Raw genomic sequence first — 56,355 nt, 5'->3', positions numbered from 1 at the left:
GAACATCTTGGGCGGCCACCACGGCCGGGGAAACCACGGCGGTGGTAAGCACCACAGTGGTGGGCACGGGAGCGATCGGCATGACCGCTATGACCAGCAGCAGAGCTGCGACGGCAATGACCGGGTAATTGACAGTGGGCGGGCAATATCCCAAGCCCCAATCACTGATCTGCAGCCTTGCAGGCAGTGCCGGACCGCTAACGCCCCATCTGCGCGCTTTTGTCTAAACTGCGGAACACCACTATCGAGTGGCTGCAAGGCCTGCGGCTCCTCGCTGACGTCAGGAGCGAAATTCTGCAGCCAGTGCGGCCAAGCCACGCCTTAGCGCCTGGCCACCCTGGTAAGCCAACGCGACCACCCCCCTGCGCAAGGAGAAATACGTGGGATCGAATCATGATCATGGCAGTGCAGCAGTACGTGAGGGACATCAGAAGAAGCTAGTCATGGCATTGGCCCTGACTGGCAGCTTTATGATTGCTGAAGTAATCGGTGCATGGATAACCGGCAGCTTGGCGCTGCTGTCGGATGCATCTCACATGTTCACTGACACCGCCGCCTTGGCGATATCGCTGATTGCGCTCCAGATAGCCAAGCGGCCGGCGGATCAAAAACGAACCTTTGGCTATGCGCGGTTGGAGATCCTGGCCTCCACGCTCAACGCAGTCCTGCTCTTCCTGGTGGCAATGTACATCTTGTACGAAGCCTACCAACGCTTCTTCATGCCGACGGAGATCGCCACTGGCGCGATGATGTGGATCGCGATCGCTGGCCTGATCATCAACCTTATTTCGATGCGTCTTCTGGCATCTGCCAGCAACGAGAGCCTCAATGTCAAAGGGGCTTACCTCGAAGTTTGGAGCGACATGCTCGGATCGTTGGGCGTAATCATCGCGGCTCTCATTATCCGCTTCACTGGCTGGACCTGGGTCGACACGATTGTCGCTGTTGCAATCGGCCTCTGGGTACTGCCGCGGACATGGCAGCTGCTTCGCGAGAGCCTGGGCATCCTCATGGAGGGTGTCCCAAGGGGGCTTGACGTCGCGGCAATCGAGACCACCATCCGCAACGTTGATGGCGTCACTGATGTACACGATTTGCACGTTTGGGCCGTCAGTAGCGGCAGCAACGTGATGACTTCGCACGTAGTAGTGGGTGACACAGCAGATGGAGATGCCGTGCTGGCGGGCGTCGTGGAAGCGGTCAGCGATGCGTTCGAAATCCACCACTGCACCATTCAGATCGAGCGCGCAGCTTTCCACCAGAGCATGCCGTTACCGTCGCACTGATCGGTTGGTAACCACCTGGTCAACGCACCACTCTTCAAACAGAGAGAGTGGTGTCGTAAAGGAAAGATCGGGAATGATAGGCGTCAAAACGGCAGGAGCACTTCGTGAGCGCCTTGGGAAGATTCCGACAGACTCTCTCGAGTGCCCGTAGGAGGTTCAGCAATGGCTTGGATCATCACGAAGTACTTAGTCACTGCCGGAATAGTGATTCTAGTATCAGAGCTGGCAAAACGTAGCGACAAGCTGGGTGGCCTAGTTGCCGCTCTGCCTCTGGTCACGGTCATGACGCTGATCTGGCTGTACTTGGAAAACCAGAGTATGGAAAAGATAGCTAATCATGCCTGGTATACGTTCTGGTACGTCCTTCCAACCCTGCCAATGTTTATCACTTTTCCGGTGCTGCTGCCCAAACTGGACTTTTGGCCGACGCTTATCATCAGCATCATCATCACCATGGTAAGTTTTGGGGGCTTTGCTCTGCTGCTACGTCGTTTTGGCATCGAGTTGCTGTGAGCTAAGCGCCGGGGGCAGCAAGTGGGTGGCCGCTCACCGACTATTAACGCACTCGCCTTTCACCAGGTAGCGAACCATGTGCAATTCGCCCTTCGAGTCCTCGTAGGCCATCATGCTTTTCACGTTGCCGCAGTACCGCACGTTGGGCGACACGTACACCAACTTCCCAACGTCCAGATTCATGCCATAGGTGTAGTCTTCAAGCTCTGGCATGGGCTTCTTCACGCTCTGTGCATAGCGCCCTGTAGCCTGCCGAGCAGACTGCTCAAGATCCTCATTGATCTGCACGCTACTTAGAGCATCTGTCGACAGCACAGAGAAGAGCATGAATACGGCAATTGCAGATCTAGTGGTTTTCATGAGAAGTCCATTAATAAAAAAGCGCCCACGGCGGGCGCTAAAATTCACCTTACCAAAGGAGCGTATGGTTCCAAGGTGAATGCATTGGCGTGAGCAGGGTTTCGTTACTCCCGCCATGCTGCTCCGGATGAGACGACTCCAAAGCAGCGCTGCCTGTGTGCTGTACTAAAACTAGCAGAGGCGGCTAACGACAAGATGATTGTGAAATTACAATTTGGACATGTAATAGATTGTAAAGTAATTATCTGCACTTTCGACGGATCAAGAAATCATAGCCGCGCGCAGCGCAGCGCATCCTGCGATGCCACTGATCGGTGGTTGGCAACGAGCTCTTGGTAGCTCCCCAAGGAATTTTCCTGGCAAAACAGAACGGCTTGGCAGAAATGCCGCCTTTTACGACCGAATTCACATGCCAGCTACTGAGTGCTCAACCGGCTGAAGGCCGCTGAATCCGCTAAGCTCAAAGGGTATGCCGGTATGACTGTCAGCAATCTTACGGCTACATTACAAATTTGTAGGATTTCGCCACGGCCAGCTTCTTCGCGTTAAGATTCAAGCGTCCTCAGGTGACCACGGCGTATGGACAGAGGTAGCGACTACCGCATGCCATGCACTCAGCCGAACCTTTAAACAGCCTGCAAACCTCTTGGCGGATTGGCCAATTCCTTCTTCACACCTTGAGATAAGTCATGCGCGTTCTAGTTGTCGAAGACGAAATTAAAACTGCGGAATATCTTCAGCAGGGCCTATCCGAAAGCGGGTATGTCGTAGACATTGTGCACAACGGTGTTGATGCCCTTCACCTATTCAACGTCAATGTCTATTCGTTGGTTCTCCTCGATGTGAACCTCCCAGGTATCGACGGATGGGATCTGCTGGAAACCATCAGGAAATCCAGCCGGGTCCGCATCATCATGCTCACAGCCCGTGGTCGCATCAACGACAAGCTCAAGGGATTGGATGGCGGCGCGGATGACTACTTGGTGAAGCCCTTCGAGTTTCCCGAGCTGCTTGCTCGCATCCGTTCTCTCCAGAGACGTGGCGATGAACTCGTCGAGAAGAGCTCGCTGAAGATTGCCGATCTGGAACTCGACTCCGTGCGCCATCGAGTTTTCCGTGGTGGCACACGCATCGATCTCACCACAAAAGAATTTGCGCTCCTGCACCTGCTCATGAGCAGGACGGGTGAAGCGCTGACTCGTTCCCAGATCATCTCTCTGGTCTGGGACATGAATTTTGACTGCGACACCAACGTCATCGATGTTGCGATCCGGCGATTGCGCTCAAAGATCGATGACCCGTTTGAAACCAAGCTCATTCATACGCTTCGTGGCGTTGGGTACGTTTTCGAGGAACGCGCATGAGTCCGTTCAGCCTGGCTGCAAAGCTAGGGTTCAAAGTCGGGTTGATGAGCGCAGCATTACTGCTTCTGTTCGCGACCTTTGGCTACTTGATGGTGGGTCAAGCGCTGGAAAGAAATGCCAGAGCAGACCTAGAAGTGAAGATGGCAGGCATGGCTCACAACCTGTCCACTATCAACGATATCTCCGGCGTCAACGCGGATGCGCACCAGCTAGTTGATTTGGTCATGGGCCATAACAACCTGTACGTGAGCATATTCGATACATCAACAAAGCAGGTACCTTTGCTCTCGATAGGCTCAAAGCAGGTCAATCTGGAGGTGCACAAGTTCCAGCCGGCTGCGCAGCCTAAAGAGCATGAATGGCGTGATACCCAGGACCGCCCACTGTTGAGCGCTTCTCGTATCATGCGCTTAGCCGATGGAACCGAAGTCAGCGTCTACATGACCATGGACCAGTCATCCAGTGAGGCCCTGCTCGATGCATTGCTGACCTGGGCCCTGATGATGTCGCCCGTCATCCTCGCATTGATCTTGGCCATCGCTTGGTGGACCGTGCGCCGCGGACTGCTACCTCTGACCAAGTTCTTGAAAGTTGCCTCGAAAATCTCCACCGAGAGCCTGGACCATCGCCTGCCAACGGATGGAATGCCCTCAGAGCTTAAAGAGCTCGCTGACGGCATTAACATCATGCTGGCTCGCCTAGATGACGGTGTGCAGCAGCTTTCTCAATTCTCTGACGATCTTGCTCACGAGTTGCGTGCACCGCTTTCCAACCTGATGGGTAAGGCCCAGGTTGCCTTGACCAGAGAACGATCGCTTCAAGAGTACCGGGAAGTGCTGGAATCGTGCACAGAAGAGCTGGACCGCATGAGCCGGATGGTTTCCGACATGCTGTTCCTGGCTCAGGTCAGTCACCCAGCATCCATGGTGGAGTTTGAACCCGTGTCGCTGGTCGACGAGGTTGAGCGTGTATGCGATCTCTTCAGCATTTCGGCAGAAGAAGGCGAGATCCAGCTGCAAATCTCTGGCAATGAGGACGTAGTGCGCGGTAATCGTCTCATGATTCAACGGGCCGTCTCGAACCTGGTGTCAAATGCTATTCGCTACTGCCCACGCGGCCGCACGGTCTACGTGAAGGTGCAACACGGTACGAGCGGTACGACATTGAGTGTCGGCAACCCGGGCCGGGGGATCGCGAGGGAACACCATGCGCATTTGTTTGAACGTTTCTATCGAGTGGACAAGAGCCGAGCACGGAGTGAGGGCGGTACCGGTCTAGGCTTAGCCATCGTTCAGTCGATTATGAGCTTGCATCAGGGCTCGGCGAGCGTGGAAGTAACCGAAGAGAACTTCACGTGGTTCCACCTTCACTTTCCCGAAGCCCAGTTTAAAGAACCTGTAATGGCTGCTGCTTAACCAGCGCAGACATGCATAAGCCCGTCAATTGACGGGCTTTTTTGTGTGCAAGCATCAGTGCCTGAGGACCACAGGCTCCATGGGCGATCGCAAAATCACCGACTTTATGATCCTCTGCTCCTCTGGATTGGCATTCCTCCACAGTTGGGTGAAATACTGCGCGTTCACCCTTTCCTGAGCGCTTACGCTGGCAGCAGTGTCTATAAAACGCATCGTCGTGTAGACACTGATCAACCCCAGGATGAAGAACGCTGTTGCCACGACCATCACATAACGTTTGGCCAAAACCGGGGCACGCTTGAGCTCCAGAATGGAGATATTGGCAGCCTTAGTCGCTGTAGAAAGCTCCGCGATTAGCGGTTTAATGGCCGTGTCGACTCCCCGACACGCGGCGGAATATGCCTCTGCCGCAGCTCGCAAAGCGACCTCTTCGGCATTCGACCAAGCTTTCTCGGCCTTCCGCACCTCATCTTGTATCTGCCGGCCGACAGTATCGACCTGCTCCACAAGGTCGTTCGACTTCTCCAGCACGGCGCTGCAGGTACGTGTCTGAGCGGTCAGCTCATCAATTTGGACAGTGAGCTTTTCAGTGCTTCGACGAAAATCACCGATCGCAACCGCCCAGGGCTCTATGTCATTCATGGCTATCTCCGAGAGCGGCCGAAAGCCGCACTGATTATTTAAGTAGATATCAAAATTGTAATTTTAGGGAAAATTTAACATCGCCCTCAGCAATGCCGAGATAGACATGATCCTTCCAGATTTGCAGATTTAACGCATCATCCCGGCCGCCAAAATTACGGAATTGTAATTATTGACTCACCTTGTCGTTAGCTTCGCGTTCCTAAACTACAAACCAACAAAGGCCGCTAATCAGGCGGACCTAGTAAAAACCGAGGCTCACAATGAAATTTGTCAAATCGATCGCTATTGGCAGCCTGCTGCTTGGTCTCACGGGTGTCGCTTATGCCGAAGGCGGCTACGAGAGAGCGAAACAGTTCAATGAAAACTTTCGAACTGAACAGGCTCGCCTATGGAGCGATGACTCTTCGGATCAGAACAAACAGCAAGTCGCTCAAGAGCAAAAGAAAGAAAGCAAGGATGGTAAGGAACAAGCCGATAATTAATCGGCGGTTAAACAGGACTCTAAATGACGAAAGCAATTTACAAAAAAGCCAGGGTACAACCTGGCTTTTTTGTGTCTGGAATTTAGCCTTCGTCCGTACGAGACGCTCCCGCATCAATTTCTCCAGCCAATCCGTTGTTACTTTGCTGAGCGTCCTTCCAACGACACAGCATTAGCTGGCTGGCGTTTACTTCGGTGATCTTGACGCAGCTCAGGTTGACAGGCAGTTCAGCGTTGCTGTCACGCAGGCGCCTGGATAGGTAGAACGAGCTATCACGTGGCCACTTAGCAGGATCCTGAATGTTCTCTGACTTCCCGCTGCTGTAGAACTCCGACGAATACGAGCGACGGCCAGGGTAGATCAGCGGAGCCGACTGAGCTGACTGCAAATCACTCCAGGCTTCAACCACATCTCGCTGGTTCTGAGGTCGCTGCTCCATTACCCCTGCAATGATGATCCCCGCACCTACGATTGGGAGTACTACAGCGCTCGTAGCGGCAGCCCAAGTGGTCTTCGGGCCTGCATCGCAGATCCGTCCAGACAACAACATGGCCCAGGCTGGTAGAGATGGAAGCAGGTAGGTCCACAGAATGTTACCGGCGAATGTAAAGAATATGGGAGTTGCCAGCGCCCAGAGCCAGAGGTAGGCCTCGAATCGCTGCATTGATCCGCGCTTGCGAATCAGCAGAGGAAGAAAGAAAGCCCATGGCAATAGCGACAAACCGAGCTGAATCCAGATGGTGCCGTATGGCTTGGCATGAGCGCTGCCATAGAGGTCTCCAGCCCAGTTGCTGACGACGTAACGACTCCAGTGTTCACCAACGAAAAAGTATTGCATGAACCCCGGCGTTTTCATTTCGGCCGCGATATACCAGGGCAAGGATATACCGAGCATTAGGACAAGGCCGCCGATCCAGGGAAGTATCAGCACTCGCCCCCACTCTTTATAGAGAACCACCCACACGAATGCTGGCGTGCCCATAAGCACCAAAATGAGCGGACCTTTAGCCAGTAGGCCCAGGCCCAGCCCGGCGAACATCAGGTAGGCATCCGCGTTGCTGGAGCACTTCATCCAACGCCAGAATCCATAGCTGGAGAGCAAAATCGAGAACGACAGAACAGGGTCAGTCAGCACGACTCCGCTGGAGACTAGGCCAAGTGTCGTACTAGAGAAGATGATGGCGGCCCAGATTCCAGCATTACGCGAGATCTGCTGAGTACCGAGCTTGATGATGATGAAACAGCTGCCCAGATGCAGCAGCCAGGCCGGGAATCGAGCAGCGAACTCATTCACCCCGAAAACCGTCATGCTCGCAGCCTGGGTCCAGAAGGATAGCGGCGGCTTACCCCAGAACGGTACCCCGTAGTCGAACATCGGCGTGATCCAATCGTTTAACTCGACCATCTTGCGTGCCATTTCGGCATAGCGTGCCTCCGATGTGTCCATCAGTGGGTAGACGCCCAAACCCAACAAGCGCAATACCAGAATTGAACCCAGGATCCACCACAGGGGCCGCTCTTTTCTCAGATTCAGCATTTCTTACCCTCGATCAAAGGCACCGAAGCATGGAGCGACACGGGATCTGCCTTGCTGTTGCTCTTCAGGAAATAGCGAGGCCGGCGTTTGACTTCTGCGAGTGCCACGCCTAGGTACTCCCCCACCATGGCAACTCCGATGCACAGAAATGAAGCCATTCCGACGAGCAGGTGATGGACGTCGAAGCTGCCTGCTACGAGCGATGCAAGCATGTAGCAGATGCTGGAGACGAATAGACCGAAGCTGATTAGACTGAATATGCGTAGCGGTTTGCGAGAGAAACTGACGATGCTCTCAATGGCCAAATTGAAGAGGCCAGCGGCGTTCCACTTGGTGCTACCGGCATGGCGCACAGTACGATCGTAAGGCAGCTCGACGGTGCGAAAACCTACCCAGCCGATCATCCCCTTGAGTATTCTGGAACGCTCATCCAGCGCTCGAAGTGCCGCCAGTGGAGCAGGTCCGATCAGGCGGAAATCGCTGACATCGGCGGGCAGATCAACCTTTTCAACCAGGCGCTGCATGACCCAGTAGTAAGCCCGGGCACTCACACGCTTGAACCATGAATCACCGGTTCTAAGGTTGCGCTGCATGTTTACTACATCGTAGCCACGCTGCCAGAAATCCACCATGGCCGGGATGAGCTCAGGTGGGTCCTGCAGGTCGACGTCAATGAAGATTAATGCGCTGCCACGGGCATGATCTATCCCGGCGCTCAGTGCTGCCTCTTTGCCGAAGTTGCGGCTGAGGAACAGACTACGAACAGCCGATCCATCCTGATAATCGCGTAGCAAATTTGCAGTTCGATCGTTGCTTCCATCATCAATGTAGAGAATCTCACAAGAGACAGGTAGGCGCTTTACGACGCGGGTGATGCGCTGATGGAACTCTGGAATGCTCTCCTCTTCCTGAAAGCATGGAACGACTATGGTTAATAAGGGATCAGGGCGCTCGGGAAAGCGATGTAATGTCTGCATGATTGAATGTCCAGAAACGGTGTGCAATGAATCCAAGTGCAGTGAGCGTCACAGTCACTAGGCTCTGTACGTAAACCCAAGAAATACGATTTTCTGTAAAATACACCGCCATTAAAGCCAGGAGGCCAAGATGGCAAAGCGGTATGAACTCCCCGACGCAGCCTGGGATCTGGTTGCAGATATCTTCACCAAAAATCAGCGCACCGGGCGCCCTCGGGCCGATGATCGCCTGATGCTAAACGGTATTCTCTGGGTGCTTTGCTCTGGCGCAGCCTGGCGAGACATGCCCGAACGATTCGGCCCTTGGTCAACGATCTATCAACGGTTCCGGGGATGGCGTGATTGCGGAGCTTTTGATCAGATGCTCAAGCGTCTTCATATCCGATTGAATGAGCAGGGTTTGATTGACTTGGAAACATGGATGATCGACTCCACTGCCGTACGAGCAACCCGGGCCTCATCAGGTGCCGGGAAAAAAGGGGATTTGAAGAACCGCAAGACCACGCGTGCGGATTCCACGCGCATTTGGACACCCATTCCACGAACACTTGGACAGCGATTCCACGCTGACTTGGACACTCATTCCACGGCCACTTGGACACTGATTCCACGAGCACTTGGACAGTGATTTCTCACTGATCCGACCCACGCTCAGGCAGGCGGCAACGCAGGACTATTCACTACCATCGGCCTCTTTTATCGAAGCGAAGAGGTCGTCGTGGAGCGTATATCCATGCGTAAAATCCGAGAGGTACTACGCCTAAAGTTCGACGCCGGCCTGTCCGTGCGCAAGATCGCCGCCAGCCTGCGCATCAGCAGCGGCAGTGCCGGCAATTACCTGCACCGTTTCAACGCTTGCGGGCTGACTTGGCCGACATCATTGTCGGACGCCGAGCTGGAGCGATGCCTGTTTCCACCAGCACCAACAGCTCCCAGCGATCAAAGGCCGATGCCTGATTGGGCTTGGGCGCATGCCGAGCTGCGCCGCCCCGGCGTGACTCTGGCTCTGCTCTGGCAAGAGTACCGACTCGCCCATCCGCAAGGCTTTCAATACAGCTGGTTCTGCGAGCACTACCGGCTCTGGGCCGCCAAGGTCGACGTGGTCATGCGCCAGGAACATCGCGCCGGCGAAAAGCTGTTCGTCGATTACGCGGGTCAGACCGTCCCGATCATCGACCGGCGAACCGGAGAGATCCGCCAGGCCCAGATCTTCGTCGCCGTCCTCGGCGCCTCCAGCTACACCTTCGCCGAGGCGACCTGGTCGCAGAAACTGCCCGACTGGCTGGGCTCGCATGCCCGCTGTTTTGCTTTTTTCGGCGGCACCGCACAGATCCTGGTGCCCGACAATCTGCGCAGTGGCGTGACCAAGGCGCACCGTTACGAGCCCGATATCAACCCCAGCTACCGCGATCTGGCCGAGCACTACGGCGTCGCCGTATTGCCCGCTCGCTCACGAAAACCCAAGGACAAAGCCAAGGTCGAAGTCGGTGTTCAAGTGGTCGAGCGCTGGATCCTGGCGGTGCTGCGCAATCGGCAGTTCTTTTCGCTGGGTGAACTCAACACCGCCATCGGACTGCTGCTGGATCGCCTCAACCAAAGGCCCTTCAAAAAGCTGCCCGGCTCACGCCGTTCGGCCTTCGCGACCATCGACCAACCGGCGTTGCAACCGCTACCGGAACACCCTTACATCTACGCCGAGTGGAAAAAGGTGCGGGTGCACATCGACTACCACGTCGAGGTCGACGGTCACTTCTACTCGGTGCCATACCAACTGGTGAAGCACCAACTCGAAGTGCGGCTCACGGCCCAGACCGTCGAGTGCTTCCACGCCAACCAGCGTGTGGCCAGCCACCTGCGCTCGCCGCACAAAGGCCGCCACACTACCCACACCGAGCACATGCCCAAAAGTCACCGCGAGCACGCCGAATGGACACCGCAACGGCTGATCCGCTGGGCAGAGCAAACCGGGCCGAACACGGCTGGCGTTATCGCCTACATCCTCGAACGCCGAATCCATCCGCAACACGGCTTCCGCGCCTGCCTGGGGATCCTGCGCCTGAGCAAACAGCACGGCGAAGCGCGGCTGGAAGCCGCGTGCCAGCGTGCGCTGGCACTGGGCGCATGCAGTTACAAGAGCCTGGAATCGATCCTGCGCCAAGGGCTGGAACGCCTGCCGCTGGCTCAGCAAACCCTGCCGCTGCTGCCCGACGAGCACATCAACCTGCGTGGCCCCGGCTACTACCACTGACCTGAAAAAGGAGCACGAACATGCTGCCCAACCCGACCCTCGACAAGCTACAAACCCTGCGCCTGCACGGCATGATCAAGGCGCTCAGCGAGCAACACGCAACGCCCGACATCAACGATCTCAGCTTCGACGAGCGCTTGGGACTGATGGTCGACCGCGAGCTGACCGAGCGCGAAGACGCCCGCCTGACGACTCGCCTCAAAGCCGCCCGACTACGCCACAACGCGTGCCTGGAAGACATCGACTACCGCAGCCCTCGTGGCCTGGACAAGGCGCTGATCCTGCAACTGGGTAGCGGCCAGTGGCTGCGCGATGGCCTGAACCTGATCATCGGCGGCCCGACTGGCGTAGGCAAAACCTGGCTCGCCTGCGCGCTGGCGCACAAGGCCTGCCGCGACGGTTATAGCGTGCGTTATCTGCGCCTGCCGCGCTTGATGGAAGAGCTGGGCCTGGCCCACGGCGATGGCCGCTTCGCCAAACTGATGGCCGGATACGCCAAGACTGACCTGCTGATCCTGGATGATTGGGGACTGGCACCGTTTACCGCTGTGCAACGCCGCGACATGCTCGAACTGCTGGACGACCGATACGGCAACCGCTCGACGCTGGTGACCAGCCAGATGCCGGTGGACAAATGGCATGCACTGATCGGCGATCCGACCCTGGGCGATGCGATCCTCGACCGGCTGGTGCATAACGCTTATCGGATCGAACTGAAGGGCGAATCGATGCGCAGACGCGCAACGAAATTGACGACGGCAGGGACTTCAGACTAACAATGCAAAACTGCGTCGCTGCGCTCCGACTGCCTGTCCAAGTGGACGTGGATCAGATGTCCAAGTGAGCGTGGAACGAGTGTCCAAATGATCGTGGGCTGAGTGTCCAAGTGTCGTGGAATCCGCAACCACGCGCTCGGGCGCAGCCGGGGTGGCCTGACGACCAAGATTCACATGCTGTGCGACGCCAATGGTGTGCCTCTGCGTTTCCTGTTGTCAGGCGGACAAGCCAGCGATATAGCCTATGCCCAACCGCTACTCGATCAGGCTTGCATACCCAGCCTGCGCGGTCGCCCACGCAAGCGTTGCCGCTGGTTGCTGGCTGACAAGGGTTACGACGCTGAAGCGCTGCGCCAGTATTGTGATCGTTATCGCATGCAGCCAGTCATTCCGTTGCGAAGCATGAAGCGCAAAACCAAGCCAGGATTGCCTCGACTTTTTGATCGCCCCAAATATCGGCAGCGCAACATCATCGAACGCATGTTTGGCTGGCTGAAGGAGAACCGTCGCATCGTGACGCGCTTCGACAAGCTCGCAACAAGTTTTGCGGCGATGGTCTCATTGGCCTGCGCTATGCGGTGCTTGCGACAATACTTTACGTACAGAGCCTAGGACCTGGGAGATGAGCGGTGACAGATTCGACTTGATGAGCAACCACATACCCACGCCGTTGCCGATGTTTGTTGCTAGCGCGACCAGTGCAAACCGAAGAGGCTGAAATTTCCGAAAGCCATCCGCCTTAAAACAGTACGCCCTATTACCTATGAAGCTTGCAATAGCGCCTACCAGGCCGCCGAAAATACTGGCTAGAAATGGCGTAGACATCTCTGTAGCTACCAGCAACAGGAACACAAAATAATGGATTGCAGTGGCTATGAATCCGATCCCTAGATAACGAATCAGTAACCTATAAAGAGGTGGGCTTTTATTTTCCATGTCCGAAGCCTATGGAGGCAAAGGTGAAAAAATGGTGAATCAAATGTAAAAGCACCGCTACCTAAACACACATGTTTCGAGGAACAAAAAAACGGGATGCTAGGCTAGCAGGCTATAATATCAGCAGGATTGCTTGAAAATTACGCTTTGGCAATGAAGGGCCTCCAATAACGCACGCATGACCTACACATTACAATGTTGACAATATAAGGAATGCCGGGCGGCGTTGAGATAAATTCCCCGCATCTATGAATTCATTAATTATTCTATTCAAAGCGCTCACTACTTATTGTTGATGCATTGCGAGTACATGGAGTAGCGAACCGTTTTGAGCGTACCCTGGGAGTCCTCGAAGCTCATCAACCGTGGGTAGACCTGGCAGGTGCGGGGGTCTTGAGATTGGCGCACGAATTTCGCCACATCGATTTTCATGCCGTATTTGTAATCTTGAATTTCCGGCATCGGCTTGCCATTTTTCTCGGCATACTTCGCCACAGCGGTCTGGTGGTCGTTGATATATTGCAGCTGCTTGCTTTCTGAGAAAGTGTTGGCCTGCGAAGCCATCGAGAAAACAACAAGTGCAGCAGCAATAATTAGCTTTTTCATAATAACCTCTCAAATTCAAATCTTCTCGGGCGTAACTTTAGCAACGCATAGGCATCACTGGCATGACGAGAAACTTACAATTTTGAAAGGTAAGTGCATCTGGCTCATATAAAACAAAAAAGCCCACAACGTGTGTTGTGGGCTTCTCTTTAGTGGCTATCAGCTAACCACTTCGGCCTCATCACCGTCTTCATCCTTGCGGTGTGCCCATTGATACAGGGCAGGGAGCACCAACAAAGTCAGCGCGGTGGAGGACAGGATCCCGCCAATCACCACTGTCGCCAGTGGCCGCTGAACCTCTGCACCGGTACCGGTTGCCAAGGCCATCGGGATGAAGCCCAGGGACGCCACCAGGGCTGTCATCAGCACAGGTCGCAGTCGGGTCAACGCGCCTTCGTCGACGGCCTGCCTAAGCGTTCGTCCCTCCTCTCGCAATCCGCGGATGAAGGCAATCATCACCAGGCCGTTCAGTACCGCGACGCCGGACAGTGCAATGAAGCCAACCCCAGCCGAGATCGACAGCGGGATGTCCCGCAGCCACAGCGCCACGACGCCACCGGTGAGTGCGAATGGAATACCGGTGAACACCAGCATGCCGTCTTTCAGGTTGTTGAACATCAGGAACAGCAGGGTCATGACCAGCAGCAAGGCCACCGGAACCACGATCTGCAGACGCTTGGCCGCCGATTGGAGCTGCTCGAACTGGCCACCCCAGGTGGTCCAGTAACCAGCAGGAATCTGCACCTTGGCATCCAGCGAAGCGGTTGCCTCTTGAACGAACGACCCCAGGTCGCGGCCCCGGACGTTGGCGCTGACGATCACCAGACGCTTGCCGTTCTCGCGGCTGATCTGGTTCGGACCCAGCTGCAGGTCCAGGTTAGCGACCTGCGACAGCGGGATGAAGCCGATCTGATTGGCACCTTGAGATGCATTGGCCGGTACAGGGATCAGAAGGCTGGACATACCTGCTACGTCGGTACGTACGGTCTCAGGCAGGCGCACCACCATGTCGAAGCGACGGTCGCCTTCATACAACGTGCCGGCCGTACGACCGCCGACAGCGATGGCGATCGAGTTCTGTACATCCGCGATGTTCAGGCCGTAGCGTGCGGCTTTCTCGCGGTCGATGTTGATGGTCAGCACCGGCAGGCCGGTGGTCTGTTCAACCTTGACCTCCGAAGAGCCCGGTACCGCTTTGAGCGCTGCAGCGATCTTGTTGGCCGTGTTGTTGAGCACGTCCATGTCATCGCCGAACACCTTCACTGCGACGTCACTCCGTACGCCCGAGATCAGCTCGTTGAAACGCAACTGGATGGGCTGGGACAGCTCATAGTTGCTGCCTGGGACACCGGCTGCGGCTTTCTGCACTTCAGCAATCAGCTCATCGCGAGGCTTCTTAGGGTCGGGCCACTGATCCTGAGGCTTGAGCATGATGTAGGCGTCGGAGGCGTTAGGCGGCATCGGGTCGGATGCGATTTCGGCTGTACCCGAGCGCGCAAACATCCGCTCTACTTCCGGGACCTGCTCAATCACAGCCTTTTCAAGGCGTTGCTGCATTTCTACGGATTGGGTCAGGCTCGTACCTGGCACGCGCATGGCCTGCATCGCAAAGTCACCTTCACTGAGGCTTGGAATGAACTCGCTACCCATACGACTTGCAAGCACACCACTGAGCACGACCAGGACTACAGCGGCCGAGAACGCGATGTTCCGATGCCCAAGGACCCACTTCAAAATCGGCTCATAACGCAGCCGCGCAGTGCGCATCACCACGCCTTCCTCTTCCTTGACCTTGCCAGTGACGAACATGGCGATGGCTGCCGGAACGAAGGTGACGGAGAGGATCATTGCACCCAGCAGCGCCATCACAACGGTGAAGGCCATGGGGTGGAACATTTTGCCCTCGACGCCGGTCAGGGCGAAGATCGGCAGGTACACCACCATGATGATCAACTGACCGAAGATCAGTGGCCGGCGAGCTTCACCCGCAGCAGCGAAGACCTCATGGAAGCGCTCAGCTTTGGTGAGCATACGGCCATGCTTGTGTTGCGCATGAGCCAGTCGACGGATCGCGTTTTCTACAATTACCACGGCACCGTCGACGATGATTCCGAAGTCGAGTGCGCCTAAGCTCATTAGGTTGGCGCTGACCTTGTTGTTGAACATACCGGTGAAGGTGAACAGCATGGACAACGGGATCACCATCGCGGTGATGAGTGCAGCACGGATGTTACCGAGGAACAGGAACAAAATGGCGATTACTAGAATCGCGCCTTCCACCAAGTTCTTCTTCACAGTTGCAATAGCTTTTTCAACCAGGTTGGTGCGGTCGTAGACCGTCACGGCAACCACACCTTCTGGAAGGGTACGGTTGATGTCAGCCAGTTTGGCGGCAACAGCCTGAGACACGGTACGGCTATTTTCACCGATCAGCATGAACACGGTGCCGAGTACGACTTCGCGACCGTTCTCGGTGGCAGCCCCCGTCCGGAGCTCTTTGCCAATGCTAACGTCAGCGACGTTGCTGATTCGAATCAGTGCGCCATCGACACTGGTGATCACAATGTTGGCGATGTCTTCGATGTTACCGACCTGCCCTGGCGCACGGATGAGGAGCTGCTCACCATTACGCTCGATGTAACCGGCGCCGACGTTGGCGTTGTTGCTTTCCAACGCTGCGACCAGATCATTGAGGGTCAGTTTGTATGTAGCTAGGCGCTTCGGATCCGGCGCGACCAGGAACTGCTTGGCGTAACCACCGATGGTGTTGATCTCGGCCACACCTGGGACGTTCCGCAGCTGCGGCTTGATGATCCAGTCCTGGATCACACGCAGGTCGGTTGGGGTGTACGGTGTACCGTCTTCCTTGACCGCACCATCCTCAGCTTCAACGGTCCACAAGAAAATTTCACCAAGCCCAGTGGATACCGGACCCATGACAGCCTCAACGCCCTCTGGCAACTGCTCCTTCGCAACTTGCAGCCGCTCGTTGATCAACTGGCGGGCAAAGAAGATGTCAGTGCCATCCTTGAAGATCACGGTGACCTGAGACAGGCCAGAGCGAGACAAGGAACGGGTCTGTTGAAGGCCCGGGAGACCGGCCATGGCCGTTTCAACTGGAAACGTGATCCGCTGTTCAGTTTCCAATGGCGAATAGCCAGGCGCAGCAGCGTTGATCTGCACCTGGACGTTAGTGATGTCGGGTACCGCATCGATGGGCAGCTTCTGATAGCTGTAGATACCGATGCCGGCCATGATCAGAACAGCGATCATTACAACGATGCGCTGCTCAATGGCGAATCTGATGATACGTTCAAACATGAGAAATCATCCTGTCAGTTCGCATCAGTGACCGTGTTCGGCAGACGCTTTGCCGAGCTCAGACTTGAGTGTAAAGCTGCCACTGGCTGCTACTTGGGCGCCGGCTTGGATGCCGTCGATGATTTCCACGTATCCATTGTCACGGCGGCCCGTTTTTACCGGCCGAGTGTCAAAGCCTTCCCTGGTGCGCACAAATACCGAGGGTTTGTCTTCAACGGTCTGCACGGCGCCTTCAGGAACGGCCACAGCCACTCGATCGGTCTGAGAAGTGACGGCGATGTTCACGAACAGACCTGGACGCCAGGCGCCGTCAGGGTTGGTCAAGGTAACGCGAACGGTCGCTGCACGGTTTTGCTCACCCAGCAGGCTGCCTACATAACCCACCTTGCCGTCGACCTCGACGTTCATGTCGGGCGATGAAACTTTTACCGCACGGCCCGTCACCACCTTGCCCAGTTCAGTGGGAGGGACAGCGAAGGTGGCCCACACCTGATTCAGGTCGGACAAGATGAAAGCGTTAGTCGCCTCGCTGACGACTTCACCCATGGTCAGGTGCTTCTCTACCACCACGGCGTCAAAGGGTGCCCGAAGCTCGTAACGATTGCCGCCTACGGAATTGACCGAAGCGCCGATGGCACCGACCTTCTGCTTGGCATTGGCCAGAGATATCTCTGCTTCTTGCAGCGCTTGGCGTGCCTGCAGGTAATCCTGCTCGGCGGAGATCTTGTCCTGCCACAGTTGCTTCTCACGGTCGAAGGTAACGCGGGCCAGCTCTACGCGTCGCTGTGCGGCTTGTTGTTCGCTGCGCAGGTCAGAAATCTGTTGGCTGGCAATCACTGCGAGGACTTGGCCTTTCTTAACGGCTTCGCCCAAGTCGGCCTGGACACTTTCAACAACGCCAGGGACCCGAGGGACAACATGTGCAGTCCGGTCTTCGTCGAAACGAATCTCCCCCGGGAAAGTCACAACGGTGCCGAGGTCACGGGGGGCCGCAGACTCCAGGACTACCCCAGCTGCCTTGATCTGTTCAGCGCTCAGGGTCAGCTTGCCCTCTTCCTCACCACCCTCTTCGCTATGGCCTTCTGCACCATGACCCTCATCACCCTCCTCTTTGGCGGCTGATGCGGTCGTCTTCTCATCGCCATGGCCATCGTTAGCGCCGTGCTCGACGGTACTGGCGGCCTGCTCTCCGGAACTGTTGTTCCAGGCAAGGCTGCCAAATCCAAGGGCTGCCACAGCGGCGACCGCGAGGGCGATCTTGCGTTTGTTATCCATTGCTACTCCTGCTGATCATAGGCACCGACGTGTTATGCCGAGCGCCGAAGAAAATTTCTGGCCCGTTCAACGAACGCCGGCAGTCGAACCGACATCGCCATAAACCCTTTCCACCTGCGCACGCGCATTGGTCGCTGTTGCCAACGAATCGAGGTATTGGCCACGAGCGACGATCAAGGTGCGCTGGGCATCCAGCACTTCGATGAAGCCGAATTTGCCCATCTCGAAACCGCGAGTTGCGGTCTCCACAGCCTGCTGTGCGGACGGCAGAATGGTCTTGTCGTAGGACTCGACCTCCTGCATGGCGGTCGCCCACTGGTTTACTGCGGTTTGGGTTTCGCTACGCAGCCTCAGCTCAACTGCGTTGCGCTGGTCTCGGGCTTGATCTGCGCGTCGAGAAGCGGAAAGAATGTTGCCCTGATTACGATCAAACAGCGGCAATGGCATGGACAGTCCTACAGTGTTGACCCGTTCACGTACGGAGCGGTCGTACTGGCTACCCACGCTTACAGTGAGGTCTGGGATTCGCTGAGCTTTCTCTGAGCCGAGGGACGCATCGCTTTTGTCGATCTGCACCACGGCCTGACGCATTTCCGCAGTTTGATCGAGCCTCGACAACAGCTCTTCAGCGTCCGGAGGCAAACCTGGGGAGAGGGTCGGCGAATCCAGGCGATCGAATACTGTGACCGAGCTCCCCGTAATTTGAGCTAGCTGCTGGTAAGCGGTCGCTTTCTCCGTTTCGGCGCGTCTGACCTGCAGCTTGGCTTCGGCCAACTGTACTTGAGCACGAGTAGCCTCTACTGGGGAGGATTTACCTGCGCGAACGCGGCCGTCGACAATGCGCAGACCACGCTCAGTCAGCTCCAGAGATTGCTTGGCTAGATCTAGGCCAGTCTGCGCTCGCAATGCTGCGTAGAAGGCTTGAACGACCTCGGCGCGCAGAGCGTTCACTCGACGGTCCAACTCCAGCTGTGCAGCAGTCTGGCCATAGGTGGCGACGTCAACACGTGCGCCCCGCTTTCCGCCCAGCTCCAGGGTCTGGCTGAGCGTCACAGTTGTCTGGCTAGTGCTGCGACGGGTGTCTTCTACGTCGTACGAGATTGTTGGGTTGGGGATAAGCCCTGCCTGCTTGCGTGCCCCATCTGCGATCCCAATCTCCTGACGGGCGGCGGCCATGTCAGGGTTGGCATCCATCGCCGTCGAAAGCGCTTGAGGCAAGCTGATGCTTTGGGCAAATGCAGCAGGTGCCATCAGCCCGGAGATGACCGCACAGAGTGCGGCTATCTTCCAGGGTGAGATTGAGGTCTTAGGAAAGACATTGCGGATATACCGGGGCACTTTAATGGTCCTCGTGCACAAACTTCGATAAAGCTTGGCGAGAACGCCGAAACAGCTGCCAAGCCCCACTGGATTAGGTGATGGCACTCTAAAGAGCGGTAGCTATCAGAGGGGTGGCTAGAAAATTACAATTTCGTAAGAAAAGTGGGTAATGCCCGTAAACACTGAGAAATTCAGTCGAACCCAGGATTTGATTACAACCGAGAGAGATGGCTAACACACGGTGCTAGGCACCCGGATAACCTGTAGATGACGAAATTGTAATTATCCTATCACCCTCCCGTTATCTTCGGCCCGCAAATATGAGCTCGGCGCTCTTCATAGGCGCGCCGCCGGGTCAGAACATATAAAGACACCCGCGTCGGTACACATAATAAAAACTGCCGTAAATCAAAGGAGCATCAGATGAAAATCAAAGTACCACTGTATTTGGCGGCAGTTTCTGCGCTGTCTGGAAGCTATGCAATTTCTGCTCAAGCTGAAGACAAACCAGAAGGTTTCATTGAGGGCAGCAGCCTTACAGTGCTCAACCGCAACTTCTACTTCAATCGTGATAATCGCGACAGTTCGGCTCCCACTTACAACAGTGGTAAGGGCAACACCAACGGCTACTCCGAAGCCTGGGCGCACGCGCTCATTTCCAAATTCAACTCTGGTTTTACCCAGGGTACCGTCGGTTTTGGTGTTGATGCCTTTGCAATGATCGGCCTCAAGCTTGATACCGGCGACGGTCGCAACGGCGGCCGTAGCTCCTTCGACGTGCTGCCCGTTGATAACAAGGGTGAGGCGCGTGATGAATACACCAAGGTTGGCGGAGCGGCCAAAATCCGCTTGTTCGATACCGTGGTGAAAGTGGGTGATGTATTCCCATCGACGCCGGTCGTCGCAGCGGGCGACTCGCGCCTCCTGCCAGAAAGCTTCCGCGGCGTGACCGTTGAGAACAGCAGCATCCAGGGCCTCACCCTGCAAGGTGGTCGACTGCATGCAATGAGCCAACCGGTTTCCAGTAACCTGAACGACAATTTCGTTACCTTCTATGGCGGCCCGGTCAACTCGCCTTGGATCGGCTACGGCGGCGGTGACTACTCGATCAACGACAATTGGACCGTGAGTGTCTACGGCAGCCAGTTGAAAGATGTCTGGAACCAGTACTACGCCGGTACCAGCTTCGCCTACCCACTGAGCGATGACCTCGCGCTGATTGGTGGGTTCAACTACTACAAAGCCGTGGATGAAGGTAAACGCCGACTGGGCGAGTTCGACAACAATATCTGGAGTGCCAAGGTCGGTGTTCGCTACGGCGCCCACACCTTGGCCCTGTCACACCAGCGCAACAATGGCGATGACGATTTTGATTACCTGCGTCAGTCGGACTCAATCTTCGTAGACAACTCGATCCAGTACAGCGACTTCAACTCGCCGAAAGAACGCTCCTGGATGATGCGTTATGACCTTAACTTCACCAGCTACGGTATTCCTGGTCTGACGTTCATGACCCGCTACGCAAGGGGTTCGGGCGCAGACTACTCGAACGCCAACCAGTTCTACATGCGTACCGACGACAACGGCAATCCGCTCACCGATCAAAAACGTTGGGAGCGTGACGTCGAGGTGAAATATGTCGTTCAAACCGGCCCGGCTAAAGACTTGTCCTTCCGGTTGCGCCAAGCTACCACGCGTGCCACTGCTTTCGAATCGGACCTTGATGAAACTCGCGTGATCATTGAATACCCGCTTTCTATTCTGTAATTCTCTGATCGGATCAGTTTTCCATGAACTGGCCCCTCAGAAAAACGTGCATTACGCATTCACCTTGAGTGGCTTAAGTGCTCCTTTGGTAAAAGGTGAATATTTGGCGCCCTTTGGGCGCCTTTTTTTATCTAAAATTCGAGCAGTTGTTCGAGTTCATGCATCGCATGTCGATGCAGCTCATGGCTACACCAATGTCCAGCCTCCTCAATGAGGGGAACTTCGCCGTCATCTGAACGGAATGAAACCAGAACAAAGAATAGAATAACCCAGTACTTCATAAGGTCAAATCACCTATTGGAGAGAGGGCTCGCATCTGTCAAACCCAAACCGCGACAAGATATAACGCCAGACTATCAAATATATTACCTAGAAATTACAAATCCGTAATTTAGCCCCCAGACAACTCTTTTTGATTTACCATTCATTTCAATAACGCCGGCGCGCGTGCGCGGTTAATTGCTCAGTGATGTCGAGACAAAATCCCATGCGAATTCTGGTAATTGAGGATGAAGTAAAAACTGCGGAGTATGTGCGTCAAGGCCTTACTGAATGCGGTTATGTTGTAGATTGCGTCCATACCGGTTCAGATGGATTATTCCTGGCCAAGCAGCACGAATATGAGTTGATCATCCTTGATATCAATCTGCCGGAGATGGATGGGTGGCAGGTGCTTGAACTGTTGCGACGTAAAAACTGCCCTTCTCGTATCATGATGCTGACGGCTAGAAGTCGCCTAGCAGATAAGGTTCGGGGCCTGGAGAACGGTGCAGATGACTACCTAATCAAGCCATTTGAGTTCCCAGAACTGCTGGCCCGGGTCCGCGCCTTGATGCGCAGGTCTGACCACCCTGCATCCGTCGAGATAATTCGTGTAGCTGACCTCGAACTCGACCAGAGCCGTCACAGAGCCTTCAGGGATGGCCAGCGCATCGATTTGACTACAAAAGAGTTTGCACTGTTGCACTACCTGATGCGCAACACGGGGGTGGTACTGAGCCGTACGCAGATCATCTCACAGGTTTGGGACATGAACTTTGACTGCGATACAAACGTTGTAGAGGTGTCGATTCGAAGGCTCAGAGCCAAGATCGATGATCCTTTCGAGACGAAGCTTATCCACACGCTCCGAGGCGTGGGCTATGTTCTTGAGAAGCGGTAAGCGACCAACCGCCTAGCCTTGGAAACAGCTCGACTGATTATCCAGCGCCTACTACATTGACAGTTAAATTTTAATTCCAACAGCACTTATCTTCGCAATAAGCATGTCAAACCAACAAGCACCACCCATTGACCCGGAGTCAAGGAGACCAGACCACGAGAAATTTAGTGATACGCAATCCACTCAGAGTACTGATAGGACGGTCGTGGCGGAACGGGGCAACGAAAGCCAACAATCCAGCCATTAATCGCAAAAATCGCTCTGGGTTGCCGATTGGAAAACTACCAATCAGACAGTGGAATCTAGAGATCCACCACATAAAACGCAATTCCCACCAGTACGATCTAGCTCTCCGGGGCCAACAGGTTTTACCATCAAGATACTAATATCAATCGAGTGACTTAGCATTGCCTCGATAAGGTCAATGTATTGAACTCGAATCGCTTCATACATAGTCCGCACCATAACAACTTCACGCTGAAGCTTATGATTCTTTTCTTGAAGATTCCTGTATTTAGCATCGCCATCATGATTAATCTTTGAAACTAGACAAGACCGCAAGCAAGCGTCAATTTCAGATTGATATTTCCTGATTGTCTCTCTAGAAACTCCTGCGTATTTAGAAAATTCTTTTTGGCTATAAACATATCCTCCAATTTCTTTTTGGCGAACACTTATCAATTCCAAAATCTTAGAATTGAGATACCCCTTTAGACGCTCACCTCTGAGCTGCATAAGCCCCCCGATATATTAATTCTTTTTAAAAATCTCATTCAACAGAAAATCAGCCGACAGTTCAATATTTTTGAAATGTTGGTATTGCGGACTCAACTCCCCTCCAGCAGTTAAGATATGATTCTTTATTAAGTTAGCGTCTCGGCTCAATCTTTCAATTTCCAGACGCTGCGCATCATCTTGAACGTTCACTATTAAATCCTCGCAAGGCTTGCCATTTGTCCCCTTCGCCAAACATGACAGACTGTGCTGGCATGGTTTCAACGCAAGGTTGTGAGCGCACGCTCCATGTGGCATTGGATTAACCACACGAATGGCTGCTGAAAGATATTCCTCTGCGGCTTGACGATTTTCAATTCTAAGTTTATTGAAAGTTGTTTGAATAACCCCCACAGCTCTATCTTGCCTAACACTTTCAATCATATCCTGCAGAATCAATGATCTGCTTAAAGCTGGTGTATGATCATAAACCTGAGCCTGCGTGAGGTCTGAACGTCCTAGGATCAGGTTCACCTGAACATCAGATAAACCTCCCTGCTTATAGACAGTATTGAGCCAATGCCTAATATCATGCCAGTAAAACTCAGCCACTTCACCGGTACGAGGATCGAGGACATTAAATTTCTTAAATAATGACTCTTCAGTTCTTGATGTACCATCAAGCCACCCTTGAAACATACCAACCGAAACCTTCCTAAATTCCCTATCACTCTTAGCATTAGAAAATGTCAACAAATTCCGCGGGATAATGAATAATGAATTTTCCGGCTCTAGAATTGCCACACCATTCTTTTGGATCGTAGGCAGAATTTTTCGAGCAAAGTTTAATTCGAACTCAAAATCAGGCTGAAATGGAAAAGTTTTATTCTCAAGCTGACACAACAAAGCCTCATCAAGGATATCGTCAACAATCTCACGCATCCATGATGGATTGAAGGTAACTTCACAAAATGCCTCAAGACGCTGCAACGATATAGCATGAGGGTGGCGCCTCAACCTGCTTCGCCACTTATATACATTTGAAGTCAAAGGCAAATATTCATTCCAAGCTTTCTCATACATAAATATCTTAGAATTCATAGCTTTCTGACATTGAAGCAACTTGACAACTGTTCGTGTAGAGGCACCCAGAAATGCCGCGACCTCAGACACACGCCCGAGGCGTCCAACCAACTGAATTACATCTACAAATTGCCCTGTAGATTGATAATAAACCCCTCGCGGCGTATACAAATCGAATTCGCTCACCCATTTCGCGACAAACTTACGCGCATAATATTTCAAACTAATAGGCGTTTTTTTTACTTCCTTCCAATTCACCCCTGGATTCAATCTCATTTTCTTAACAATACGACGCCCTTCCGCAGTATGTTCAGTGATAAATTCTACCGCTGCGCGTACTGCTGGGTATAAATCTTGCGGAAATGGTCGGAAGTACAATCGCCCTCCCTTTTCGGGAAATATTTTTATAACCCATTTCCCCTCTTGCTGTATCAAGCAATCTACAGGAAGACATGCCAGCTCATTGATTCTACCGCCCACAGCTGCGTTAATCACTAGCGCACTAATATAAAATCTATCCCGAAAAGAAAGTTCTGGATGAGTGGCCAATCCGAATAAATCTCTAATCACCTCTGTAGGTAGGAACTTTCGCTCTCTTCCCTCTTCACTTCCATGCCGGCCATACTTACATCTGCCTTTTGGAGCATCATAGATTACCCTTAAACCAATTCGCTTCTGCATCCATTTAGCAAAGCCCTGAAGTGTTGTTAAAGTTGAAATCTTCCCGGTCACCCCGCGCTCTGCGTAGGTCCTTTCAACCGCTTTAAAATCCAATAGATTCAATCGTGAGATTTCTTTACTACCCATTTCCAAATCAAGCCTAACTAATGCCTCGATGGAGGCGAATGCACCATCAGCGGTTACACCCGCTTGGACTCGCTTTGCTGCTATATACACTTTAGCAACTAATCTAAGCTCGTCATTTCTAATACGGCAAAATCTCAAATTGTATTGCGACAGATTTCCAGGGCGTTCAACCCAGTCGAGAATATTCCATTCATCACAAAAAAAATCGACTGAAGGCTTTAACCCCTCAACAAGTGATGCTGCCAAATTTATCAAAGGCTCTGGGAGGCCATGACCACGCAACTTTGAGTGAATATCCATCTTCGTCATTCCCCACTATTGATCCTAGCCATAACATCGTTAACCGCTTGGTATACGCGCTCCAGCTCTTTCAGTATCTTACTCCTTTCCTTTCCACCCTCAGCTCTACCCCATCTTTCTAATTCAGACTCTAGGTAATCTAAAGATTTTTTATGGTCTGCGTTGCGCCAGGCAATGAAATACCTACAACCATTGTAACAATTAAAAAATGGATGATGCCCACAAGATCCGGACTTGCCACATTCCCCTACTATAGCTGGCTGATTTACGACCGGTATCAATATAGGCATCCCCGAACTCTTATGCCCAAGCTGACCGGCGAAAAATAAACCATTTAACTCTGAGAATATCCCACCTAATTTTCTGTTTGCTCGCTCCAACAACGGGCAAAACTCAGAAGCCAAACAGTCAATGTAAGCATCAGCTGCATGCACGGAGTCATGCTCAAGTACATATTGTATCTCGTCCCTAGACGCGCCTTGGGCGGCCATCTGTGTAGCTCCGCTATGTCGGATTCTATAGGGTGTCAAGATTAGAGGCCTATTCGTACGCGGACTGATCAGCTTTAATCTGCTACACCAGCCAGTTATCGCCCGTCCAAAATTTGATGATTCTCCCTCCCTTGAACTCACTAACAACCTCCCAGTCCTTTCCTGTAACGCCTTAACCTTAGGAGATGAGGAGTACTCGAGAATGGCATTAGCAAGTTGAGTAGTTATGGGCCAAAGCTCTGACGCCTGTCCTGTTTGATATTTTGCCTTAGGCATTCTAAGGAAATATTGGCCCCCTTCTGCCATCGAATCGGGTACCCACAATGCATCACGGAACATTTCATGCAACTGGATAGGTCTCTTTAATGTTTCGAACGAGATCCAAGTAAACAGCCTTGAGGTGAAATCCGCCGTGGATTCCCCCTCTGCAGAAATGATCATTGCTTTTCGAACCACTTCAATTTCGGAGCTTGTTAGCGCCCCGCGCGTCTCGTGCCATTCCAGTATCCTTAAAGTTGGGTGAGGCTTTTTAAGCCTTATAGCCTCTAACTCCAATGCATGAATCTCGTCCGCACCTGCCAACCCCTGAAAAGCAGCGTAAATGTAGAACCTTCGAAACTCGGTCGCCTCCGCATGGGATGATGTCATAACGCTCAACAATTTCCCGAGAGACATATCTGAAAAGTCCTTCCATGAAGGTTGCCAGTGCCTTTCCAAGCAAGAGATCCCCGCGTGCACTGAGCTCAGGATTCTAGGGCAAACCGACTCAAGCTTGTGCACTAGGTACTTTTTGACCACCTCAATAATTACTACTGGGAGCTGGTATCTGCTTAGATCAATAGAATATCTAGCCCTTCTCCACACCGCTTCAACATAATCTGTCGTCACATCAATGAAAAATGGACTACTCGGATCAGCATTACATCTTACATATAGCCGCCCGACTTCATCTTCAAATTCACCAGAATCATTGACTTCAATACCCATTGCTTACCCCTCAAAATTTAACCTCATCAACTCCCTTCTTGCCTTATCCCGAATCGCGCGCCGAGCATAACCTTTTAATGAGTCAGGACTACTCCATCCTCCCATGTAAACTACGTGATCTATTTCCGTAGAATTGTTCTCTAGCAAACTTGCAGCTTCGTAAAGCCTATTGAACACAGCGTGGCGTACGAGATGCCAATGAAAAGCTTTGACACACTCATTGCTAATCATGCAAGCGACTTTATTTGCCGCTGAACAGGATAGTGGATTACCCAGCGAGGCGTTACCGTGAGAGATCAACAGGAATTCGTGGTCTAGATAAGCTGTAAACCCTCCTTTTATTTTTCTTTTAACTCTATATGTATCTACATACTCCTCAATGGCTCTAATCATCCCCTCATCACCAGGACTAAAATAAAGCCGCCTACCAAAAGTTTTAACAAGTGGATTATTGGGAGCTCGCGGATCAGAATAATCTGCCCCTCTATCCTCTATGCGGATAATTTCCAAAAAAGGATATAAACCAGTCAGATCAATATCCACTAGGCGTAATGCTAACAACTCGCCTAGCCTTAATCCAAACCTTCTAACTAAGCGCCACATGATGTAGTTTCTTAGATTCAAGCCGCGAGTCACGTTCGCACTTGAAAGCTGCCCTACTAAAAACCCCTCTATTTTTTTCAATTCATCGTCCGTCAGGTCATGCGCGATTAGCTCTTTTCTGCCGCTCACCATTACACTAGACCAAACTTTCTTATGGCTTTCAATTAAACGAATATAGCTAACATTGACGTCAATACCGGTAGCAAACAAAGGTGTATAGTTCTCAACAAACCAAATTGAGAAAGTGCTGCAGCTTTGTAAGATCTTACAAACATATTTGTTTATCTGGGTCCCATCAACCGGCGGCGATATAATCTTCTCAAGCCAATTGGCAAATTTTCTTACACATCTAAAATCTAGTCCTTTCCCCTCAAGCAGCATGCGCTCGATATCGAGCCCAGTTATGTTTCCCCATGTGAATAAAAAGGCAACGTGGTAGAGCACTGTACGAATACTCGCCTTATAGCGACGATTACCCATTGAATACGCTACTTCGTACAGACTAGCGCTAAGACAAGGTACAAACGTTTCTACTGCCACCAACTGGTACCTAGCTACGTGTTGATGTGAAAACTTAAGAACCTTGTACTCTAACCCTACAGTCCTAACTGATTTAGTTCTTCTAGTTAGTCCAGGCATGAGACATCTCCTTCAGCATCAGTTGCAGAAGTTGTCTTCGAATGAATTTTATCAGCCTGCGACCAAAGCGACTTTAATAAGCCATCCCCAATCGAGTAGTTTGATCTTAACTTAAGACAGCTAGTTGACTTATAATCAACTAGCACGGACAGCAATTGATAACCGGTGAGAATTTCAAACAAAAAACGTATAAATATATTTTTGCCGCCCATATATCCGCACCTTGACATTAGTTTATGTCTTAAAGGTACAGATGCTGGGCCGCGGATAACTCCGTCGTCTGCCAACTATCTAACAACCTACGGTGCTACATTGGCACATTTTTAACGTAAACCAGTTGACTGGACTAATCAAGACCTTACGTCGCAGGTCTGACGGGACGCGGGGCTGCGGAGCTCTCATCCCCCCGCTATCTAGGCACTTTGAGGTCAGATAAATATGGAATACACCCGATAACGCCCGGAATATACCGTCCACACGCTCTGCGAAGAACTTGGAGCGAGCCAGCAATAAGTCGTTCAGGGTGGAACGAACCGTCGTATCTTCAAAGTCCGGCAGTGGGTGCACCTCCCATTCATCCAGCGACTCATTGTTATGTCGACGAGATGACGCCTTCTTGCCCATGGGATTGCGGATCTGTTCTTGCCACTCGGAACGGCGTTTTTGAGGCATGCACTCATAGACGTCGGTGAGCGACAGGGCTTTGCCCCAGTAGGATGCATTGAGCGTGGCAATGGCGGGTTCGAGCTGCATCAAGCGCGCGATATCGGTGGTGTAGTAGCGGCCTTGATCACTCGTATTCCCTTCCATGAAGTACCAGAGGGCGCCGCTGAATCCCCCGCCAGTCATCATTTCATGCAGTTGTTCGATACGGCCACGCTCAGAGAGATAGCCGCCAATCAGACCGTCCACCAAGTCAGCGGAAGCGGGCGCGAAGAACTCGGAAGCGTCCTCTACGATATCGCCAATTTTGGCGTGGGATAGGTCTGTCATGGGGGTGATCTCGTACAGTTTTCGATACTGCCGAACCCCCCAATCAAGGAGGTGCGTTTAGACGGAGCGGCAGCCGCTTAATGTGATGGACTCATCGATAGTTTTACAACCCGTGATGTACTGCACTGCTTAATGTTCAGCTGTTGCATAACGTGCGAATGCAACCTCTGTTCGCGAGGGCCAGATCTCTGCCTAGCTCACATAACCGCTATTGAAACCATCGTGCTCACCAGAACCCAAATTCTGATGGGAGTTGCATAGGGATTAGGAGAGCTCTTGGTGCTTATTGCATTCGTTCCTAGGCTCTGTACGTAAACCCAAGAAATACGATTTTCTGTAAAATACACCGCCATTAAAGCCAGGAGGCCAAGATGGCAAAGCGGTATGAACTCCCCGACGCAGCCTGGGATCTGGTTGCAGATATCTTCACCAAAAATCAGCGCACCGGGCGCCCTCGGGCCGATGATCGCCTGATGCTAAACGGTATTCTCTGGGTGCTTTGCTCTGGCGCAGCCTGGCGAGACATGCCCGAACGATTCGGCCCTTGGTCAACGATCTATCAACGGTTCCGGGGATGGCGTGATTGCGGAGCTTTTGATCAGATGCTCAAGCGTCTTCATATCCGATTGAATGAGCAGGGTTTGATTGACTTGGAAACATGGATGATCGACTCCACTGCCGTACGAGCAACCCGGGCCTCATCAGGTGCCGGGAAAAAAGGGGATTTGAAGAACCGCAAGACCACGCGCTCGGGCGCAGCCGGGGTGGCCTGACGACCAAGATTCACATGCTGTGCGACGCCAATGGTGTGCCTCTGCGTTTCCTGTTGTCAGGCGGACAAGCCAGCGATATAGCCTATGCCCAACCGCTACTCGATCAGGCTTGCATACCCAGCCTGCGCGGTCGCCCACGCAAGCGTTGCCGCTGGTTGCTGGCTGACAAGGGTTACGACGCTGAAGCGCTGCGCCAGTATTGTGATCGTTATCGCATGCAGCCAGTCATTCCGTTGCGAAGCATGAAGCGCAAAACCAAGCCAGGATTGCCTCGACTTTTTGATCGCCCCAAATATCGGCAGCGCAACATCATCGAACGCATGTTTGGCTGGCTGAAGGAGAACCGTCGCATCGTGACGCGCTTCGACAAGCTCGCAACAAGTTTTGCGGCGATGGTCTCATTGGCCTGCGCTATGCGGTGCTTGCGACAATACTTTACGTACAGAGCCTAGTGTCTCACCACTTTTCAGAATGCAAGTGGTTCGAACGCGACACAAGGCGCTACGGCAAGGCGTACTTGGGAAGGGTAAACGTAGAGGCATCGAGTATTCGTTGAGGGATCCGGATGGACGGTGAGAGCGTCGTTCGCCCACTCCCTTGCCGATGCCTTGATGATGACTAGTTGAGGTTGTAACCGTGCGACCTGGTCAATAGGATTTCCTTCCAGTGGCTCTCGCGGGCATCTATTTCCCCTGGCATCGCATGCAGGTCTGCGATCTCCAGCAATGAGAATCGCAGATCTTTTTCGCGTTCGGGTGGAGCATCAATACCAAACTCCCGCTTGAGCGCCACGTTATGACCATGGTTGGTTGTCGAATACGTACACCAGCGCCCCCAAATACCTGTCGCCCCGTCGGCCTTGCCCACGTAAAGCTTACCGGTATGGGTATCAGTGATGAGGTAAATGCCCTTGACGCTCGTCAGGGCCGAGCGCCAGGAATCAACGTTCTGCTGCACCACCACATCAAGCTGGCTTTTGGTCAGGTTGACCTTTTTGAACCCTGGAAACTGACCGATGCTGAGGCGTTCGGCCAGCAGTTCAGTTACTGCCAAGTCGCCTGCCAGGGTTTCACCGTACGGGTAGGAGTTGCGTTTGGTGTAGTTGCTGCTCAGATACAGCCGCCCCACCCACTCTTCGGCCGCCGGCACACGTTGCAGGGTATAGATGTAGTCGGGCTTGGGGCCGACTCTTTCGACACACTCCACCGTCCGAAACAGACCAGCAAACAACCAGCGGGTTGGACTGCCAGCCTGAATAAGCGAAACAACGTAGGGCAGCTTAAAGTTGCGGTTGCTTTGTCGGCTCTGCCACTTGTCGAAGCCTCCCTGTATGAACACGTCGAGTGGATGATCCTCGCCGTTGTACCTGGCCAAGTGGACCTTTGCTTTTTCCGGCGAAAATGCAGGCTCCCACAGCTTCAACAGATCAAACAGATTCAATACTGCGCCCCCCAAACATTCAGGATCGCGAGTGTATTCCTTGCAAGCTGGGAGTGCATCGACGAAAAGTTCCTAAGGTCATAAGGCCGGATGGGATGCTTTACAGGGTTTTAAGACAACACCACCAAGACCGCCGACAGATGGTGGCCGAGAAGGCGGGGGTGGCCCAGGCGAATCGCTTAGACATGACTAAGACCAAATTAGAACGAGATCGCGGCATGCCGACGCCTGAGCCCCACAAGCTAAAGCCGCTGACAGATGCCCAAGTGACAGGTGTGAGCCTCGCAGCTTTCTACCCTCACGTGCCGGAAATAAACTTGACACTCACAAAAACAGCGTGCGACATTTGTCCACGTTTTATGGAACGTGGACAAAGACAGGGCGAGCTATTTTGAAAGGTCAAGACATTTTACTGCTATACAAAATGGCGAGCCTACACGCGCAGGAAGAGGTGTCGCCGTCAGGTCGCGAAACTGTGGCCTGGGGCGGCATGTCCTTGATTGACCTACTGCCCGATGATTATAGCCCCGAACCAAAATTCATCACTTCCCCTCCGCGCGACGAATCCACCATCGACATAGTAGATGTCGTCTCGCGCTTCATCGACGCGGAATCTTTTAAGTGGCAAGGCTGGGACTACGATGACACTAGCCCAAAAAGGACTGTCGCAAAATGGGACGACCGCTACACCTTAAGGGCACTCGCTGATTCCTTAGGACTGAGCAAAAGTGAAATCTCAAACTCAATCGTTCGGTGTCGAGAGGCTGGGCTTGTAACAAACGACTACGAAACCTCCCTGCCCAAGGTGAATCGCCCCGCTCTTTTGAAGATCACTGAGCACGCCCTAAAATACTTTTTCCCAGTCAAGCCTGGCGCCCTGGTGAGGGGTATTCCAACCGGGTTTGCATCTCCTGTGCTTACCAAGCACCTCAAAAGCGCTGGAGAAATTATCCATGTCTGGCCCGACCCTCAAGGAAAGGAGCGTGGCCAAGCAATCGAGCCGATCTACAAGACCGTTCCAGAAGCTGTAAAGAACGATCGCACCCTGTACCACTACTTAGCCCTAGTAGACTCCATCAGGCTGGGCGGGCCACGAGAAACCAGCGTTGCAATTCAACTCCTAAAGAAAGGTATGGGCCTTTGAGCATCGCCTCAGATCACAACTATGAGATGTTGAGCGCCGTCGCGGAAGGATTAGGCGACGAGCTATTGAATGCGGTCGCCTTCGTCGGAGGCTCTACAACCTGGCTTCTTTGCACTGACGATATTGTGCTGGACGACATCCGCAGCACTTATGACGTTGACCTGGTGATCGAGCTAGCAGGCATTGCTGACTGGCAAAGACTTACAGAGCGCTTGGCGGCACAGGGCTTCAAGATTACCGCTGAGGACAGCGATGTGACATGCAGGTTCAAGTTCAACGACGTCATTGTCGACGTGATGCCTTCAGTAAAGGAGATCCTCGGGTATGAAAATCGATGGTTTGTGGATGGTTTATCGAACGCAGAAACCATTACCCTTCCCAGCGGGATTGCGATCAAAATTTTCAAACCGACGTATTTTATCGCTACAAAGCTCGAAGCATTCAAAGGTCGCGGCGGAGGCGATTCCTACCATAAAGATGTCGAAGATATCGTTCTGGTGGTGGACGGCCGAGAGAGTTTGCTTGAGGAGGTTACACAGGCAGATCAAGAGTTGCGAACGTATATCGCGGCTGGTATTGCCGGGCTGCTGGCGCTCAACTACCTTCAAAACGTGATCGAAAGTTCGCATTCAGTCAGCGCGAACCCAGGTAGAGGCCAGATCATTTTTCAGCGTCTAAAACAGTTGAGCAACGTCAAATGATCCGGTACTCAACAAGGACCGTTAAGGGGCAGGATCGCGACGAGAATCGAGATTGCGTAGGGGCGGCATTTGATGGCGTTCGGGGAATTTTTGTCGTCGTCGATGGCACCTCCAAGCCCGGCAGCGGGCAATTGGCCCAGGCATTGGTCGAACAGATTTTCACGGGTTATCAGACACGAATCGAAAATGGCGTTTCTGACTCGGGTCATGACCAAGTCGAATCACTGCTAAGGGATATACTCCAGGAGGCACATTCCTCACTCTTCTCGGGCGGAGTCACAGGATCGGCAAGTTATCTCGTCGCAGTGGTTTCCGGTGAACTCATTACCGTTGCATATGAAGGTGACTGTAGCGCAGGCGTAACGTCCCACTCTGACCCCATCGCTTGGTTCACTGCACCACACTGCCTTGCCAACTGGAGGCGTGATCGCAGTCATAGACAACTGGCAACAGACAAAGGTCGGCACCAAATTAGCCGTAGTTTCAAAGCACGGAAAAAACCAGATCCAGAGTTCATCACAAGAGTTGCCATCGCGGGTGAAACGCTAGTAGTTGCAACTGACGGTTTCTGGGCTGATTTAAGCGATGCAGCACAAACGCTGCTGCTTGGACCCTACTCGCCCGATCCTACCCATGTCGATGACGACGTCACCTGGATAGTGGTACATCTATGAAATATTCGAAAACGCTACCAGGCACAGCGAACAGTTCCATACCGACGGAAACGTTGCTCCAGTACGCCAAGTACTTGGCTAGTGAGATCATAACAGTAACCCATGGAAGTCGATCTTATGCAGCCAGTATCATCGAGAACTGGGAGTATTCGGATGGAAATTTCGAGTTCACATTTCCCGAGGAGGCCCTTGATTACCTTCAGACGACTGATGATCCACGGGGGAAAATCGTCAAGGTGCTGTTCACTGAGATTGGATCTTAATAGCGCAACAAACGCTACACACATTAAATGCTATAAAAATCATTTCCGCACATAGAAAAGCCCTCGCATTCAGATATGCGGGGGCTTAGCGATTAGAGCTAACTTGTTAGTGCCCTACTTGGAAACGGTAACCTGGATACCATCGTGACGATCTTCAGCACGTTTTGGGTTAGGCACAAGTTTGCCGTCTTTCCAAACGTAGCGAGCCACAGCTTCCTTGGTAGGGTGGCCTGCGTCGTTCTTTGGGTTACCGCTGCCATTACCGCCATTACCGCCATTACCTGCATTGGCGCTGGTTGCAGCGAACAGAGCGACGATTGCGAAACCCAATACAGTTTTCTTAATACCCATCATTACATCTCCTTGCGGCACTACGGCCAAATATTCATTAAGTTTTGCAAAGTCATATTTGCTTTGCTTGCGAAACTAAATTAACCCCCAAGCGCCGACATGCAACCCCATAAAAATTGTTTTTTATGAAAAAAATTACTAATTCAATGTTCTAAACGGACATTGATAGTTCTTAAAAGTTATTCTGAATATCGCTCACAATTGACGGGCATCGAAATCACCTAATACTAGAAAAGTAAATCAGGATTTATCACCCACGTGCGACCTTTACTAATAACGGCCGGCGGCCTCTTGTGAAGGGCATAGACAAAATGACGAGTGGTGATTTTCCCACTTAGATAATGTGCCAGAGCGCTAATCACATACCGCATTTATCCCTCCTTTTGACCTCATACAGCACGAGGCCACGAGGTTGGTGAGCTGGCTTAAAAAGATTCTTTTGGCACGAGGAATTGAACCTCATCACCTAACCTTGACCGAGCAGATGCTGCGTCGCTCCCATCAAAAGCGAGTTGCATCGACGCCCCAGCAAATCGGCAAGGATTTCAGCATCATTCGCCGCATCCACACTGTCACGATCCAGCGCAGATTTGAGGGCGCTTTTGAGCCAATCGCTTACCGCCGGCGATTCAAACAATTGGGTATGGGCTGACTCTACAAAGACAGGACCTTCAACCCTGCCATCTCCCTGCCAACGTTGATTGTCCAAAGCGGATTTCAAGAGAATGCAGCGCTGCTTCTGTTGCTCGCTCTCCTCCTCGGCCTGAATTCGGAGCTCATGAGGTGTCAGGCCAGTTGTTCGCTGCAGGGTAACCACGATGTCGCCACCGCCTGGGTACATCGCACTTTCAAAACTGAGTTGAATGTAATTCTCAGGGTTACTCTCATACAACTGCTGCCCTAGCAGTTCTGAAAGAAGGTGCGCGGCTCCGCCTGCCACCGTAGTAATCGGATTCCCGTAGGTTCGAACAAACTCAACCATCTGGCACACATTTACCATCTGTTGGCCAAGAAGTGTTCGAAGCTGAATGGTCTCCGCAAGCAAATCCTTGTACGAGGGCAGATTGGCGTCGCTGGGTGGATAGATGGCCGGTATGGAGTCACTGGTAGGCATAGGGAAACCTCTTCAGGTGGAAGAATGAGGCTATCCCCTACCGCCCTCCTGCCAGTTCTGTATTAGCCCCAGAATAGGGGCATGATTTAGACGGACCAGAATAGTTTTCCAGAAAGGTGTAATTTATTTCCTGGTACTCGGCCTGACCCGAGCCTTCAGAAAACCAGCAAGAAAAGCCCGCACTTGGAGAGTTGGCTTGTTTGCGGGTGATCAACGAGCGAACTGAACTTCAACCCCAACCTACAAGATCGAGAGCGCCGTCATGGCCACGTTCACTCCTGATGAAGTCGCCTCCGCCCACCGGCGACGTGGAGACGGTACAGACCATCCTCGGTCATGCCTGCCTTGATCACAGCAAGCCGTATCTAACTGCTGACATCGAGGTTATCCGTCATGCTTTCGAGCTTGCACTGGCATAGTGATATCGGTAACTCTTTCCGCTAGTCAGCATTGATATTGAAATGTCCGCCCAGGGGTGAGGTTTTTGCCCCCGAGAACTTGAGGAAATCAACAATGGCTAGGCTCACACTGACCGATTTTGACGAATGGCTCGATGGCGCTGTGCAGACGGACGTAGAGGACGTGTACGCCCTCCATGAAGCCGTTGACGGTGAAACAGAGTTCGCTCAATACAAAGCCGAGCGCGCACCAAATGGACAGCTCTTGGTCTCGTATGGCGACGATAGCCCTTGGTTGAGGCTGTCCACGGAGGAAGCTAAGCAGGGTTTTCTTCGTCGTCTTGGCGGCCGTTACGTTGGGGAAGGTTGTATGGACATCGGTGCGTGGTATGTCATGCACATGGGATTAGCGTCCGATTAAAGGAAATGCCTTTGTCCTTTCGCTCGCCCTGTGCGGGCTTCGGCAGTAGGAGAGGCGCGGTTTTCGCGTCCGCGAAACAGAGAAGGAATTAGGAGTTGGCAGCAAACAACATAGTTCGACACAAGACAACTTAGTGCGACACTCGTCATTATAGATTGACACAAACACGCTGCCGAATCGCCCTCTGGAGCAGAGCAACAGGCTGCAGCCCCGGAATCACTGGTAGGTTGTGTCAAACTATGATGTCGTTGCTTTCCGAGGTTGATACGCGTGTGGTCAGTGGCTTAGGGGCCTTGTGTCAATCTATGTTGTTGCCACCCACATCGTGCCTCTCCGACGTTTTCGCGGACGCGAAAATGGCGTCCTTCTACGGCCTCGGCCCAGCGCGGGGGCTGGGCTTGGGCGTTGCTGTTTTCCTAACTGTTTTGAGCAGCTCGTAATGCCGCCTTCAAGGTGGTGCGTCGGGTAGTAGACCGGCTGGATTTCTGCGCCTTCTCGATGATGCTGCGCAGGCCCGCTTTGGCCGCAATCAGATTTGCAGCGTCACCAGATGAAGCCTCAAGGATCGCGCTTAGGTAACTGGCAGCATCGTGCAGCGCTTCCAGTTCTTGGGCAGAGACACACGATCCTTTCATGGCTCGTTTCCCTTACGCCTGGGGTGGAATGGTGGGGCTGGCTTTCCAGCCGAATTCGGTTTGACGCCAGATGTAGCCGAGCTTCCGGCCAACTCGCAGGTAATGAGCTGCCCCTTCGCGAGTAAGCCAAGCTGCGTGACCATCGGCATCAATCAAACGGGAATTGCTTCGAGTATTCATGGCGTTTTCCTCGAACAGTTACTGTTGATCGCCCATGACTGAGCACACGTAGATGAACCACGTCAGGCCATCAGTCACCACAAAGAACCCGAGCCACAACTTCCAGAAAGATGCAGCTTGCGAACTGAGCCATCCAAAAAAAACAGCGAGAAAGGCTGAGAAAAAAATTGCTTCACTGATGCTCATGTCATTTCCCCTTAACTGGTGTGGTGTTCGATGCAGGCTGCTTTGCTCTCGAAAACCTGCTCGCTGCCGGTCAGATCCAACGCGAGGCGAAGCTGCCCCGCGAGGCGCACGAATGCGTTGTCCTGGCCGTTGATGAGCATGTGCCCGGCGCACTGCATATCCGTCTTCTTGTGGCAGACGAACGAGTCTGCGGCCAGGATTTCAGTCGCTCGATCCTTGCCCAGCCACCCTTGCAAGGTGTCCTTGCGAAACGGGCAGTCCCGGCACGGCTTCTTTATGTGGGGTAGCTTGGACATGGCTCTACGTTTTCCTTGAAGGCCCCGGCGTACCGGGGCAGGTTGATTACCAGCCGCGATTTCCTACGCGGAGTGATTGAAGGCGCGAACATGGCCTTTCTTCATCTGATAGCGAGCGAGGTCGCTAGCATGGTCAACCTTTTCTGCATGGCCAGCCCCCGTAGCCAGACGCTCAGCAGCAGCCAGGGCATCAGCCTCATTTGCGAAATCATTCTGGTAAGCCGGGATGCCGTTGCTGATCATCTGTACTCGTACATTGCTCATGCTGTTTTCCTGAGAGCAAAGCCACTCCGCGCCCATATGCCGCCAATCCAGAAGGCTCTCAATGTCACCGGCAAAGTTGACCCCGAGCAAAGCCCGTTCTTTCGCGTAATTCAATTCCACTTCCAGCGTTGCTGTATGACGCATGGTCGCGGTGCGGGTTGGGATCTTTGCTTGAGTGCCAGTAGTCATTTCAGCCTTCCTCAGTGATTCGCTTCAACGAGGTCGATTCTATATCAAACTATGGAATAAACAAGATATTTCCATATCTAAATATAGAATTTCTTCACTACACAGATGAACGCGTGCTTGTCCTGAATACCCTTAAGCCGGTTATAGAACTGACTTGGCGTGACGCCATGCTTATCGGTCGCTTCCTTGGCGCTTAGGCCATGAACAAGGTGATCGCGCAATGCGGCAATTACCTTTTCGCCACTGGTCTTGGTGTCGCTCAACAGAAGCTCAAAATGTTCTGCATCGACTCCTCCTGGCGTTAGAACCGGAACATCAGTCCCCATCGGTAAAACTCCGCAACAGAATCAATATTCCACAGTTTACTATGGATTTACGCGCCTCGACTACAACGGCTTACCAGCTCACAACGCGACTTCAAAAGCCCGCCGAATCTTTTCCTATCAATTCACAGTCGCGGCAAGGCGTGAGAACGTCAGCGCCTCTCAGGATTCGTAGACCGTCACATCGCACTCACGCGGCATACCCCATTGCCCGTCATTAGGCAGCCGTCCCTCCTCCGTAGTGGTCAGCTCGTTTTCGTAGAACACCCACTACCCGGCTGGATCGAGGCCGCACCAGTTCGCCCAGGAGGGCTATGATTGAACTGGTGGAGCAATGTTGGTGCGCGTGTTCATCTGACATTCCTGGGTTAAATCAGTACGGTAGTGAAGCACGTGGGAACACCTGATTTTGAGCCAAGCGAGTCAGTTCGAATTTGTGGCGGCAACCCAATAGGTCTTGTAAGACAGCCCATCAACGCGAACTCACATAGATAAGGGCCTGCACTGACCACGTCTTCTGCCCCTGCGGCAATATCGGCCCATCGGTAAACCGAAAATCTTCGAACCCCTGCAATACGGCCTGGTCGACGGCGTTATCGTTTGAACTGTTCACGATGGACAGCCGGGGCACGAGAGAACCCAGAATATATTCCAGTTTCACTGTGACCTCCTTTCCCACCGGCCCAGGCTTGAGGGCCCCTGACACACTTTCCTGAACACGCGATATTTTGCTCTGAATCCTGCCCTCCGTCGTCCCAATCCAGATCTTGTTGTAGCGCTGTTCTTGTTCTGCGGTTAGTTTGACTCCTCGGCCGAGAAGCCGCTGAATTCCGTCCCATTCGTCACCAAAACTGGCACGGGTTGCCTTCAAGTAAAGCGTCATGGCGCCCTCGAGATCCTGCTGACCGCCCTTGCCTTCTTCCATCAGCTTGGCCAATCTGGCCTCAGCACTGTTGCTGTTACCACCGGCGGCTGCACGCAGGTATAACCGCCTGGCCTTCTGATAATCCGGGGGCCCGTCGAGACCACTCTCGGCAAGCTTGCCGAGGAGGACATAGGCCCGCTCATCGACATCAGCCGCTGACTGGTAAAGGGTCTTTGCCTTCGCAATGTCTTGGGGGACACTACGACCGTTTTCATAAAGGTCGCCGAGCAGCATCTTGCACATCGAGTCTCCACTCTCGCTGAGGGCCAGGATGTATTCGAGTTGCTCGCGCGTCACTGAGCCATCATTTGGAGAGACCCAGCAACGCAAGCCGAAGAGGGGATCATCCTGGGGGATGCCTGCGGGAACGTTGACGCTCGGTACTGGCTCTGCTGAACAGGCGGTTAGTAATACGTAACACAATGATAAAAACACAATTCGCATGATTGCTTCCTCCGTCACTACTCGATCATAAACACAGGCACATCCATCGCGTCGGCAATCATCAGGGTCGATCAGCACCGCAGGGGCAAAGGGCTCGCTCACGGTATTTTCCCTTAACTAAACGCTTGCCAGAACTCGTCCAATACAACGAGCTTTCGCCCTGGTTTCTTGCCTTTAAAAAAACGGCCACGGGGAAGGCGATCACCACGGTTCAGCTTTTGCCTCCACTCTTCGAAAGCGGCAGTCTTGCGACGATATGCTTCGAAGCGCTCCATATCGGGCAGTGTCTGTGTAACCGTGACAAACCGTGTGCCGTACTTCGGCGTGACGTCTGGCAGGAAGCTTTTGCCTTTGCCGGTACCGGCGTTTTCGGCCAAAACCACTTGGGTTTCTTCGCCGGTCGAACTGGTGACTTCCATCGGGTTTTCCTCGAACAGTTACTGTTGATCGGCCATGACTGAACACACGTAGATGAACCACGTCAGGCCATCAGTCACCACAAAGAACCCGAGCCACAACTTCCAGAAAGATGCAGCTTGCGAGCTGAGCCATCCAAAAAAAACAACGAGAAATGCTGAGAAATAAATTGCTCCACTGATGCTCATGTCGTTTTCCCTTACAAATCGAAGGCCGACACAATGAGGGCATCAACTTCGCAGTAGTCCTCAAATGACAGCGACTTACCGGCGCACAAACCTTGCAGGAACCCCCGCAGACGGGGCACGTCTGAATGGCTATTGGCAGCGTCTTCTTCGTAGGCCTCAAGCGTTTCGAGAGCGAGCGGCTGATCTTTCAGGCATCGCGATACCTGGGCGAATACAGCCCGCAACGCCGCAGCTTCAGCGGCACGCTGGGCAGGCGGCTTGACCAGCAACGAGAGCAAATCTTCATACAACTTCCCGCGCTCGATGTTCACCTGCTGCATTGCAGCCTGCTGGTCCGGTGTCGTTGGCTCCGACACGCGCTCACTTGCGTCAGTGACGTTGGCCAACACATCAAGCGCGGAACCAACCGCAGTAATGCGCGGGAGCAACGATTGGATATCAATAACCACAGCCATTTGCTTTGCCCTCCTGGGCGTTGTCCTGCTCGATCCGAGGGCCGAAAGTGGCCTGTTTCTAAGTCCTCGGCCCTGGCTTTGAGGGCCAGGGCTTGGGTACAGCGGCGGTTTCCTATCAATAGTCCTGCAAATCGTAAGTCCCGCCAGAACGTGCCAGTAGCTTACGAATTTGTTCCTCGGTAGCAGGCTCATCAGGGCCGACTGTCCACTCCCAATACTCGCTCAGAACCACCCAACTGTCCCCGATGACCCAAGTTATCGGCCACTTGCCGTTTGGATCAATAAGGCGATACCCAGCCTCTGTTAGTAGATCTTCAAACCCATCAGCCATGACCGTTTTCCTACAAGTCAGCAGGTTGTTCAAAGAGGGCGACGTGATCGCCTGCCTCTGCCAGCGGGTCGCGGCTGATGATGGCGCCGGACGTAGTGCGAAATTTCATTTCCATGCGTTGTTTTCCTTGAAGGCCCCGGCGTACCGGGGCAGGTTGATTACCAGCCGCGCATTCCGTGACGGTGCATCAGAACCGACGCTGCGGTACGCTGCGGCTCAACCATGTAATCCAACAGGTGTTCGGCTTGGTCGTCCGTGACTTCTGCGAAAGCTTTTTCGGAGCTGATCCCGTAGTGAACCGCGATGGATTCAAGAATTTCAGCCTTTGTACCGCCGTCGATGACAGCCAGAAATTGCGCGTTACGGTTGGTCATTTGCCTGTCCTCAGTGATTCGCCTCAATGAGGATATGTTAACCGTATTCGGTTAACTAAACAATAGATTGTTAACCGTTATCGGTAAAATATTGATACCTCCCTGGCAATGTCGCTGACCTCGTTCAAATCGGCCACCTTTCTAGAAAGCAACGGAGGCTTAACATTGAATTCACGACAGACATCGGCCTGCTTGCGACCTTCGACAAAATGACCGCGCAACGCTGCAACAACTGACTCGCCATGAATGCCGGTGAAGCGCAAAAGCCCCGCCAAATGGGCAGGGTCAACCTCACCTGGAACCAGTTTGTTTTTCTCAGACACCGCCAAACCTCAGATAGAAACGTTCACCTAATTCGGTTAACTATCTCATGAAAGAGCGCTTGTGAAAACAAGCCTATAGCGCAATCTCAAAAGCCCGCCGAATGACAGCGGGATCAACGCTTAAATAGGGCTTAGTGTGATCAATACAGGAATGCCCCAAAATCATCTGAACCGTTTCGACGTCACCAGTCGCGGCCAGTACCTTTGCCGCGAGTGAGCGCCGTCCGCTGTGCGATGAACCCCGCTTTATCCCCGCCTGACGGTAAAGCCTGCTGATGGCCTGTTGCAGGGAATCACACGCCCTGTATACCTCTGGCCCGCTATCCAACTGGCGGTGTTTGAATGCAAGTTCGAAGGCTTGCCCCTTGTGACTCAGAACCAGCTTCGAACCTGGGCGCATGCCTCGATACTCATCGGCGCCGGTATAACCCCAACGGCGAGCCATACGCACCTCAAACCAGCGCTCAAGGGCTTCAAGGCATTTCGGGTGTGTGAGGTAAATGTTCCGGGCACGACAGCCCTTCGTGATGGACGACGACAGATACACCTCTGGTCGCACCGCTCCACTTGGATAAAGCACGTCTGAAATTTCGACCTGGGCGAGTTCGGTGACACGGATACCAGTCGTGTGCGTGACCCATAGCAGCATCACGTCACGCTCAGGATTTCGCCCGGTAACTGATGCAACGCGAATGAGGTGTTTGAATTGGTTTGGCGAAGGGATGTTGCGCGGCGAATATCGGTCATAGGGCTCTCTGTCAGGATTGAACGCGGATCGAGGTCGATCCTGAGAGAGTTGGTGGTAGGCCTCCAGCGAAGCCTAACACCAATGTTTTCGGCATGTTCACGGAAAATTCGAGAACGCCAATATCAGATGACGCAATGTGAGACTACTACGACCATTCTTTCCAACCATCGTGATTCAGGATTGTGTCGAAGGCCCGGCCTACCGACTCCGCACTACCCGCTACCATTGGTTCCAATTGGACGGTACAGGCTCCAGATGCAGCGTCAATTTCAACATCTTCAATTTTCGGCCGATCGCTTCGGTGCCACGCAGAATCGTCTATGCGATAGCCTAACTGCGGTGGGACCTCGGACACGATTTCCTTCGCGACGTCTTTTGCTACTAAGCCTGCCTCATCAGAATGGAAGTAGATGCGCCGAACTGCTGTGTATTTCATTTGAAAGCCTTATTTGGACGGTGGCCGAGATCCCTGTGATCTCGCTGACGGACAATCATAGGCCCACTACAGCAATTCTGTCAGTGCGCTCGAGGAGACGCTCAGTACTCGTGCTATTCGCACGCGACAAAGGTCACGGAAAATCACATGGCAACGGTCATCCGGTCAGCCGGGTACTGTCGGATGAACTCCATGCTATCCCCGGCAGGGGCTTTCAACCAGTCGCCATACAGCCCTCGGGGCAAGATCACCAGCATGCGTTTCTCATCCTGGGGCTTGTGGTAGTTGCGCATGAATGGGTGATCGTCCGCGTTGATGGTCAACATCGTGTAACTGTGCAGGATCTTCCCTGTATCAGGATCGCGCCATTGTTCCCAAAGACCCGCGATGCCCATCAACTCGCCGTCCGCACGGGCGATGCGCGTAGCAATCGACTTCCTCGATCGCCAGTCAGGCTCGTATATGGCCGCAGCAGGGATGATGCAGTGCTGTGCCTTTCGCCAAGCTGTGCGGAACGACGGCTTTTGGCTGGCCGTCTCCCATCGGCAGTTATAGGTGTGCCTAACAATTTTTGTGTCTTTGCTCCAGTGCGGAATCAGGCCAAACGAGCCTGACAACACTTCCACCGGCGCCAGCGTCTCAGCATCAAGGTCGAAATGTTCCGTGCGACGGATAAAAGGTCCGGTGTAGCCTGGATACAGTTCCAACTTGCCCTGCTCGTAAGGATCAATGCCGAATGTGTCGGCGAGCTGCTGCGGCGTCGGCGCTTCATAATGACTGCACATACAGACCCCCCCTCAGAATGTTTCCGCCTCAATTGGCGTTTACCGTCCATAACTGGTCAAGCCTGGTGGTGTAGCTCTGGCTCATCAACTCACGACGCATCGCCCAGGCCGGCGCTGCTGGCACCGCGGCGGAGCGTAGCGTACCGCGCCCCCACCGGTTGTTGATCTCATCGAGCACATTCATCACCTTGTCCGCGGCCGCCGGCTGCGTATGCGCAAAAAGATCGTCGGTGAATTCACCTGGTTGTCGCAGATCCATCAGCAACACCTCGGCCTTGCTGTACCGGAACCCTTGACGGAACAGGCGCTCCACTGCTTGCGTAGCTGCTTTTGTGATCAAGCGCAAGTCATTGGTGGGATAGGGAAGCTCCACTAGAACGCCGTTGGCGTAACGCGCTTCGCCTGGGTTAAACATTCCAGTACGAATGCTCACGCGGATCTTTTTGCACAAAGAATGCTGGGCGCGCAGCTTCTCCGACGCCCGTTGTGCATAGGTGGCCACCGCTTCCTTGATCGGTTCGATCGTCTCCAGTCGCACTCCAAACATTCTGCTGCAACAGATCTCCTGCTTGGACGGAGCTGCGTCCTCCAGCGCCAGACAAGAAGTGCCGGCAAGCTCGCGTATGGTTTTCTCCAAAACGACGCTGAATTTGCGGCCGAGCAAGAACGGGTCGGCCTTGGCCAAGTCCATTGCCGTGCGAATGCCCAAGGCCTGCATGTGAGTTGTCATGCGTCGACCAATGCCCCACACCTCTTCAACGGCCGTGTTACGCAACACCCAGTCGCGTTTGAAAGGATCGCGCAGGTCCACCACGCCGCCAGTCTGCGCTTGCAGTCGTTTTGCTGTGTGATTGGCCAGTTTCGCTAGGGTTTTTGTATGGGCGATGCCAACGCCCACCGGAATTCCGGTGTGTTTCAACACCCTGGCGCGGATCTTCCGCCCAAGTTCTGTGAGGTTGCCGGGCATACCGGTCAGGTCACAGAAAATCTCATCGATGTAAAGGAAAGATGTCAACCCATGGACATCGGTTTGAATGAATATTTGACAGGGTTTAGATCAGGTGTCCGATGTCCATAGACCACACGCATTTTTCACAGAAATGGATCAAGTGGTGTCCATGGCAAATACGCGAATTTTGTGGCGACGAAAGCTAGCGTGACCAAGATGAGCCCGCTCCAATAGTCCAAAGCTCATCCAGCCTGGTTGTATAACTGGGGCTCTTAAGCTCTCTCCTCATACCCCATTCAGGTGATACAGGGACGCTGGCAGTCCGCAATGTACCTCGCCCCCACTGGGCATTTATCTCATCCAAAACATTCATCACTCACCCGCTTGCCTCTGGCTGTGATGTCGCGAATAGGTCGCCGGTGAATTCGTTAGGCTGCCGCAGATCCATCAGCAGTATCTCCGCCTTGCTGAATTTGAACCCCTCCTGGAACAGCTCGTTTATTCCATGTCGCGTAGGTCATTAGCGTATCAAAGGTAAGCCTCAGGCGTCGTTCTATGGTTTGATGCATCCATCCGAACCAGACTCACACTTGCATGAAAACGCTTGATCTAAAAATTCGTCTGCGCTGCGGCGACGACATCGCTATCGGGCCTGGCAAAGCTGATCTTCTCGCGGCGATTCAAGAGGCGGGCTCAATAAGTGGTGCCGCCCGTCTCCTAGGGATGTCCTATCGACGTGCCTGGCTACTGGTGGAAACCATGAACCGCTGCTTTCGGGAGCCTTTGGTGTCGACGTCAGCCGGTGGTCGTCATGGCGGGGGAACCCAATTGACCGCTACTGGCGAGCAAGTGCTTAAGTCTTACCGCGACCTCTGTGTTCGCGCCTTGGCTGAAATCGAAAGCCATATGGGCGAAATTACGGCCTTGCTGGTCACCTAAAACTCCTACAAAGCATAAATTTCTCGCTGAGATGTGGACTGAGGATCGTTGTATATGGAAGGATACGGCGCTTTGTATACAATCCGTCACTCATTTGGAGTTGAGAATGCCGATCCTCACACGCATAAGAAAATGGACATTGGGCCTCTCATTGGTTTTAGCCGCGCCAGTGCTGGCCTTCGCCGATGTCACACCCACCGTGGCTGCCGCTGCCGACTTGAAATTCGCGTTGGAAGAAGTAAATACCCAGTTCAAGGCTGACACTGGCAAAGAGATACGTCTGGTATTTGGTTCGTCGGGTAACTTCTTTCGTCAGATCAGCGAGGGCGCTCCCTTCCAGTTATATCTTTCCGCCGACGAGGGATATGTTCAGCAGCTGAACACAGCAGGTAAGACGGTCGATGAGGGCACTCTGTACGCACTGGGCAGGATCGTGTTGATGGTGCCTCACGGCTCAACCCTGAAAGCCGATGTTCAGCTCAAGGATTTGCGGGCTGCATTGGCCGACGGTCGAATCAAAAAATTCGCCATCGCCAACCCTGAACATGCCCCCTACGGCCTGCGTGCTGAGGAGGCGTTGAAACATGCCGGTCTTTGGGATGCAGTAAAGGACAAGCTGGTACTGGGTGAGAATGTTGTACAGGCCGCTCAGTTTGCCACCTCGGGCAATGCTCAGGGCGGCATTATTGCCTATTCCCTGGCGCTCGCACCTGACGTCAGTAAGCTCGGCGAATATGCCCTGATCCCTGCTGAATGGCACGAGCCGCTGCGTCAACGTATGGTACTACTCAAGGGCGCCGATGAAACGACGCAGGCGTTCTACCGCTATGTCCAAGAGCCCGCTGCACGCAACATTATGCGCAAGTACGGCTTTGTTTTGCCGAATGAAGAGAAGGCTCAGTAAGCCATGGATTGGTCAGCATTGTGGCTGTCTCTCAAGCTGTCCTTCTGGACAATGCTGATCCTCCTGCCCGTCGGTATATGGGCAGGTCGTAAACTGGCCTGGTCGTCATTTCGTGGAAAAAGCCTAACGGAAGCGTTATTGGCGTTGCCACTGGTATTGCCACCGACTGTGCTCGGCTTCTACCTGCTGATGTCGATGGGAAGACGCTCGCCTGTTGGCCAGGGCTACGAGTCACTGTTTGGTCACCAGCTGACATTTTCTTTCGAAGGTCTGTTGGTGGCCTCAATAGTGTTCAACCTACCATTCGCTATACAACCCATGCAGCGGGCCTTTGAAGGTGTCGGTCAGGATATTCGAGAAGCGGCTCGCTGCTGTGGTCTTTCATCCTGGCGCATATTGTTGCGGATCGAGCTGCCCCTGGCATGGCCCGGCATTCTGTCGGCGCTGGTGATGACATTCGCCCATACACTGGGTGAGTTCGGCGTGGTGCTAATGGTCGGGGGTAGTATTCCCGGTGAAACCCGCACCATCGCCATCTCCATTTATGACAGCGTTCAGTCCTTTAACGACCGCGCAGCGGCCCTCATGTCGTTGGTGCTTTTGCTGGTTTCACTGGGCGCTATCAGCCTGTCCTACTTTGCTACTTCGCGTTTAAATCGGAGCGCTCGCCATGGTTGAGCGCAAACAAGGCCTCTACCTTAAGGTGCAGCAGGACGGCCCCATCGCGCTGGATGCCGAACTGGCATGTGAGCCCGGCGAAGTGCTTGCGCTGGTCGGCCCCTCAGGCAGTGGCAAGTCCACGCTGCTGCGCTGCATTGCCGGGCTGTACTCCCCTGAGCAAGGTCGAATTCAGTGCGATGGTGAAAGCTGGTTTGATAGTCACACTCGGCACTTTGTCCCGACTGCGAAACGGCGCATCGGCATGGTGTTTCAACATTACGCCCTGTTTCCGCACCTCAATGCGCTGGAAAACATCATGGAGGCCATGCGCGAGCTTCCACCAGAGCAGAGACGTAACCGGGCCCATGCTTTGATTGAACGCGTGCACTTGAACGGTTTAGCGCAACGCCGCCCTCATGAACTGTCTGGTGGTCAGCAGCAGCGTGTCGCCGTGGCGCGAGCGCTAGCCCGCGAGCCTAAGGTGCTGCTGCTCGACGAACCTTTCTCAGCCGTGGATCGTGCGACCCGTGAGTCGTTGTACAACGAGCTGGCCGAACTACGTCGTGAATTGCGCATGCCGGTGGTGCTTGTTACCCATGACTTGGATGAGGCGACATTGCTGGCTGATCGGATGTGCATTCTTGCAGCGGGTCGCACCTTGCAAGAGGGCCCGCCTGACCAGTTGATGCAAGCGCCTGCAACTACCGAGGTCGCCAGATTGGTAGGGATGCGCAATGTGTTTGCTGGCCGAGTTATTGAGCATACGACGGCTTATAGTCTTCTTGATTGGCGTGGGCAGGTACTGAAAGTAAGTGCGCAACCACAGTGGCCAGTCGGACAGGTTGTAGGTTGGGGTTTGCCAACCTCTGACGTGCTGCTGATGCCGCAAAAGCATGAGCCTGGGGAGATGGACAACACTGTTCTGGTTGAAATCGAGCGCCTGTTGTCCTTGGGCGAACACATACGTGCTCTGCTGCGCTCGGGTGATGATCTGATTGCGATGCACGTACCGCGACACCTTGCGCAACGATACGAACTGGCGGAGGGGCAGCAGATCAGAATCCGCTTACGCGGAGAGACCATACATCTGATGTCCCAAACCGCGACCAGCAAACAGGAACCTCTGGACGCGTAAACGTAAAGGCGAAATGTTTTTATCGGCTCCTTCGAATCGGTCTTTTACGCATTCAGGTCTTACACCTTCGATACCTAAGGACGAATGTCTAGCGATGACTTCAGATCGAGAAAACAAAAAAATAACTGTATTTGGTAGCGGTACGGTCATTGGTGCATTAGGTGGCCTGATCGGGTTGGGGGGCGCAGAGTTCAGACTTCCACTTCTTATTGGCTTGTTTGGCTTTGGAGCGCTGGAGGCAATCATCCTCAATAAGGCAATGAGCCTCGTTGTCGTAGCCACAGCCTTACCATTCCGAGCATTCAGTGTTCCCTACACGGCAGTCTTTGAACGATGGGACATTATTGTCACGCTTCTCGCTGGAAGCCTTGCAGGCGCCTGGTTCGGTGCAGGATGGGCGACGAAGCTTAAAAGTAAAACCCTGTACCGTATTTTGGCAGTGCTGCTCGTAGGTATTGCCGGCGCTCTGTTGTTTGGGCACGAGACAAGTTCTACCGGTGTGGCCCTGTTTCACGGCGTGCTACTGGCTATTGTCGGAATAGTGGTCGGCTTCGGTATCGGAGTGGTTGCGGCTCTGATGGGTGTCGCCGGCGGCGAGCTGCTGATCCCGACAATCGTTCTTCTGTTCGGAGCTGACATCAAGCTCGCTGGTAGCCTGTCGCTAGCTGTAAGCCTGCCCACCATGATTGTGGGCTTCACGCGCTACAGCCGCGACCAGAGCTTTTCTATCATTCGCGCTCAACGGCCCTTCATCTTGGTCATGGCAACAGGCTCCATTATTGGGACATTCATCGGTGGGCAACTGTTAGGTCTGATCCCAACGACATACCTGCTCCCGTTGCTTGCCGCCATCCTCCTGATCTCATCGGTCAAAGTATGGCGGCATAGTTGAAGACCACTCTGTCTCTAAGTCCGTGCGCGAGTCCGAACGACCGGACGTTCAAATGAATAGGCATGAAGGGCTGCTTTTGGCAGATAGCTGCCTGTTTCCATCGGCGGATCGCAGCCAGTAGCCAGGAAGCATCTAGCCCGGAGCTGCCGGCTGAGACTCATCAATCTAGCAGAGCGCTCAGTTCCTTCCGCTCGCCGCGTCAAGGTTGAGCAGCAGAGTGGTCGGAATAGGCCAGTCCCTACACCCAGGCGACTAGCTGCATACGCGCTGTTATCTCAAAGCTTTCTCGGCCCGCGAGGATCCAACGAAATTATATTTGACGCAGGCAACTGCCGCTCAAGCTCAGCGATACGGTCATACAGCTCAATGATTTTCGTATCCGCTTCGCTCAATAAACTTGCGAGTTGGTCGCGCTGCCGGGCTACTTCCTCAATCCGATCACGCAGGGCGCGGCTTTTCTGGCGGGCGAGAAGATTTACCTGGTTCAACGAAGGAGGTCGCTCCTCCGCATTTTGTTCCACGTAGGTTTTTATCTCAGCGATGAGACTCGGGAAACGAGATTTCTTAAGCGCCGACGGATCGCTCCCGGCCTCTTTGGCCACGTTGTTCTGAGTGACCGGTGTCCCCTTCGGTAGAAGCTGTGGCCTATTGAGTTTCAGGCGCTCAAAAGCATCACGATATTGATCAGCCGCGCTGCGGCGAGCAGGGAGTTCAACGTCCATTTGCGCTCCCTACGACACGACGAAAGCTTGCTACGCTTCGCTGTTGAGCCATCAAAGATTCCATTAGCGGACTTCCATCCTGAGCAGTAACAAGCCGCTCTTTGAGTACGTGTTCAAGATCATCTACCGCACCCAATCGTTCTGAGTCATACAGCACATCAGGGCAAGGTTTTGCATCCACTGAATCACCACCCCCGCAATGGGCAATGTTGTCAATTCCGCCGTACGGACAAGGTTCACGACTCGAACAAACGCCGAGAATTATCGGGCGACAGGCGACCGCGCCTTTCTTTGCCAAACCAATCATCTTCTTCGCATCCTCTGGCGAAATCAGCCGAACGATCTCAGCCTTTCGTTTGTCTCCATGGGGACTGACAAAACGCTCACTCGTAAGCTGCTGTAACTCTCTTCCAAGCGTCTCGTACATTGTGCGAACGTACAGAGTGTGAGCCTTTTCCTCTAGACGCATCCGCGAGTGATTTTGTCCGTAGTAAAGGCTCATCGCTCGTGTGACGTGCTTGAGCTGGTACTGAAGCGAAGCATCACTTACGAGCCCGGAAGCTTGCATGTTCACTGCCCCAGTTCTACGCAACTGATGCCAAGCCAACGGCCATACAGCGCCCGCTTGATACTCCTCCGGCAATGAAGGGGTAGCTAGCCGGGCCAATTTCAAATCCTCAGGCGTGATACGCAAACGTTCTAAGTCAAAGAGCTTCCCGTACCGCCCCAAAAAGTCGGAATATGACTGGATGCTCGGCCTCAGTGAGTGGTTACCTTTATTGCGCAACGAACTCCAGGGTTCGAAAGAAAAATCGGTCAAGTAACGCCCGGCGAGAACTCTCTCGGCTTCGTGAGGTGCGTGTAGTGAGCGAAACAGAGAAATAACCTCCATCGCCTTCACGGCGACCGCCACAGATGGGGATGTGACCCAAATGGCGTCCCTATCAGAGAGCGTTTTTGTCGTCTGCCCGCGTAACAAAAAAATGTCACCGAAGCTCTTGTCGTGCTCGATGTCAAGGCACCCGGCTCGAAGATTCCATGCTTCCTCGACCCGCATGAGACTGAAGTTAAGGATGTAAGCCAATCCCGCGCCGTTGACCAGTTTCAGATAGCTAGTCAGCGCTCTTACTTGCAAGTCACCACTGCGCCCTACCCAACGTTCAAGTAGCTCAAAGATGCCGAAGCGTTTCGCGGTATCCGCAAACGCGCCGAGAAAACGAAGCCCCGTTTTAGCGCCTGATAATTGCATCTTATGGCCGCAAAAAGGCGGGGCGTTTGAGCACGCTGTTCTCTCCGAAACCCTCTGGTTATGTTCGTAAGCCGCGAAACAGAACCGATAACAAGCTTCAACCTGTTCTCGATGGGATAGGAAGTCATCAAGGCACTCTCGCAGCCTAGTAACTTGATAGCGCCAAATACGTGGCGGGATGTACGGTGTTTGAGAGGTGTGGTGAGTGGGAAAAAGCGCAGCTAGACGGGTTAGAGAGCCTGAATCCAGCAACGTAAACCCCACGGCCTCTCTGGACGCGTAAAGCTCATGCATTAACGTCAGAAACTCGGTTTTTCTCGAGGTCTGAAGAAAGGCAGGGATCCGTTCGCATACGCGTGGAAAGTGGCTTAATTCGCTGGCAAGTATTCCTGCCTCTTCGCAAAGAACAAAGAGCCGTCGCATCTGATCGAAACGCGTTTTAAGGGATCTGTAGCCACGAGCGCCGTACGGCCCGTATAGCCACCAGCCAGTGATGATTCGAAGTAAATTTGCGTTCTTTGAGCTAATTGGCGCCGCTGATTTTTTAACTGGCCCATCACCAAAATTCAGCGTCAGTGCCTTCTTGGCCCATGGATCAAGCCTCCAAATTGGATCGCCCCAACGGCTTATTACTTTGCCCTGTGCATCAATTACGACCGGCCAATCAGGTGGCGGAGGCCAGCTCTCTGGACGGAAATTCGATGCCCCAGGAACGGCGAGAGGCGACTCGATAGAAAGCCCTAACGTCGTGAGCATATTCATAGGGAAGGCCCCGCTGTAACTTCCGCAAGCCGAATAAATCCGTCCCAAGCTGGGTGATAGTCCTCCTCAGTTATGCGAGCCAGTGCCTCTTCAACCCAAAGCCGACGCACCTCGCTACTTTCTTGAAAGAACCGTAACTTCGCACTCAGACGCTCGACCGCAAGCATCGCTGGATGGTCAGCCTCGTCAGATCTATCCGTGCAAGCTGGGCGATATCTAACTAGCTCCAAGCTCTTTAGCACTCGCAAACTACTCAGAGACCAGACGTGATCCTCGCTTTCAATATCCCGATGATTGACGCAGAAAAGGCAACCCGCAGCGTTGATACAATCGGGATCAGGAGCATTAGTCGGAGCATCCACGACCGATTCTGGTATCGGCGCCACACAAGTACCTGGAGCAGGTGAGCAAACGACGGGATCTGCTTGCCGGTGAAATCGAGTGATTTCAATCATCGCAATTTGCGGATTGGGCTCGGCGTACACACGAATCAAAGTTTCAGCGGTATGCTGTGCGATTTCCGCCACCAGTTCGGGGCGTTGCGACTCACGTAACAGCCAATTAATACGCGCCCCCCGGAGCTTACGAGGTCGAACGAATCGAACACTGGAATCGGTGCAGACGCGCGCAATAGCCGTGAACTGAGGAGCTTCTAAAACGAGACGTCCCCCAGGGCGGACGAGAGGGAAAAGAAGTCCCTCTAGATCGTCAGGAAACCACGTGTTACGCCACTCAATGTAGCGTTCGAACCACTGCTTGTAGCTTGAGAAAACGTCAAACAGCACTTCACCCTGACGGCGATTTTTGTAAGACCTCACTTGGTAACCATCAAAATGACTCGTGTAATGGTATTGGTCGATCCGAAGCTGATGCGCCTGCGACAAATTCATGCCGGTTTGTGCGATGAACATGAGCAGCTCGGCTTCGATTCGCAGATTCACTGCCGGGTATCGAGTCTCGATTGAAACGTCAGCGCTCCGAAGTTCGCGGTTTCTAAGGATGGCCGCAATCTGGAATTTGGTTTGAGGTCGAATCCGTCGTGACGCTTCCTTCTCTGTATCGCGCAGGCCGCACCAGATAGGTAGCGTCGAACCCGACCGCAACTCCACGAGGATGGGAAGTGGCCCCGCCACAGCTTCATAGGTAAGGGACGTACAGACGTCGGCAATGAACTGCCCGAATGAAAAGCTCTCTTCTAAACTTTGCTTATCAGCGCCCCCATTACTGGCCTTTCCGTTGCCTCTAGGCTTGCGGATTCGGGTGCTGTACAGAAGCGTCGAGCTTCGGCCTAGAACTCGGTCGAGCATCGTCGCAGTTAAACTTGCCGCGTCGTATAATGATCCGGCAGTTAGATATCCTTCCACGCGATGACGCTGTAGAAGATGTTCCGCCCACCCCAAGTATTCCTCCGCGACCGTATCAATGCTCAACGGACGCTCGCACTGATCCACCCACTGAAAAAACTTCCTCAACGCACCAATCTTGTTATTTGCCGAAAAGCGGCTCCTCCCGCCGACAAGGTCGTCGGTCAAACAGTCATGGAGCCCCTTCACAAGCTCTACCCGCTCCAGCAAAGGATCACCCAAAGCACCTGATGTGATTTCACTGCGTACAGTCTTCACTTTTGCCTTAGCACCACCGCTGTATAAAAGTGGTGCCAGATCCCAGGGCGTCTCATTTTTCGCGTACTCAAGCATTGGAAACGTTAGGTCTGAAAACGTCAGATTATTCATTGCTTGCTCCCTGCATCGAAGCAATCCCTGTAAACGCAGTCATGAAGCTGTTCGCAATGGCCTGCTTGGCGGGTGCGGCTTGCACAAATTTGATGTATTTGAAGGTGGTAGCCTCCGAATTTCGACCGTGAAGCAATGCATTGCTGACAGTCGCAATCACTATCGCCACATCAGTGCAATTTGCTAAAGCGAGCCTAGCTAACTCAGTTCCAAAGGTGCATCGGGATTGGTGGAAGCGAAACTTCCTGAGCGCTTTGATGCCCGACGCGATGCCTAATTTTCTAAGCGATGACATCTCAACGTTTATGGCCGAAGACTGATCACTGTTGCGACGTCCGAAAGGGTTTCCGAAACGTGTCAAGAACACTAAGTCTTGATGCTCGCCAGCAGCAGATGCCTCGCGAGTCAACCTGCGAAGACCCTTGGCGTACTCCAAGACTTCTGAACACAAAGCTTCGGGAATCCATACCTGGCCAGTTACCGCAAATTTGGTATGCACGGGCGGGGACGCACCTGGCCCTACGGATATCAGAAGCAGACCTTTAGCAGACGGATCATGTAGGGCACGCTCCAACGTGTCGATGCGAAGGTCACAGATCGTTCCCAGTCGCATACCCGTAAAGAAACCTAGAGCCAACATCAGGTAAAGCTCGGGTGAGGCGCTCTGTTTTGCGAAATCAAGAATGGCGTCGCGATCAACCGCAGACACTGGAAGTAGCCCACCTTCCAAAGTGACCCCAATGCGTTTTCGGTTTGGAATACCCAGATCGGTGGTGGTGCCAGCTAGCGTTCGCTCGAAGCCGACCTGATCAAAGTATTTGATGAAATAGCGCTTGTCTTTCCACAGCGGCAATAGCGGGTTTAGAAGGCCACGCCTCCTAATCCACCTGTAGAAACTGATGCAGTTACGCATGTACTCGGAAGCCGTGGCAGGACTGATATGACCAGCATCACGAGCCTTGATAAGCGCCCCACGGTACTGAACAAGACATCGATCAGCCTTTCGAGACGGAAACTCAAACCAATGAAGCCCGCGACTCTCCAAAAACTTCGCGTAGTTCAACAGCCCGTTCAGATTGCTAGAAACGGTCTTAAGGAGTGCCTCACCATTGGTGACTCTTTCCATAGCCCAGAGATTGGCTTCTCTCCAGGGCAAGCCGTCTTCCCAGAATATTTGTGGTAGTCCTTCGATCACTACACGGGAGCTATTCAGCGAGTAGGTGAACGAGCCCCATGAAAGACAGGACACCGTTTCCCCCTTACGATAAGGGATAGGCAAACGGTTATGTTTATGACTAACAGCAACGATAAGAGTGGGGAGCTTTTGGGCCAGGAGCGGCGACGCCGCTGGAGCCCGGAGCAAAAACTGGCCATGGTTCGCGAGAGCCTTGAGCCAGGGCAAAGTGTGTCGGTCGTCGCTCGGCGCAACGGCATCAATGCCAACCAGTTATTCCTGTGGCGCAAGCTGTATCAGGACGGCAGCCTGTCGGCGGTCAGTGCTGGCGAAGCCGTGGTGCCGGCCTCCGAGCTGAGCGATGCGCTCAAGCAGATCCGTGAACTGCAACGGATGCTGGGCAAGAAAACGATGGAAGCCGAAATCCTCAAAGAGGCCGTGGAGATCGCCCGGTCGCGAAAATGGATTGCGCACTCACCCTTGTTGCCGGGGGACGACCAGTGAAGCTGGTCAGCGAATGTCTCGGTGTGGCGCGCTCGCAATTAACGGTTCGAATCAAACAATCGGTATCGCCCAAGACACGGCGAAGCAGACCTGTGGACGACGCTGAGTTGGTGGTTGAAATCCAACAGCAGGTCAGCGAGTTGCCCAGCTATGGCTACCGTCGTGTCTGGGGATTACTGCGTCGGGAACGTGAAACCCATTCGCTGCCGGCGATCAATGTGAAGCGGGTTTACCGGGTCATGCGTGATCACAACTTGCTGCTGGAGCGTCGACTCAAACAGCCCGGCGTGCCGCGTCGGCACGAAGGCCGTATTGCCGTGAAAACCAGCGATACGCGTTGGTGCTCGGACGGCTTTGAGTTCCGCTGCGAGGATGGCGCCAAACTGAGCGTGACCTTCGCCCTCGATTGCTGTGATCGCGAAGCCATCGGCTGGGTGGCAAGCCCGACCGGGTACAGCGGCGATGATATCCGCGACTTGATGCTGGAAAGCGTGGAGAAGCGCTTCGGTGATCAATTGCCCACCACGCCGGTGCAATGGCTAAGCGACAACGGCTCGGCGTATACCGCCGAACAGACACGCCTGTTTGCTCGACAGATCGGCTTGCAGCCGGTGACCACGCCAGTTCGCAGCCCGCAGAGCAACGGGATGGCGGAGAGCTTCGTGAAGACGATCAAGCGTGATTACGTGGCGCACATGCCCAAGCCGGATCGGGAAACGGCGTTGCGTAACCTGGCAATTGCCTTCGAACATTACAACGAGCAGCATCCGCACAGCGCTTTGAACTATCGCTCGCCGAGGGAGTTCAGGCGCTTGGCGGCAGCATCAATTTAACAGGGAGTTGGTGTCCGGTTTTGTAGGGGCAAGTCCAGTAGGTAATCAGGCGGTCTTTGACAGAAAGGTCATGCGGACTGAAGTGAATGTGTTCGACGGTAGGCAAGTGAAATCTCTGTAAGAACAAGCGTCAATGTCCATGGGGACACCATCTAACTTTGGGCGTCCACAGTATGCAACTTATTCTTATCGATGGAGTAGACCTCGCTGTCACACACCATCGACTCGATTAAAGTCATGACTCGTTCAGACATTTGGCCGTACAACGCGTAATTGCTACTGAACGCCACAATTCCGTGTCGACGTAAGGTGTCCTTAATCTGGAAATAGGGTGCGCCCATTTTGACGAATGGCTTGGCATCGTAGCTGCGCGCAATGACGCAGCCATCGTTGTATCTGAATGACTCTAACAGTTAGTAGATTGTAACATACTGTTTTATAAGCATTTTACAAGACTAACAATTTTTCAATTTTTCGAGGCCTCTTGAAACCCTTCACGACCACTGTTCGAACG

Annotated in this window: 57 protein-coding genes and 7 pseudogenes (1 of these 64 only partly in view); 24 read left to right on the top strand and 40 right to left on the bottom strand. The window is 53.3% G+C overall.

Annotated elements, in window-relative coordinates; all coding sequences use genetic code 11:
• The 3 genes from FQ182_RS24485 to FQ182_RS24475 all read left to right on the top strand — a co-directional run.
• Positions 1-325: the 3' portion of a zinc ribbon domain-containing protein gene (locus tag FQ182_RS24485; protein WP_080761431.1), read on the top strand. It extends 14 nt beyond the left edge of the window; the window shows 325 of its 339 coding nt (coding positions 15-339); its start codon lies beyond the left edge, outside the window; it ends in the stop codon at positions 323-325.
• A 55-nt stretch (positions 326-380) separates the two neighbouring features.
• Positions 381-1,286 carry a cation diffusion facilitator family transporter gene (locus FQ182_RS24480; RefSeq protein WP_034138158.1) on the top strand — a complete coding sequence of 302 codons (906 nt, stop codon included), beginning with the start codon at positions 381-383 and terminating at the stop codon, positions 1,284-1,286.
• Between the two features lie 162 nt (positions 1,287-1,448).
• Positions 1,449-1,799, top strand: coding sequence for a DUF3147 family protein (locus FQ182_RS24475; protein WP_034138159.1), 351 nt, complete (start codon positions 1,449-1,451; stop codon positions 1,797-1,799).
• A gap of 33 nt (positions 1,800-1,832) precedes the next feature.
• Here FQ182_RS24475 and FQ182_RS24470 read toward each other — a convergent pair whose 3' ends face one another.
• A complete protein-coding gene (locus FQ182_RS24470) occupies positions 1,833-2,159 on the bottom strand; it encodes a DUF2790 domain-containing protein (protein ID WP_149415254.1) in 327 nt (108 codons plus the stop codon).
• Positions 2,160-2,848: 689 nt separating this feature from the next.
• Here FQ182_RS24470 and FQ182_RS24465 point away from each other — a divergent pair.
• Entirely contained in the window at positions 2,849-3,523 is a 675-nt protein-coding gene (locus tag FQ182_RS24465; protein ID WP_034138161.1) for a heavy metal response regulator transcription factor, read from the top strand.
• Entirely contained in the window at positions 3,520-4,938 is a 1,419-nt protein-coding gene (locus FQ182_RS24460) for a heavy metal sensor histidine kinase (RefSeq protein WP_034138162.1), read from the top strand. The genes FQ182_RS24465 and FQ182_RS24460 overlap by 4 nt, the downstream gene beginning before the upstream one ends.
• Before the next feature lie 54 nt (positions 4,939-4,992).
• Here FQ182_RS24460 and FQ182_RS24455 read toward each other — a convergent pair whose 3' ends face one another.
• Positions 4,993-5,580, bottom strand: a complete 588-nt coding sequence (locus FQ182_RS24455) for a hypothetical protein (RefSeq protein ID WP_059395177.1) — start codon at positions 5,578-5,580, stop codon at positions 4,993-4,995.
• Between the two features lie 263 nt (positions 5,581-5,843).
• Here FQ182_RS24455 and FQ182_RS24450 point away from each other — a divergent pair, with 263 nt between their 5' ends.
• A complete protein-coding gene (locus tag FQ182_RS24450) occupies positions 5,844-6,065 on the top strand; it encodes a hypothetical protein (protein ID WP_059395178.1) in 222 nt (73 codons plus the stop codon).
• Positions 6,066-6,147: 82 nt separating this feature from the next.
• Here FQ182_RS24450 and FQ182_RS24445 read toward each other — a convergent pair whose 3' ends face one another.
• From FQ182_RS24445 to FQ182_RS30755, 3 genes and pseudogenes are all read right to left on the bottom strand, one after another.
• Positions 6,148-7,602, bottom strand: a complete 1,455-nt coding sequence (locus FQ182_RS24445) for a glycosyltransferase family 39 protein (RefSeq protein WP_059395179.1) — start codon at positions 7,600-7,602, stop codon at positions 6,148-6,150.
• Complete coding sequence (locus tag FQ182_RS24440) at positions 7,596-8,579, bottom strand: glycosyltransferase family 2 protein (protein WP_059395180.1); 984 nt, start codon at positions 8,577-8,579, stop codon at positions 7,596-7,598. The genes FQ182_RS24445 and FQ182_RS24440 overlap by 7 nt, the downstream gene beginning before the upstream one ends.
• Positions 8,545-8,646 (bottom strand): annotated as a pseudogene (locus tag FQ182_RS30755) (GtrA family protein); the annotation flags it as partial. The gene FQ182_RS24440 and the pseudogene FQ182_RS30755, both read right to left, overlap by 35 nt.
• 63 nt (positions 8,647-8,709) lie before the next feature.
• Here FQ182_RS30755 and FQ182_RS24430 point away from each other — a divergent pair.
• From FQ182_RS24430 to FQ182_RS24415, 4 genes and pseudogenes are all read left to right on the top strand, one after another.
• Positions 8,710-9,092, top strand: a pseudogene (locus tag FQ182_RS24430) (IS5 family transposase); the annotation flags it as partial.
• A gap of 220 nt (positions 9,093-9,312) precedes the next feature.
• The gene (gene istA, locus FQ182_RS24425) at positions 9,313-10,827 is read left to right on the top strand and encodes an IS21 family transposase (RefSeq protein ID WP_149415111.1); all 1,515 of its coding nucleotides are present in this window, start codon (positions 9,313-9,315) and stop codon (positions 10,825-10,827) included.
• Positions 10,828-10,847: 20 nt separating this feature from the next.
• On the top strand, positions 10,848-11,603 hold the full coding sequence (gene istB / locus FQ182_RS24420) for an IS21-like element ISPsy14 family helper ATPase IstB (RefSeq protein ID WP_017847084.1): 756 nt from the start codon (positions 10,848-10,850) through the stop codon (positions 11,601-11,603).
• A 126-nt stretch (positions 11,604-11,729) separates the two neighbouring features.
• Positions 11,730-12,215 (top strand): annotated as a pseudogene (locus tag FQ182_RS24415) (IS5 family transposase); the annotation flags it as partial.
• On the opposite strand, the pseudogene FQ182_RS24410 reads toward FQ182_RS24415, so the two are convergent.
• The 5 genes and pseudogenes from FQ182_RS24410 to FQ182_RS24390 all read right to left on the bottom strand — a co-directional run.
• Positions 12,213-12,539: pseudogene (locus FQ182_RS24410) on the bottom strand (GtrA family protein); the annotation flags it as partial. The pseudogenes FQ182_RS24415 and FQ182_RS24410 sit on opposite strands and share 3 nt — an antisense overlap.
• Before the next feature lie 282 nt (positions 12,540-12,821).
• On the bottom strand, positions 12,822-13,145 hold the full coding sequence (locus FQ182_RS24405) for a DUF2790 domain-containing protein (protein ID WP_034137071.1): 324 nt from the start codon (positions 13,143-13,145) through the stop codon (positions 12,822-12,824).
• Positions 13,146-13,304: 159 nt separating this feature from the next.
• Positions 13,305-16,466 carry a CusA/CzcA family heavy metal efflux RND transporter gene (locus FQ182_RS24400; RefSeq protein ID WP_069553008.1) on the bottom strand — a complete coding sequence of 1,054 codons (3,162 nt, stop codon included), beginning with the start codon at positions 16,464-16,466 and terminating at the stop codon, positions 13,305-13,307.
• Between the two features lie 24 nt (positions 16,467-16,490).
• Positions 16,491-17,741 carry an efflux RND transporter periplasmic adaptor subunit gene (locus tag FQ182_RS24395; RefSeq protein WP_034137069.1) on the bottom strand — a complete coding sequence of 417 codons (1,251 nt, stop codon included), beginning with the start codon at positions 17,739-17,741 and terminating at the stop codon, positions 16,491-16,493.
• Between the two features lie 66 nt (positions 17,742-17,807).
• Complete coding sequence (locus FQ182_RS24390) at positions 17,808-19,079, bottom strand: TolC family protein (RefSeq protein ID WP_139273552.1); 1,272 nt, start codon at positions 19,077-19,079, stop codon at positions 17,808-17,810.
• A 405-nt stretch (positions 19,080-19,484) separates the two neighbouring features.
• On the opposite strand from FQ182_RS24390, the gene FQ182_RS24385 reads away from it, so the two are divergent.
• Both FQ182_RS24385 and FQ182_RS24380 read left to right on the top strand, forming a co-directional pair.
• The gene (locus FQ182_RS24385) at positions 19,485-20,828 is read left to right on the top strand and encodes an OprD family porin (protein WP_034137067.1); all 1,344 of its coding nucleotides are present in this window, start codon (positions 19,485-19,487) and stop codon (positions 20,826-20,828) included.
• A gap of 487 nt (positions 20,829-21,315) precedes the next feature.
• A complete protein-coding gene (locus tag FQ182_RS24380; RefSeq protein ID WP_034137066.1) occupies positions 21,316-21,990 on the top strand; it encodes a heavy metal response regulator transcription factor in 675 nt (224 codons plus the stop codon).
• Positions 21,991-22,278: 288 nt separating this feature from the next.
• On the opposite strand, the gene FQ182_RS24375 is transcribed toward FQ182_RS24380, so the two are convergent.
• The 5 genes from FQ182_RS24375 to FQ182_RS24355 form a co-directional block, all read right to left on the bottom strand.
• Positions 22,279-22,725, bottom strand: coding sequence for a hypothetical protein (locus FQ182_RS24375; protein ID WP_125923840.1), 447 nt, complete (start codon positions 22,723-22,725; stop codon positions 22,279-22,281).
• Positions 22,726-22,740: 15 nt separating this feature from the next.
• On the bottom strand, positions 22,741-24,894 hold the full coding sequence (locus FQ182_RS24370) for a hypothetical protein (protein ID WP_139273551.1): 2,154 nt from the start codon (positions 24,892-24,894) through the stop codon (positions 22,741-22,743).
• Between the two features lie 5 nt (positions 24,895-24,899).
• Complete coding sequence (locus FQ182_RS24365) at positions 24,900-26,372, bottom strand: site-specific integrase (RefSeq protein WP_080761392.1); 1,473 nt, start codon at positions 26,370-26,372, stop codon at positions 24,900-24,902.
• Positions 26,373-26,375: 3 nt separating this feature from the next.
• Positions 26,376-27,614: a site-specific integrase gene (locus FQ182_RS24360; protein ID WP_069553525.1), complete on the bottom strand. Its 1,239-nt coding sequence runs from the start codon at positions 27,612-27,614 to the stop codon at positions 26,376-26,378.
• 291 nt (positions 27,615-27,905) lie between these two features.
• The gene (locus FQ182_RS24355) at positions 27,906-28,607 is read right to left on the bottom strand and encodes a hypothetical protein (protein ID WP_177034406.1); all 702 of its coding nucleotides are present in this window, start codon (positions 28,605-28,607) and stop codon (positions 27,906-27,908) included.
• A gap of 371 nt (positions 28,608-28,978) precedes the next feature.
• Here FQ182_RS24355 and FQ182_RS24350 point away from each other — a divergent pair.
• Positions 28,979-29,832 (top strand): annotated as a pseudogene (locus tag FQ182_RS24350) (IS5 family transposase).
• A gap of 166 nt (positions 29,833-29,998) precedes the next feature.
• Here the strand turns inward: FQ182_RS24350 and FQ182_RS24345 are convergent.
• The gene (locus tag FQ182_RS24345; RefSeq protein WP_046485906.1) at positions 29,999-30,820 is read right to left on the bottom strand and encodes a GIY-YIG nuclease family protein; all 822 of its coding nucleotides are present in this window, start codon (positions 30,818-30,820) and stop codon (positions 29,999-30,001) included.
• A 391-nt stretch (positions 30,821-31,211) separates the two neighbouring features.
• Here FQ182_RS24345 and FQ182_RS24340 point away from each other — a divergent pair, with 391 nt between their 5' ends.
• Genes FQ182_RS24340 through FQ182_RS24330 form a run of 3 tightly spaced genes read left to right on the top strand, consistent with a single transcriptional unit; the run spans position 31,212 to position 33,339 of the window.
• Positions 31,212-31,964, top strand: coding sequence for a MarR family transcriptional regulator (locus tag FQ182_RS24340; protein ID WP_046485847.1), 753 nt, complete (start codon positions 31,212-31,214; stop codon positions 31,962-31,964).
• Entirely contained in the window at positions 31,961-32,665 is a 705-nt protein-coding gene (locus FQ182_RS24335) for a hypothetical protein (protein ID WP_046485849.1), read from the top strand. Before FQ182_RS24340 ends, FQ182_RS24335 begins: the two co-directional genes overlap by 4 nt.
• The gene (locus FQ182_RS24330; protein ID WP_052743367.1) at positions 32,662-33,339 is read left to right on the top strand and encodes a serine/threonine protein phosphatase; all 678 of its coding nucleotides are present in this window, start codon (positions 32,662-32,664) and stop codon (positions 33,337-33,339) included. The genes FQ182_RS24335 and FQ182_RS24330 overlap by 4 nt, the downstream gene beginning before the upstream one ends.
• Before the next feature lie 377 nt (positions 33,340-33,716).
• Here the strand turns inward: FQ182_RS24330 and FQ182_RS24325 are convergent, their stop codons facing one another.
• Entirely contained in the window at positions 33,717-33,956 is a 240-nt protein-coding gene (locus FQ182_RS24325; RefSeq protein WP_046485853.1) for a hypothetical protein, read from the bottom strand.
• A 463-nt stretch (positions 33,957-34,419) separates the two neighbouring features.
• Positions 34,420-35,067, bottom strand: a complete 648-nt coding sequence (locus FQ182_RS24320) for a hypothetical protein (RefSeq protein WP_149415301.1) — start codon at positions 35,065-35,067, stop codon at positions 34,420-34,422.
• 281 nt (positions 35,068-35,348) lie between these two features.
• On the opposite strand from FQ182_RS24320, the gene FQ182_RS24315 reads away from it, so the two are divergent.
• Together FQ182_RS24315 and FQ182_RS24310 are read left to right on the top strand one after the other, a co-directional pair.
• On the top strand, positions 35,349-35,486 hold the full coding sequence (locus tag FQ182_RS24315; RefSeq protein ID WP_256666423.1) for a hypothetical protein: 138 nt from the start codon (positions 35,349-35,351) through the stop codon (positions 35,484-35,486).
• Positions 35,487-35,580: 94 nt separating this feature from the next.
• The gene (locus FQ182_RS24310; protein ID WP_057402048.1) at positions 35,581-35,886 is read left to right on the top strand and encodes a hypothetical protein; all 306 of its coding nucleotides are present in this window, start codon (positions 35,581-35,583) and stop codon (positions 35,884-35,886) included.
• A gap of 416 nt (positions 35,887-36,302) precedes the next feature.
• Here the strand turns inward: FQ182_RS24310 and FQ182_RS24305 are convergent, their stop codons facing one another.
• The 17 genes and pseudogenes from FQ182_RS24305 to FQ182_RS24240 form a co-directional block, all read right to left on the bottom strand.
• Positions 36,303-36,521 carry a hypothetical protein gene (locus FQ182_RS24305; protein WP_149494046.1) on the bottom strand — a complete coding sequence of 73 codons (219 nt, stop codon included), beginning with the start codon at positions 36,519-36,521 and terminating at the stop codon, positions 36,303-36,305.
• Between the two features lie 12 nt (positions 36,522-36,533).
• Complete coding sequence (locus tag FQ182_RS29905; protein WP_178114521.1) at positions 36,534-36,701, bottom strand: hypothetical protein; 168 nt, start codon at positions 36,699-36,701, stop codon at positions 36,534-36,536.
• Between the two features lie 18 nt (positions 36,702-36,719).
• Positions 36,720-36,887, bottom strand: a complete 168-nt coding sequence (locus FQ182_RS29900; protein ID WP_178114520.1) for a hypothetical protein — start codon at positions 36,885-36,887, stop codon at positions 36,720-36,722.
• Positions 36,888-36,898: 11 nt separating this feature from the next.
• Positions 36,899-37,183 carry a DUF6283 family protein gene (locus FQ182_RS24300; RefSeq protein ID WP_149494045.1) on the bottom strand — a complete coding sequence of 95 codons (285 nt, stop codon included), beginning with the start codon at positions 37,181-37,183 and terminating at the stop codon, positions 36,899-36,901.
• A 63-nt stretch (positions 37,184-37,246) separates the two neighbouring features.
• Positions 37,247-37,636, bottom strand: a complete 390-nt coding sequence (locus FQ182_RS24295) for a hypothetical protein (RefSeq protein ID WP_149415132.1) — start codon at positions 37,634-37,636, stop codon at positions 37,247-37,249.
• A gap of 77 nt (positions 37,637-37,713) precedes the next feature.
• Complete coding sequence (locus FQ182_RS24290; protein WP_149415133.1) at positions 37,714-37,962, bottom strand: PapB/FocB family fimbrial expression transcriptional regulator; 249 nt, start codon at positions 37,960-37,962, stop codon at positions 37,714-37,716.
• Positions 37,963-38,431: 469 nt separating this feature from the next.
• A complete protein-coding gene (locus FQ182_RS24285; protein WP_149415134.1) occupies positions 38,432-39,430 on the bottom strand; it encodes an SEL1-like repeat protein in 999 nt (332 codons plus the stop codon).
• 11 nt (positions 39,431-39,441) lie between these two features.
• Complete coding sequence (locus tag FQ182_RS24280) at positions 39,442-39,747, bottom strand: hypothetical protein (RefSeq protein WP_149415135.1); 306 nt, start codon at positions 39,745-39,747, stop codon at positions 39,442-39,444.
• A gap of 18 nt (positions 39,748-39,765) precedes the next feature.
• Positions 39,766-39,933 carry a hypothetical protein gene (locus FQ182_RS29895; RefSeq protein WP_178114519.1) on the bottom strand — a complete coding sequence of 56 codons (168 nt, stop codon included), beginning with the start codon at positions 39,931-39,933 and terminating at the stop codon, positions 39,766-39,768.
• A gap of 11 nt (positions 39,934-39,944) precedes the next feature.
• On the bottom strand, positions 39,945-40,388 hold the full coding sequence (locus FQ182_RS24275; protein ID WP_149415136.1) for a hypothetical protein: 444 nt from the start codon (positions 40,386-40,388) through the stop codon (positions 39,945-39,947).
• A 115-nt stretch (positions 40,389-40,503) separates the two neighbouring features.
• The gene (locus FQ182_RS24270; RefSeq protein ID WP_061433814.1) at positions 40,504-40,719 is read right to left on the bottom strand and encodes a hypothetical protein; all 216 of its coding nucleotides are present in this window, start codon (positions 40,717-40,719) and stop codon (positions 40,504-40,506) included.
• Positions 40,720-40,877: 158 nt separating this feature from the next.
• Positions 40,878-41,093 carry a hypothetical protein gene (locus FQ182_RS24265; RefSeq protein ID WP_149494044.1) on the bottom strand — a complete coding sequence of 72 codons (216 nt, stop codon included), beginning with the start codon at positions 41,091-41,093 and terminating at the stop codon, positions 40,878-40,880.
• A gap of 77 nt (positions 41,094-41,170) precedes the next feature.
• Positions 41,171-41,416 (bottom strand): PapB/FocB family fimbrial expression transcriptional regulator, encoded by a 246-nt coding sequence (locus FQ182_RS24260; protein ID WP_149415138.1) that lies wholly within the window; start codon positions 41,414-41,416, stop codon positions 41,171-41,173.
• Positions 41,417-41,489: 73 nt separating this feature from the next.
• Positions 41,490-42,068 (bottom strand): site-specific integrase, encoded by a 579-nt coding sequence (locus FQ182_RS24255; RefSeq protein ID WP_256666397.1) that lies wholly within the window; start codon positions 42,066-42,068, stop codon positions 41,490-41,492.
• Positions 42,069-42,743: 675 nt separating this feature from the next.
• On the bottom strand, positions 42,744-43,385 hold the full coding sequence (locus FQ182_RS24250; protein WP_149415140.1) for an SOS response-associated peptidase: 642 nt from the start codon (positions 43,383-43,385) through the stop codon (positions 42,744-42,746).
• Positions 43,386-43,413: 28 nt separating this feature from the next.
• A complete protein-coding gene (locus tag FQ182_RS24245) occupies positions 43,414-44,400 on the bottom strand; it encodes a DUF4113 domain-containing protein (protein ID WP_371923912.1) in 987 nt (328 codons plus the stop codon).
• A 136-nt stretch (positions 44,401-44,536) separates the two neighbouring features.
• Positions 44,537-44,836, bottom strand: a pseudogene (locus FQ182_RS24240) (DUF4113 domain-containing protein); the annotation flags it as partial.
• A gap of 92 nt (positions 44,837-44,928) precedes the next feature.
• On the opposite strand from FQ182_RS24240, the gene FQ182_RS24235 reads away from it, so the two are divergent.
• The 5 genes from FQ182_RS24235 (at position 44,929) to FQ182_RS24215 (ending at position 48,864) form a co-directional block, all read left to right on the top strand.
• Positions 44,929-45,273, top strand: coding sequence for a winged helix-turn-helix domain-containing protein (locus FQ182_RS24235; protein ID WP_149415142.1), 345 nt, complete (start codon positions 44,929-44,931; stop codon positions 45,271-45,273).
• 106 nt (positions 45,274-45,379) lie between these two features.
• Positions 45,380-46,177, top strand: a complete 798-nt coding sequence (modA, locus tag FQ182_RS24230; protein WP_149415143.1) for a molybdate ABC transporter substrate-binding protein — start codon at positions 45,380-45,382, stop codon at positions 46,175-46,177.
• Positions 46,178-46,180: 3 nt separating this feature from the next.
• Positions 46,181-46,855 carry a molybdate ABC transporter permease subunit gene (modB, locus tag FQ182_RS24225; RefSeq protein ID WP_149415144.1) on the top strand — a complete coding sequence of 225 codons (675 nt, stop codon included), beginning with the start codon at positions 46,181-46,183 and terminating at the stop codon, positions 46,853-46,855.
• Positions 46,848-47,972, top strand: coding sequence for an ABC transporter ATP-binding protein (locus tag FQ182_RS24220; protein WP_149415145.1), 1,125 nt, complete (start codon positions 46,848-46,850; stop codon positions 47,970-47,972). The genes modB and FQ182_RS24220 overlap by 8 nt, the downstream gene beginning before the upstream one ends.
• 94 nt (positions 47,973-48,066) lie before the next feature.
• Positions 48,067-48,864 (top strand): sulfite exporter TauE/SafE family protein, encoded by a 798-nt coding sequence (locus FQ182_RS24215; RefSeq protein WP_149415146.1) that lies wholly within the window; start codon positions 48,067-48,069, stop codon positions 48,862-48,864.
• 275 nt (positions 48,865-49,139) lie between these two features.
• Here FQ182_RS24215 and FQ182_RS24210 read toward each other — a convergent pair whose 3' ends face one another.
• The 4 genes from FQ182_RS24210 to FQ182_RS24195 are packed head-to-tail and all read right to left on the bottom strand — an operon-like array spanning position 49,140 to position 54,579.
• A complete protein-coding gene (locus tag FQ182_RS24210) occupies positions 49,140-49,586 on the bottom strand; it encodes a hypothetical protein (RefSeq protein ID WP_032860787.1) in 447 nt (148 codons plus the stop codon).
• A complete protein-coding gene (locus FQ182_RS30515) occupies positions 49,576-51,597 on the bottom strand; it encodes a hypothetical protein (protein WP_256667229.1) in 2,022 nt (673 codons plus the stop codon). The genes FQ182_RS24210 and FQ182_RS30515 overlap by 11 nt, the downstream gene beginning before the upstream one ends.
• The gene (locus FQ182_RS24200; protein WP_149415147.1) at positions 51,594-53,330 is read right to left on the bottom strand and encodes a site-specific integrase; all 1,737 of its coding nucleotides are present in this window, start codon (positions 53,328-53,330) and stop codon (positions 51,594-51,596) included. The genes FQ182_RS30515 and FQ182_RS24200 overlap by 4 nt, the downstream gene beginning before the upstream one ends.
• The gene (locus tag FQ182_RS24195; protein ID WP_256667228.1) at positions 53,323-54,579 is read right to left on the bottom strand and encodes a site-specific integrase; all 1,257 of its coding nucleotides are present in this window, start codon (positions 54,577-54,579) and stop codon (positions 53,323-53,325) included. Before FQ182_RS24195 ends, FQ182_RS24200 begins: the two co-directional genes overlap by 8 nt.
• 42 nt (positions 54,580-54,621) lie before the next feature.
• On the opposite strand from FQ182_RS24195, the gene FQ182_RS24190 reads away from it, so the two are divergent.
• A protein-coding gene (locus FQ182_RS24190; protein WP_371923911.1) for an IS3 family transposase occupies positions 54,622-55,841 on the top strand; the annotation gives its coding sequence in 2 pieces (ribosomal slippage) (positions 54,622-54,967 and positions 54,967-55,841; 1,221 coding nt in all).
• Between the two features lie 185 nt (positions 55,842-56,026).
• Here the strand turns inward: FQ182_RS24190 and FQ182_RS24185 are convergent.
• Positions 56,027-56,233, bottom strand: a pseudogene (locus tag FQ182_RS24185) (DNA-directed DNA polymerase); the annotation flags it as partial.
• Positions 56,234-56,355 lie beyond the last annotated feature (122 nt).

It is taken from the genome of Pseudomonas sp. ANT_H4 (assembly GCF_008369295.1).
Classification (GTDB): domain Bacteria; phylum Pseudomonadota; class Gammaproteobacteria; order Pseudomonadales; family Pseudomonadaceae; genus Aquipseudomonas.
This window is presented reverse-complemented; position numbering and strand designations above follow the sequence as displayed.

Excerpts from the sequence above, each read along its gene's own strand:
- FQ182_RS24300 (WP_149494045.1), bottom strand. The coding sequence starts at position 37,183 with ATGTCCAAGCTACCCCACATAAAGAAGCCGTGCCGGGACTGCCCGTTT.
- FQ182_RS29900 (WP_178114520.1), bottom strand. The coding sequence starts at position 36,887 with ATGAGCATCAGTGAAGCAATTTTTTTCTCAGCCTTTCTCGCTGTTTTT.
- FQ182_RS24395 (WP_034137069.1), bottom strand. The coding sequence starts at position 17,741 with ATGGATAACAAACGCAAGATCGCCCTCGCGGTCGCCGCTGTGGCAGCC.
- FQ182_RS24215 (WP_149415146.1), top strand. The coding sequence starts at position 48,067 with ATGACTTCAGATCGAGAAAACAAAAAAATAACTGTATTTGGTAGCGGT.
- FQ182_RS24385 (WP_034137067.1), top strand. The coding sequence starts at position 19,485 with ATGAAAATCAAAGTACCACTGTATTTGGCGGCAGTTTCTGCGCTGTCT.
- FQ182_RS24470 (WP_149415254.1), bottom strand. The coding sequence starts at position 2,159 with ATGAAAACCACTAGATCTGCAATTGCCGTATTCATGCTCTTCTCTGTG.
- FQ182_RS24460 (WP_034138162.1), top strand. The coding sequence starts at position 3,520 with ATGAGTCCGTTCAGCCTGGCTGCAAAGCTAGGGTTCAAAGTCGGGTTG.
- FQ182_RS24290 (WP_149415133.1), bottom strand. The coding sequence starts at position 37,962 with ATGGGGACTGATGTTCCGGTTCTAACGCCAGGAGGAGTCGATGCAGAA.
- istB (WP_017847084.1), top strand. The coding sequence starts at position 10,848 with ATGCTGCCCAACCCGACCCTCGACAAGCTACAAACCCTGCGCCTGCAC.
- FQ182_RS29905 (WP_178114521.1), bottom strand. The coding sequence starts at position 36,701 with ATGAATACTCGAAGCAATTCCCGTTTGATTGATGCCGATGGTCACGCA.
- FQ182_RS24235 (WP_149415142.1), top strand. The coding sequence starts at position 44,929 with ATGAAAACGCTTGATCTAAAAATTCGTCTGCGCTGCGGCGACGACATC.
- FQ182_RS24375 (WP_125923840.1), bottom strand. The coding sequence starts at position 22,725 with ATGCAGCTCAGAGGTGAGCGTCTAAAGGGGTATCTCAATTCTAAGATT.
- FQ182_RS24270 (WP_061433814.1), bottom strand. The coding sequence starts at position 40,719 with ATGGCTGATGGGTTTGAAGATCTACTAACAGAGGCTGGGTATCGCCTT.
- FQ182_RS24455 (WP_059395177.1), bottom strand. The coding sequence starts at position 5,580 with ATGAATGACATAGAGCCCTGGGCGGTTGCGATCGGTGATTTTCGTCGA.
- FQ182_RS24210 (WP_032860787.1), bottom strand. The coding sequence starts at position 49,586 with ATGGACGTTGAACTCCCTGCTCGCCGCAGCGCGGCTGATCAATATCGT.
- FQ182_RS29895 (WP_178114519.1), bottom strand. The coding sequence starts at position 39,933 with ATGAGCATCAGTGGAGCAATTTATTTCTCAGCATTTCTCGTTGTTTTT.
- FQ182_RS24325 (WP_046485853.1), bottom strand. The coding sequence starts at position 33,956 with ATGATGGGTATTAAGAAAACTGTATTGGGTTTCGCAATCGTCGCTCTG.
- FQ182_RS24355 (WP_177034406.1), bottom strand. The coding sequence starts at position 28,607 with ATGACAGACCTATCCCACGCCAAAATTGGCGATATCGTAGAGGACGCT.
- FQ182_RS24440 (WP_059395180.1), bottom strand. The coding sequence starts at position 8,579 with ATGCAGACATTACATCGCTTTCCCGAGCGCCCTGATCCCTTATTAACC.
- istA (WP_149415111.1), top strand. The coding sequence starts at position 9,313 with ATGCGTAAAATCCGAGAGGTACTACGCCTAAAGTTCGACGCCGGCCTG.
- FQ182_RS24220 (WP_149415145.1), top strand. The coding sequence starts at position 46,848 with ATGGTTGAGCGCAAACAAGGCCTCTACCTTAAGGTGCAGCAGGACGGC.
- FQ182_RS24315 (WP_256666423.1), top strand. The coding sequence starts at position 35,349 with ATGAAGTCGCCTCCGCCCACCGGCGACGTGGAGACGGTACAGACCATC.
- modB (WP_149415144.1), top strand. The coding sequence starts at position 46,181 with ATGGATTGGTCAGCATTGTGGCTGTCTCTCAAGCTGTCCTTCTGGACA.
- FQ182_RS24280 (WP_149415135.1), bottom strand. The coding sequence starts at position 39,747 with ATGGAAGTCACCAGTTCGACCGGCGAAGAAACCCAAGTGGTTTTGGCC.
- FQ182_RS24330 (WP_052743367.1), top strand. The coding sequence starts at position 32,662 with ATGATCCGGTACTCAACAAGGACCGTTAAGGGGCAGGATCGCGACGAG.
- FQ182_RS24265 (WP_149494044.1), bottom strand. The coding sequence starts at position 41,093 with ATGACCAACCGTAACGCGCAATTTCTGGCTGTCATCGACGGCGGTACA.
- FQ182_RS24250 (WP_149415140.1), bottom strand. The coding sequence starts at position 43,385 with ATGTGCAGTCATTATGAAGCGCCGACGCCGCAGCAGCTCGCCGACACA.
- FQ182_RS24295 (WP_149415132.1), bottom strand. The coding sequence starts at position 37,636 with ATGACTACTGGCACTCAAGCAAAGATCCCAACCCGCACCGCGACCATG.
- FQ182_RS24380 (WP_034137066.1), top strand. The coding sequence starts at position 21,316 with ATGCGAATTCTGGTAATTGAGGATGAAGTAAAAACTGCGGAGTATGTG.
- FQ182_RS24400 (WP_069553008.1), bottom strand. The coding sequence starts at position 16,466 with ATGTTTGAACGTATCATCAGATTCGCCATTGAGCAGCGCATCGTTGTA.
- FQ182_RS24475 (WP_034138159.1), top strand. The coding sequence starts at position 1,449 with ATGGCTTGGATCATCACGAAGTACTTAGTCACTGCCGGAATAGTGATT.
- FQ182_RS24360 (WP_069553525.1), bottom strand. The coding sequence starts at position 27,614 with ATGCCTGGACTAACTAGAAGAACTAAATCAGTTAGGACTGTAGGGTTA.
- FQ182_RS24450 (WP_059395178.1), top strand. The coding sequence starts at position 5,844 with ATGAAATTTGTCAAATCGATCGCTATTGGCAGCCTGCTGCTTGGTCTC.
- FQ182_RS24275 (WP_149415136.1), bottom strand. The coding sequence starts at position 40,388 with ATGGCTGTGGTTATTGATATCCAATCGTTGCTCCCGCGCATTACTGCG.
- FQ182_RS24305 (WP_149494046.1), bottom strand. The coding sequence starts at position 36,521 with ATGAAAGGATCGTGTGTCTCTGCCCAAGAACTGGAAGCGCTGCACGAT.
- FQ182_RS30515 (WP_256667229.1), bottom strand. The coding sequence starts at position 51,597 with ATGAATATGCTCACGACGTTAGGGCTTTCTATCGAGTCGCCTCTCGCC.
- modA (WP_149415143.1), top strand. The coding sequence starts at position 45,380 with ATGCCGATCCTCACACGCATAAGAAAATGGACATTGGGCCTCTCATTG.
- FQ182_RS24200 (WP_149415147.1), bottom strand. The coding sequence starts at position 53,330 with ATGAATAATCTGACGTTTTCAGACCTAACGTTTCCAATGCTTGAGTAC.
- FQ182_RS24465 (WP_034138161.1), top strand. The coding sequence starts at position 2,849 with ATGCGCGTTCTAGTTGTCGAAGACGAAATTAAAACTGCGGAATATCTT.
- FQ182_RS24365 (WP_080761392.1), bottom strand. The coding sequence starts at position 26,372 with ATGGGTATTGAAGTCAATGATTCTGGTGAATTTGAAGATGAAGTCGGG.
- FQ182_RS24405 (WP_034137071.1), bottom strand. The coding sequence starts at position 13,145 with ATGAAAAAGCTAATTATTGCTGCTGCACTTGTTGTTTTCTCGATGGCT.
- FQ182_RS24370 (WP_139273551.1), bottom strand. The coding sequence starts at position 24,894 with ATGGATATTCACTCAAAGTTGCGTGGTCATGGCCTCCCAGAGCCTTTG.
- FQ182_RS24310 (WP_057402048.1), top strand. The coding sequence starts at position 35,581 with ATGGCTAGGCTCACACTGACCGATTTTGACGAATGGCTCGATGGCGCT.
- FQ182_RS24445 (WP_059395179.1), bottom strand. The coding sequence starts at position 7,602 with ATGCTGAATCTGAGAAAAGAGCGGCCCCTGTGGTGGATCCTGGGTTCA.
- FQ182_RS24320 (WP_149415301.1), bottom strand. The coding sequence starts at position 35,067 with ATGCCTACCAGTGACTCCATACCGGCCATCTATCCACCCAGCGACGCC.